Consider the following 57,671-nt stretch of genomic DNA (forward strand, 5'->3'; position numbering starts at 1 on the left):
TGACATTTCATATAGCAAGACATACTTTTGCTACTACTGTTACATTGTCTAATGGAGTACCGATTGAAAGCGTGAGCAAAATGCTGGGGCATAAAAATATTAAAACTACACAACAATATGCTAAGATTTTGGATGAAAAATTGAGTAAAGACATGTTAACTCTAAAAGGTAAACTTGGAGAACAAAAATAGACGTTATTTCTTGCTCAATTATCTTGGTAAAACAGTCATTAATTGAAAACGAAAGTCTAAAATAATTCCTGTCAAGGGACCAAGACAAGCGTATCTTCAAACACTTTGATAGACGATTTGGTTCGTTGAGCCAAATTAAAAAGGAACTGGTTAATCAAAGATTTATTTGTTATATTCTACAATTTAATTTTTAAATATTCAGAATAGTAAAAATTGAAATAATTTGATATTAGTTTACTTTTATTGTCTTTTCTTAAGATTGAATTAAAAAAATATAGAATGTTTAATTAATGTATTAAGTAAGTTTTATAAGAATTTACCTTGATAAGTTAAATAAAATAGTTAACAAATAATAATGTCCGAATTTTGGAGGCTTCAGCAAGATAAGAATTCAGATTTGGTTACATTAATGCAGAACAATTAAAAAGAAAATATTTCCCTTGAGCAATATGCTTTTCTGGCCAACTGCAGTTTATCAACGTTTAAAAGAAAATTGTGCAGACCTTCAAAACCAATCCCGGAAAATGGATTATGCAGCGCCGCCTGGAATAGTCTTACGAATTATTAAAAAACACAGAAAAGAACGTTACGGAAATAGCGTATGAAGTAGGTTTTGAAACTCCAGTTCATTTTATCCATCATTTAAACAGAAATATAGAAACACACCAAAACAGCTGCGGCAGCAACTTTAGCACAAAATCATTCTAAACTTTTCACCATAGTTTTTGAACTTTTTAAGAAATCAATTCATTCATAACAAACCGGACTTTGATGCGAACAGATTTTTTGGAATCGAAGATTAGGAGACAAGGTCTAATTTTTTGTTAGACAAATTGAAATTCACATCTCTTAATTTGAAGAAAATTTGATGAACTGCTAATTTCTACAAATATAGAATTATGTAATTTCACTATCAATGTGATTGAAATAGTAAGGAAATCATCGTAGTAATTTTCCTGTTACGAATATACTTTGTTAGAATGGTTTATTGAAAAAATAAATCTATAGTAATTGATAAACCTTCCGTAAGTTGTTGGATTCCAATCGAGGACGGTGATGCAACTATTAATATGGGTTATGATAAACTAAAACCCGTTCTAATTGATTATCAGATTGAAACTCATTTAGGAAGTGTCCCGGATACTACATTCGATAAGATATTAATATAGTTTTCACTCAGTGAGAGCGGTTCCTATTTAAATTATTATTTTGATAAAATTTCTTTCTCTATTTGTTTTAACTAATATTTGTAATTTTTAATGAAAAATTAACAGTAATTAAAAAAAAGATTAAAATTAAATCTGCTATCTTTGTATAAACTCATTTCTGAATAGGAGTTTTTAAATTTTCTTTAAATAATGGTATTCAGGTCGTCCGTATTCATATACATTCTTACACTTTTTACACTTGTTAATTCGAAATGGACCAAAATGTCTATTGCGAATATTTTGACGACTGAATATTCTGTTCAGAAAGGTTTTAATGCTTATTCGAAATCCTTTAAAAGCGTAAAAGCGCTTCCCATTTGCAGTAAGAATTTTTCTAAATTTTTAAGCTCCTTTGATACTGATGGGGATTGTGAAAGTTTCAAAAACCAACGTTTTGAAATCTGCGAGGTTTTTTACGGTATTTCTTCTAAGCCCATTTATTCTTTCTTTACATCCTATTTGCATTTACTGCAACTTTTCTGAAAATTACTAAATGTTATTGTTTAATCAGGTTTAGTAATAAAGAATTTTTCAATGAAAACAAAAAATCTAATATGGTGCAGTCTTGCATTGATATGCACTTGGTCGTGTAGTAAAAAACATCAGAATAAAAATAAAAGCAGTAAAGAAGTGCCTGTTTATGTCGTAAAGCAGAAAGATACTTTAGTAACGAATCAGTTTGTGACCGATATCCAGGCTAAAAGAAATGTTGAAATACGTTCACGACTGGGTGGTATCATTCAGAAGATCTATGTCAACGAAGGTCAGTTTGTAAAAAAGGGTCAGGCATTGTTTAAGATCAGTGATGCTGAGCTTCAGGTTGAATTGCTGAAGGCAACTGCAAGCCTAAAACAAACTCTGGCCGATGTTCGTATTGCGGAAGTAGAGCTGAAGCAGGTCCAGAGTTTGCACAACAAAAAATTTGTAGCCGATAATGAATTGGAGCTGGCCAAAGCTAAGCTATCATCTGCAAGGGCAAAGTATGCAATTGCCGATGCTGAAAGAAAAGCTGTGCTTCAAAAAATCAATTTTTCAACCATTAAAGCACCCTTCGACGGTGTTTTGGATATCATCCCGCATAAAGACGGAAGTCTCGTGACCAACGGAGCATTGCTCACCACCCTATCGCAGCTCGATGAAGTGTATGCTTATTTTTCGATTCCAGAAAATCAGTATTTTGAATTGTTGGCTCATGACAAATTGGGAAAACACCAGAAAATTGAATTGACATTGCCTAATGGTGCAGCTTATAAGTTTAGCGGTACTTTGAAGTCCGCTGAAAGTGAGATAGACAGGGCAACGGGTTCCATTCGCTATAAAGTTCTGTTTCCAAATCCTAATCATCTGATCAAACACGGGGCGTCCGGAAAACTTTCTATTTCGGAAGTTCAGAATAATGCCATGATGATCCCTCAGAAAGCAACATTTTCCATTCAGGATAAAACTTACATTTTTAAGGTGGATAAGAACAACAAAGTGAAGATGACCAACATCGAGGTCGGACCGGCTCTAAAAGATTCATACCTCGTGGAAAGTGGCCTCAAAAAAGGAGATTTGATTATTTACGAAGGCACACAATCGCTGAAAGACGGAGATCAGATCATAATTAAAAACAGACTTTAATTCTTAAATAATCAATAATGGTAGAAATGTTTATAAAGCGAAAGGTTCTTTCGTTAGTGATTTCCATTGTCTTTGTTTTGGTAGGAATTATGGCCTTAATGAAGATGCCGATCACCCAATTTCCAGATATCGTTCCGCCTTCGGTAACGGTGACGGCTAAGTATACCGGAGCAAATGCAGAAGTTTCTGCAGATGCAGTCGCACTGCCTTTGGAACGTGCCATCAATGGGGTTCCGGGAATGACCTATATGTCAACCGTGACTTCCAATGACGGTTTGACGTTGATCCAGGTGTTCTTCGAGGTCGGAACGGATCCTGATCTGGCGGCCGTCAATGTTCAGAACAGGGTTACTACAATCCTGGACGAATTACCCGAAGAAGTGATCAGGGCTGGAGTCACTACTGAAAAAGAGGTGAACAGTATGTTGATGTATCTTAACATCACCAGTACAGACCCCAGTCAGGATGAGCAGTTTATTTACAATTTTACAGACATCAATGTTCTCCAGGAACTGAAACGTCTGGATGGAGTAGGCCGTGCCGAAATTATGGGGCAGAAAGAATATTCGATGCGGGTCTGGCTTGACCCTCAGAAAATGGCAGCGTACAATATTTCGGCGGATGAAGTGGTGAATTCCCTTCAGAAGCAGAATATTTCCGCAGCTCCCGGAAAAGTTGGGGAATCATCCGGAAAAAAAGCTGGTCAGCTACAATATGTAGTAAAATATAAAGGTAAATTTTTTGAGCCTAAACAGTACGAAGAAATCCCGGTGAGGGCCGATGAAGAAGGAACGATTTTAAAGCTGAAAGATATTGCCAAAGTGGAATTTGGAGCAATGACTTATGGAATGGTTTCAAAGACCGACGGGAGGCCTTCAGCATCGATTATGTTAAAACAGAGACCTGGTTCAAATGCTTCTGAAGTCATCCAGAATGTAAAGGATAAAATGGCCGAACTGAAAGTCAATTCTTTTCCTCCGGGAATGGATTACAATATGGCGTATGATGTTTCGAGATTCCTCGACGCTTCTATCAGTGCGGTATTGTATACTTTATTGGAAGCCTTTATTCTGGTAGCTATTGTCGTATTTCTTTTCCTTCAGGATTGGCGTTCTACATTGATTCCTGTTTTGGCAGTTCCTGTGGCATTGGTAGGAACATTTGCATTTATGGATATGCTTGATTTCTCCGTCAATCTATTGACACTTTTTGCGTTGGTTTTAGCTATAGGTATTGTCGTTGATAATGCAATTGTCGTTGTTGAGGCAGTCCATGTTAAAATGGAAGAAGGTTTTCCGCCTTACCAGGCTACGGTTATTGCAACCAAAGAAATTGCAGGGGCGGTCGTGGCGATCACCTTGGTCATGTCGGCAGTGTTTGTTCCGGTGGCATTTCTGGATGGTCCGGTCGGCGTTTTCTATAGACAGTTCTCCTTAACGCTGGCGATAAGCATCGTGATCTCGGGGATCAATGCCTTGACACTGACTCCGGCTTTATGTGCTTTGATTTTAAAACCTCATAATCACGATAAAAAGAAAAGTTTTATTGATAAATTCTTCAATAAATTCAATATTTTACTGGAAAAAGTAACCAACGGATATGTGAACATCTTGTCAAAATTTGCTACAAGAACGATGGTCACTTTCGGACTCCTGTTCTTATTTGTTTTCCTGATCGGATTGACTTCTAAATTCCTGCCTTCAGGCTTTATCCCGATGGAAGACCAGGGAATGGCCTACGTGAGCGTTACAACTCCTCAAGGTGCGACTGTTGAACGAACGGAAAAAGTCCTGGATGAAATTACGGCGATTGCCAAAAAAATCGATGGGGTAGAAAACGTAACGACCTTAGCGGGATATAATGTAGTGACGGAAATAGCAGGCTCGTCATATGGTATGGCGATGATCAATCTCAGAGACTGGAAAGAAAGAAACAAGTCTGTTGAGGATTTTACTAAGGAACTTATTGAAAAAACAAAGGGAATCTCCGATGCAGAAATCGAAGTCTTTGCACCGCCTACCGTTCCGGGATTCGGTAATACGAGTGGTTTTGAACTTCGTCTGCTTGACAGAACAGGCGGAACCATTGAAAATATGGATAATATCACCAAAGATTTTGTCAAAAAACTGAATGAAGCACCCGAACTGAAAAACAGCTTCACAAGTTTTGATGCCACTTTCCCGCAGTACATGATCAATATCGATTATGACATGGCGGCAAAAAAAAGGAATCTCTGTGGATAATGCTATGTCCACTTTGCAGACGATGTTAGGCTCTTATTATGCCACCAATTTCATTAGATTCAGACAGATGTATAAAGTGATGGTCCAGGCAAGTCCTGAATACCGTGAAACTCCTGAAAGCATCCTGAATTTATACTTAAAAAATGACAAAGGCGAAATGGTTCCTTTTTCAACCTTCCTAACAATTGAAAGAGTTTATGGACCGGAAGTTTTAACACGATATAACATGTATATGTCCGCGATGATCAACGGTGAACCTTCCGAAGGATACAGTTCAGGAGATGCCATTGCAGCGGTTGAAAAAGTAGCTGAACAAAGCCTACCGAAAGGTTTTGAAATCGAGTGGTCGGGAATGACACGGGAAGAGATCTTATCGGGTAACCAGACCATTTATATCTTTATTGTCTGTCTGGTTTTTGTGTATCTTTTATTGGCTGCTCAATATGAAAGTTTCGTTTTACCAATGCCGGTTTTATTGAGTTTACCAACCGGAATTTTCGGTTCTTACATAGCGTTACTGGTCTGCGGATTGGATAACAATATTTACGCTCAGGTTGCCTTGGTCATGCTGATCGGGCTACTGGCTAAAAATGCCATACTGATTGTAGAATTTGCTGTCGCCAGTCATAAAGAAGGCAATGCTATTATCCCTGCAGCAATTGAGGGCGCAAAACAGCGTCTTCGTCCAATCCTGATGACATCCTTTGCATTTATTGCAGGTTTGATTCCGCTGTGTGTCGCTTCCGGAGCGGGGGCCATCGGAAACCGTTCGATCGGAACGGCGGCAGCCGGGGGAATGCTGATCGGAACCGTTTTCGGACTGGTAATCATTCCGGGATTATACATTTTTTTCGCAACCCTTGAAAACAGAAAGAAGAATGAAATCAAATAAATTAAAACTTGTAGTTTGGAGTGTAACAGCATTAGCGCTAAAATCTTGTGCAGTCCCAAAAGTAACCGCCATAAGAGAATTAAAAGAAACCCCGGAATTACAAAACTCGGAAACTATCGTGAACAGCGGAGATTTTACAGGAATTGATTTAAATACTTACTTCACAGACCGGAATCTTCTGAAACTTTTTGAACAGGTAAAACAGGCCAATCCGGATTTTAAAATTGCTCAGCAACGTGTGGAAATGGCGAACAGTTTTCTGAAACGTTCGAGGACAGACCTGCTTCCGTCTTTAGATGTCGGAGCGACTATATCTGGTGACCGTTATGGAAAATATACAATGGAAGGCGTGGGGAACTATGATACCAACCTTTCTTCAAACATCACCGAACAGCAGAAGATCAATACTGATTTTACACCGAATTACTGGATGGGCGCAAGAAGCAGCTGGGAAATCGATGCCTGGGGAAAGTTGAAAAACAAAAAGCTTTCTGCACAGAATAAATTTCTGGCTTCGGAAGAGGGTTTGAAACTGATCCAGATTGATCTGTTTACAGATATCGCCAATCTCTATTATGATCTGATCGCGCTGGACAAACGTTTGAAAATCTATCAGGACAATTATAATTTGCAGAAAAGGGCTTTTGAGATCATTAAGGCTCAGCGTGAAGTTGGGAAAGTCACCGAGCTTGCCGTTCAGCAGTTTAAGGCTCAGAACAACAACTGGCTGGCGGAAATCGAACACATAAAAGTCGAAATTGTAACGGTAAAACAAGCTATTGCAACTTTGACAGGTGTCTACGGCGGTGAAATTGAAAGAGGTTCGAAACTTCTGTCAACTAATTTTGAGATTTTGAATAAGAACATCAATGTGGATGCAATCATTCATTCGAGGCCGGATGTTGTTTCTAATTACTATACATTGCAGGCTTCACATGCTGATGCAAAAGCGGCAAGAGCCGCATTTTATCCCAGGATTGATCTGGGTGCGACCTTCGGATTAAATTCTTTTTCAGCGGAAACATTTTTTAAACCGGCTTCTTTGGCAGGCCAGCTTTTAGGTGGATTGATGGTTCCTGTTTTCAATAAAGGACAATTGAAATATGAATTCAATATTGCCAATAGTGAGCAGGAAATCGCTTTTTTAAATTATCAGAAAAGTGTAACCATGGCCTTTAACGAACTTCAGTCTATTTTGAAACAAACCAAAATATTTCATAGCGTTCTGGATTTAAAAGAAGAGGAAGTGCGATTTCTTGATAAAGGAATTGAAGTTTCCAATGATTTGTACATTACGGGCTACGCCAATTATTTTGAATTAATCAATGCTCAAAGAAGCAAGCTTCAGGCAGAACTGGATCTGCTTAGATTCCAGCATGAGAATACAAGGAATAATGTATTGCTGTTCAAAGCTTTAGGAGGAAGGCTGCAATAAGTTATATGATTTATCAAGAGAGGATCCGGTAGCAAAAACGTTAATGATAAGTAATCACTTTTTATCTGTTGACTTAAAGGTTTCAGATTAAGTGTGGACGAACCGATTAATTTTTTTTTTTGTACATTACCTATCATCTAAATGACTAACAGGGCATGGTTCGCTGTTTTGAAACAGATCATTGTCCATTTAAATTATATATGATTATGAAAATAGGTCTTATAGGTTTTGGAAAAGCCGGGAAAGCCGTAGCTAATGTAATTCTTAGCAGTAAGGATTTTTCATTAGAGTGGGTGTTAAAAAACAAAAGTGAACCAGGACTGTCAACAGCCAAAGAAGCTTTGAATATAGAAGTTGATGACGAAAGTATTATTTATTCGAGATCAGAGATGGAGATGGATCGATTTTTTGGGATGCATCCTGTTGATATCATTGTAGATTTTTCAGATGCTGAAAGTATTTTTCAGTACGGAAGCTCAGCCGCGCGTCACGGAGTCAAGATCATCTCTGCCATCTCGCATTATCACGACGATCAGATTACCTTTTTAAAACAACTTGCTAAAACTACAACGGTATTCTGGTCTCCCAATATCACTTTAGGTGTCAATTACCTTCTTTTCGCCGCCTCGCTGTTGAAAAATATTGCCCCGGGTGTCGATATCGAATTGATCGAAGAACACTTTAAGGCCAAATCCGGCGTATCAGGCACAGCTGTGAGAATTGCCGAAACATTAGACCTGGAGACCGAATCGATCAATTCGGTCCGTGCAGGAGGTATTGTTGGAAAACACGAGGTCATCTTCGGATTTCCTTACCAGACCGTGAGACTTGTTCACGAATCCATATCCCGTGAAGCATTTGGAAGCGGAGCATTGTTTGTAGCGGAGAATATAAAAGACAAAAAAGAAGGCTTTTACAATTTTGAAGATATACTTCGCCCTTATTTTTTCGGTCAGGCCAGCTCATTATCCTAATGATGCATCAGCGTAATCTCTCGATCATTCTGTTCATCTCATCAATTTCCCTTTGTTGCGATCGGATGATGCTGTCAGCTAATTTTCTGTCCTCAGGATCTTTGATGTCTACATTTCAATTTAATGTTCAACGGGCATGTCCCATTAATAAATGATATTGAACTTGATATAGAAGATATGATCTTACATAATCTAAATGGTGTAATTAATGCAAAAACACAGCAAAATATTGATAATGTATAAATTTCATTTTCAAAAATTAGATCACAAAAAAGAATACTTAACTATTTTATCAGCTAACAATTGGGATTTACTAAAATATAGGAATAATAGGACTTGTCATTAATTGGTTGTAAAGCTTCCAACTAAATAAGGCATTCATCGCTATAATCGTACTGTATAGCTAGGAAAGGGCTGAAGTTCATCTGTTTTTTATAATTCTGTAATCATTTGGATTAATATATATTCTTTTAAATTGTGAATTTGTAATACTTTAATTTCTGAAGGTTCTTCGCCTTTCATTTTTAATACTTCTATTACCTTGCAATGAATATAGGTAAAGGCTTATTCTTGCCATATTTTCAAATTGAGAGGAAGCAGATAACCAATATTTTTTATCAATTTCTTGAATAGCCGTTTCAAAATCATAATATCTAGGATTTACAAGGATGAAATTTAATTTGTAAAGTTGAAATTCTAAATAATCCTCATCATACTTGCTATATGACATGCTTCAAGCGCGCTTTTTACTCGAAGTTTCTCCATAATGTTCTGCCTGTGGCGATCAACTGTGTTCTTGCTGATAAAAAGTTTTTGAGAAATTTCTTTGCTGGCTCTGCCGACTGCTATTTCTTTTAAAATTTGTATCTCTCTTTTTGTAAGGATTTTTCTTGTATTGAAATTATGATCAGAAAGAATTTGACCGTTACTTAATTAATGATTACAGGCATAGAAGGATGATTTACACCACTGCTAAAACTGTACTGATATAAAATTAGTTGGATGCTGTCAGTAGAGGATGCGAAGAATATTTTCAGTTCAATAGGAATATATTTTTGGTCTTTATTTAAACTCTAATATCAATAATTTTATGGAAGTCCAGTCTCTCTTTTGAACTTTTATCATTTAGAAAATGGAATAATTTTAGCTCAAAGAGATGTCTTGTTCTATGGTCTTCAGGATGGATAAGCGGTAGAATACTGTCGGTTCCAACTGAACTTTGAATAGAACTTGATTTTTCTTTAGCAATACCAAAATATAAGGACAATCCTCCGTGATACACATATTTTTCTTTTGATTTTAAATTGGTAAGAACTGTCGTGGAGTTTTGCAGGACTGAAAATATAAATGCGACATGCCTATACTTTTCCAATGACATTTTAGGATCAAGTTCGCCTTTAAACGTCTGGTCAAAAAGGATATCTGAGACCTGATCATCAGTCGCTGAAAAAATGGTCATTTTTTACTATTTTTTAGGTTGTAAGCCCTGTTTGTCTTTGTCAAAATTACTAAATCTATGGTAATTTATCCCGTATCGTTAATAAATGTAATAAATAAAAATATGAAGCAAAAAATATAAACTTTTGTTTAACCAATAATTTCTGGATATTTTTAATTCCGTTATTGTCCATCTTCAGTGTCATGACTTTTTTTATCATTCCAAATCTGCAACAACAAATAGGCGGTAGAGAGTTTTTTGGATATGAGATTTAGCGGATACGGCTTAAATGATGTTAATAGTCTAATTGAACAGTTGGGTGAGTCAGGACGATCTATTTACCTTTATCTCGAGCTTTTCGGAGATTTGCCTTTTATCTTATTTTATGTCATCACATTTACAATTTTCATTGTTAGGCTGCTTGAAAAAAATAAGATTAAATCTCAGATTTTATTCTTAATGGCTTTTCTACCGCTCTTGACGGGAATTTTTGATTGTCTTGAAGATGTTGTGGTTATAAAGATGCTACTAACTTATCCTATCATCGGTTTAAAAACTATTATTTTTGTTCATCTATCACAACCCTAAAGGGTTACTTCCTTACTTTTACCATTTTTTCTCTATCGTTGAATCTTATTATTTTCCTACTCCGGAAAATAAAAAGGTAAGCTAACATCTTTTGCCTTAAGGAATATCATTTAACGTGGATTAAAGCAAAGTCTGCCCAAGATAAAATTAAAATTAGAAACCGTTAACATTAAGTGGGTATTCCTTCTTAGCTTCTACTGATCTTTTCAAATCTATTGAATATGTAACAAATTTTCTATCCGGTGCGGTATATTCTAAGACATTCCCTGTAACCGGCTCAATTATCCAACCGGTGCCACCCCATTCGAATTCATCATTTTTCCCTGATCTGTTTGAACTTAAACAATATGTTCCAGATATAATTGCGGATGCTTTTCCACAAGTTAGCCATTGTTCAACAGAGGATTTTCCTGTCGCCCTGGGGCATAATAATATATCTGCATTTTGTTTTCCATAGCGACGGGCGTATTCTGTGAACCAAAGCTCAGTACACATGAGCACGCCAATTTTCAATTCATCAAGCTGAACTGTCTCAAAGGAAATATTATCTTCTCTGTCGAACCAGCTTTCTTCCCAAAAATGATCTTCTTCAGGAAAAAGCGATTTGGTATGAATTCTTCGATGTCCTTTTCCTCTTTGAAATACAAATGCCGTATTATAAAATTTTGTATCAACAATTTCTGGGGCAGAATAAACAATATACTTTGCTTCAAGCTTTTCTACTTCTTTTATCCAAAGTTGATGTTGTTCTACACTTTTTTGCTGTATATCTTGTGAAACCTCCTTGTTAATTGCAAACCAGGAATAAAAAGGCATTTCAGGTAAGAGTAATAAATCTGTCTTATTATGAACAAGATGGTCTTGAAGTGTTCGCCAATCTTTTAAAAATTCTTTTCTATCATTACTGAGTTCACATACTGTAACTTTCATGATTACTTTTTTATTTATGTAAAATAGGTTATTTAAAGTAAGAGGACAAAGTTTACTTAAAATTCTTGTCCTCTTACAGTGCAGTGTCATTAATTATGCTGAAATTCCACCATCGATTTTAAAGCTGCTGCCTGTAATATATCCTGCTTCATCACCAGCCAGGAAATTAACTAGAGACGCTACTTCCTCTGGAAGTGCAAAACGCTTTAACGGAATAGAATCCATGAGATACTGACGTATATTTTCATCGGCATTAATCAGCATATCTGTTTCAGTAGCTCCCGGCTCTACACTGTTCACTGTAATTTTTCTGGGAGCAAGATCCCAAGCTAAACCTCTGGTATAGGCAGAAACAGCGGCTTTTGTGGCGATGTAATCCGACATACCAGGACTACCGATCCTGATTCCACCAACGGAAGCAATGTTGATAATTCTCCCTCCGTCAGGCATATATTTCTGTGCTGTTCTAACGGCTTCAGCAACTGAACGAATATTTACATCGATCTGCTTATTATATGCTTCTGCTCTTTCGTTTGCTGTTTCAATGGGGCCATTTACAGCTACTGCAGCATTATTTACTAAAATATTGATCTCACCAAATACTTCAGCAGCAGCATCGATTGCATTTTCTACCGCACCTTGAATTGCTCCATTAGCTTTTATGGCTAATGCTTTTCCTCCGGCCTCAACAATATCATATACGATTTGCTGGGCGCTGCTTTCTGAGTTTAAATAAGTGAAGGCAACCATTGCGCCTTCTTTTGCAAGGCGTTCTACAATTGCTTTTCCCATTCCGCGAGTTCCTCCAGTAACGAAGGCTGCTTTTCCTTTTAATTTTGACATTTTATTTAAATTTTATTTTAAGTTCGTTAATATCAGTTTATAGATAATCTAATGCTTGTAACATTGAACCTGTAGAATTTCTAAGACTTTCATTAAAGCTTTATTGTTACGGATAGACGATAATTTTACCTGCAGTGTGATTTTTTTCAAGTTCTGTATGAGCCTGTGCTATTTCTTCAAGTTTAAACTTCTTGGAAACATGTGATTTTACTAAACCTTCTTTCATTAATCCTGCAATGGCGGTCATATCTTTCCCGTTTGAAACAACAGCATTATAGTACGCATGCACATCTAATTCTTTAGCACGCTTTTCCCATTTGCTTCCCTCAATGTGAGACCATAGGCTTAATAATGTACCTCCCTTTTTCACTATACTAAGGGTTTTTTGGATATGCTCATCCCGCAACCCTTCAATAACATAGTCTACTGGTTCGGTTACCTCTAGGAAGTCAGTCTTTTGATAATCGATAAATTCATCTGCTCCGAGATTCATCACCAAATCCTTTTTTGATCCGGAAGCTACAGCAATAACATAAGCACCAAAATATTTGGCAAACTGCACTGCAAAATGTCCCACACCTCCACCTGCTGCGGTTATAAGTACACGATCGCCTATTTTTATAGGATTTTTAATGAGCGGTTGCCAGGTAGTTAATGCTGCCATACCTGCAGCAGCAGCTTCATCATGGGAGATATTATCAGGTTTTATTGTAATATCAGCTATATTAGCAGCTACATATTCTGCATAAGCTTTAGCGTGTCCGGCTGTTGTAAAAGTTGGAAAATTGAGTAGACCAAACACCTCATCACCAACAGTAAATGTATTGACATTGTTTCCTACAGTTTCAATGACACCCGAAATATCCCAACCCAATATTTTGGGGGTTTCATTGTTAAATATGTAGTCTAATGCAGGGTTTTGCCGTGCATAGATATCTGTGGGATTAATGCTTATTGCATGTACTTTAATGAGCACCTCATCTTCATTGGGTGTCGGAATAGGAAGCTCTACCATAGTTAATTGGTCAATATCTCCCTGATTTTTTAGTATGACTGCTTTCATTTGAATAATTATATAATGTTGTTGAGGCTGTGAATAAATTGATAAAATTTTGATCTTTATCTCAATTTCTTATGCAAAGTTATAAGCAATTAGGTATAACTTTGTAACCAGTATCATGGCTGATACTCGGGACTAAAAAATAAAAGCCTCTTGAATGACGGCAAATTTGTAATGATAACCGAATATAAAGGATAAGGATATGAAACAATGTGCAAAAACTACAATCGATGCTCAGGATATTAAAGCATTGCAGGATACAATTTATGTGGTCGGAGGTAAGTGGAAACTGCCTATAATTTACTCAATATGTAATGGTAATAAGCGTTTCAGTGATATCGAAAATAGTATTCCCACAATTACCAAACGAATGTTATCACTAAATTTAAAGGAGCTGGAAGCCAATAAACTGATCACGCGTAAAGTTGACATAGATTTCCCATCAATTATAGAATATGAGTTTACAGAGTATGCAAAGGAATATGGAGCTTTAATTACCGATATGATCGAGTGGGGAAAGAAGCATAAAAGACTGATAACCGATAAAAGTTAGATTCAAATAATAATTTTTAAAGTGTAAATATGAAAGAAGTAGCCTTTCAGATTACTTCTTTCATATTTACAGTCGGTTGATCATTCTAATCAACCCCGTACAGTATTCAACAGATCGTGCGGATACCCCAAACTAATAGAGCTTAAGGCATCTAAATGTGCTAATTCTTCAGCTGTCAAATTGATTTCAGCAGCTCTAATGCTTTGCTCAAACTGATTGATATTTCGTGCTCCAAGCAAGGGAAATGCATTATTGGATAAAGTCCATGCAAACGCAATCTGGCCAGGCGTAGCTTCATATTTTTCTGCAATTGCTACCAGTCCATCAATGATCAGTTTGGTTTTTTCGTCTTCCGAATATTCAGCATCAGTAGAATGACTGATGCGCCCTGCTTCTCCCTTTCTGTATTTTGCGGTAAGCAGTCCGCCCGCCAAAGGCGAGTACATCATCACACCAAGACCAAATTCTTTTGCCATCGGGATCAGTTCACGGTCTGCTGTACGCTGCAATAAATTATACTCAACTTGCAATGCAGAAAGTTTTATTGATGATGCAATGGATGATGCCTTCCATGCTGGAAAATTCGTAAGTCCAGCATACAGTATTTTTCCATCGCGAATCAGATCCTGTAGCCCAATGGCTATTTCTTCAAAGGGAGTTACCGCGTCATCATAATGAGGCATATAAATATCAATATAATCTGTCTTCAGCCTTTTCAGACTCTGTTCTACAGCCTGCCGCATAGACTTGCGGTTATTGCCAAAATTACTGATGGCCGGGCTGGGGTCACTGCTTCTGGTGTATTTTGAGCAGATAATAAAATTGCTCCGCTGACCTTGCGTAAAATTACCCACGATTTCTTCCGCCTCTCCAAATTGGTAAACATCCGAAATATCGATAAAATTACCACCGGCCTCTGTGTAAGCTTTTAGAATCTTTTCTGATTCCTGCTGGTCTGCACCATAGCCTTTTCTTGTTCCAAAGTTGGCAGCTCCCAGTATTATTTCACTGGCATAAAGCCCAGTTTTTGATCCAAATAACTTGTATTTCATATTTTTACATTTACTTTGCAGCAAAGTTAGTTGTAGAAAGCAGCTATGTCAATTACGGATAAATTTATCTATACCAATTTTTAGCTACAAAATAAATAAGCGATGTACGAAAAAAAGCTTCCGGTCAATTTGGATTGCGGTTTACATCTGTTCTTGCAGGTGGTTCAGGGAAAATGGAAAATAAATTTACTATGGGCGATACATTCAGGAATTAAACGTCCTGGTAAACTCCAGCGGAAAATACCTAATGCCTCCCGGCGTGTACTTGACGCGCAGTTGAACCAATTGATGGAACATGGCTTAATCAAGAAAGTCGTTTACGATGAGCTTCCCCTGAAAGTAGAGTATGAACTTACCGAGTTGGGCGAAAGCCTGATACCTGTTATCAGGTTAACTGCACAATGGGGTGAGGATCACAGAAATGAATTACAACACCTTTTAAAACTCTGATCATTATCTATTTAATGCGATACTTGCTAATGTTGTAAATTACTATATACATGCGTGCAATATATTATTTGTAGCGTAGATTGCAGTATAATCCTTTTTCATTCTGAAAAAATTCTAAAGAAAATTCTGTCTAAAGAAGAAGCTTGCATTGACGAATTGTTTTCCATTCTTCTTAGCATGCCTAAAATTATTTTTAATAAAATTTATCATCAGTTCTCAAAATTACTTTTATAATTAATTATTACTGACTAAACAATCATATTTCATTGTAAATTACTCTACAGATGTTACAGACCATCAATACCATTATTAAATGACAATAGTAAAAAGTGATCTGAAAACTATATACATCAAATTCGTCCGTTAAAAAATGAAGTTCATCAGAAAATTAAATTATTTATAATCGATTTCACATGAAAATTTTATTTTTGAGAAATGATTCAGTTTCGAAAAATAAATTTAAGAAATTTGCTCATTTTTTTTCTTTTCCACATTGATTTATGCTTTGTGTCAAATGCTTTTTAGCATTATTCTAATGAAGGAAGATCTATGGAATAATTTTCATATTCAACTTTCCGCCCATTACATTGTAATTTTTACAATGTGCTTAGTTGACTACGGATTTTTACTATTTTTAAATAAATACTTACCCTATTCAAAAAACATATTGAGTCGCATTTTGGCAGAGTTGACAGGATTAACTTTAATATGCTTTGTGCTATTAGCAGTATTTAATTACCTTATTTACGATGTATTTTTAATTCCCAGGGAAGGTTTACCATCTTTTTCTGTAAAATTCGCATTTGCAATGGCAGCAAATGTACCCATTTTATTAGTTTTTGAACTTATTTATTACTTCCAGTCCGAGCAAAGGGCAATAGCTGATTCTGAAACAGCCAAACGTAAGGCACTTTTATTTCAGCATGAAACATTACGAGCTCAGATAAATCCACATTTCTTATTTAACTCATTGAATGTATTGTCTTCTTTAATATACATAAATCCTGATAATGCCAATAAGTTTACAAAAGCGCTGTCCAAGACCTATAGATATGTACTTTCTTTAAATAACCATCCATTAATCTCTATTGAAGAAGAACTCAATGCTCTTGATTCATATATTTTTTTGATGAAAATGAGATTTGAAAACGCTTTTACTTTTACTGTACACAAAAATCCCAAATACGAAAAGAGCAGGATTATTCCGCTTACACTACAGTTACTGATAGAAAATGTATTTAAGCATAATATTGCAACAGAAACAATGCTGCTACATATAAATATCACAATAAACAGAAAATGTATTATCGTAGCAAACAATATTCAGCCTGCGAATGATATAGAAAAAGGAGGAATCGGACTGAAATACCTTACAGAACAATACAAGCTGTACAGTAAAGAGGTTGTTGTTGAGCAAACAAAGCAAATATTTATTGTGAAAATTCCATATGTAAAATGAAATATCTGATTGTAGAAGATGAACGTTTCGCATACGAGGAACTAAAACGTATGATGACGAAATTACGGCCCGGTTATGTTTTTGACAAGCATACCAAAACAGTGCTTGATACAATTGAGTTTTTAAAAAACTATAAAGTAGGTCTGATTCTTATGGATATCCGTCTTGCTGATGGTAACTGCTTTGAAATATTTAATCATGTAGAAGTTTCAACTCCTGTAATATTTACGACCGCTTATGATGAACATGCTATCAAAGCATTTAAACTCAACAGCATTGATTATCTTTTAAAGCCTTTTGATGAGAAAGAATTAGATGCGGCACTCAGCAAATTTGAAAATATTTTTCATAATCTTTCTTATAAAACTGATTCTAAAAATTTTGAACAATTGTTTTCTCTCAAAACCAAAAATAGATTTCTGATATCAAAAGGAGAAAATTATCATTACATAGAGACTGTTGATATCGCACATTTTTATAGTGAGGGAGGAGTTGTTTTTTTACATACTTTTCAAAATAAGCGTTATATTATTAATTATACCTTAGACCAATTAGAGCAACAGTTGGATAACCGCCTATTTTTTCGAGTATCCCGTAACTGTATTGGTAATGTAAAAGCCATAGAAGATGTTACCCGATATTTCAACAGCCGACTGAAACTTTTCTTTTTACCTGAATGCCCACACGACGTTCTGGTCAGTCGTGTACGAGTTCCTGATTTTCTAAAATGGATGGACGGTATTATTGACTAATGAGATAACATTCTGTCTTTCAAAATTAATTTGATTCTTTACATTCTAAATTTCGCAGTTCATATTCTGAACCTTGTCATTTGCTGCTTTCTGTTCCAAATCATTGATTGTTATTTTGTACAAAATACTATCAATAAAATAGACAATCACATGAAATCAATTTCGTTATTTTTAGCAGTATCAACTATATTACTAAGTCCGGAAATAAAGGCTCAGGAAGTGTCGCTTAAAGCAGAATATATAGGGAATTCAGGCTACTATTATCTTCCACCAGGTGAAAAACCGAAAGAAAAAATTGGAGACGGAAAAGGATCTGCAATGATTTACCAAGCATCTTTAGCCCTTCCGTTATCGGTCAAACTGAATGAAAACAATTGACCGACCGCATGGGGCGTCGGCTTTTACGGGTCTTACGTTTCATTGAATAACAAAGATTTTAAAGAAAACATGCTGTCTGAAATCATGAACTTGCAGGTAGGTATTTATCATTTGCGTCCCTTAAATGATAAATGGTCCATGAGAGCAAGTATAGGAATGGGTGTATTTACGCCATCTGCGGATTTCTCCAAAATCAGCTTTAAAAATGTACTTGCAAGCGGGGGAATAATTTTTATCCGACATATAAATTCTAAACTTGATATTGGTGGAGGTGTAGCCTTAAACAGTTCATTAGGGTATCCGATGGTATTTCCCGCTGTGTATGCGAAATGGAAACTCGACGGAAAATTTGATGTTAACGTTGAACTTGTTGAAGGTCTGGAAATATCAGCAGGATATAATTTTAATGATAGGTTAAAGCTTTCGTATGCATTTGAAATGAATGGACAGGTAGCATTACTTGAAATGGATGGAAAAAATATGATATTCTCTCATCAATACATTGTTACAGGATTCCGTCCCGAAGTAAAATTAGGACAAAGCGGATTAACTATAACAGGAATGGCAGGACTAAATCTTTATCGCCCTGCTTCTTACAGCGACAGAACGTTGAAAGGAGTATTTGCATCTGACAATGATTATTATTTTAATGTTTCACCATACGCATCAGTCGGATTAAAGATCAAATTTTAATCAATGAAAATAAAACAGGTATTCCATGTTTTTTTATTCAGGAGCATTTATGCCTTTACTTATGCTATAAGCCTTCTGCCCATTAAACTGTTATATGCGATGAGTTCTTTCACTTTTATCATCGTTTATTATGTTGCGGGATATAGAAAAGAAGTTGTAATTCAGAATATTGCACGTTCCTTTCCAGATAAGCGGTATGGCGAAATTCAGGCAATTTCAAAGAAGTTTTATTCTTGTTTTACAGCATATTTTGCCGAAATTATAAAAGCTGTTTCTGCTCCCGCAGAAATAATTGATCAGAAAATTGCATTTGAAAATTTAGGACTGATAGACCAATACATAAACTCCGGAAAGAATGTGATTGCCTGTATGGGACATTGTGCAAATTGGGAGATGTTAAATTTTATGGCTTATAAAACGCAACATGAAATATATGCAGTATATAAACCGCTCAGATCAGAAACGATTGATAGATTAATGATTCGAATACGTTCCCGCTTTGGTATGAAACTAATAAAGGACAAATCGGTTGTACGTCATATTATATCAATGAAAAAATCTCCATCTGTTTATCTATTTCTAACAGATCAATGTCCTAGAATAAATGAAGAAAAATACAAATTCACGTTATTGAATCAGGAAACCTATATTTTTTCAGGTATGGAAAAACTGGCTCGAATAAGTAAGTCAGCTGTAATCTATCTTCATATTAGACAAAAGTCGAAAGGCTATTATCAAATAATTTGTATGCCTGTATGCCCACATGCTGAATCAGTAAATGAAGGTGAAATAACAAAAAAGTATATTAATTTACTTGCCGAAAATATCAAAGAGGAACCTTACGGTTGGTTATGGACGCATAAGCGATGGAAAAGATAAATGATGGAATATTTATTATTAATCATAGCAATAATATTAATTGTCTTTTTAATTACCTGTATAATCTTCGTATATAGCTTCCTCAAGTCAACTCATCAGGAAGATTAGAACAACTATCCATTAAGGAATTCATTTAAAATAAAATTAAAAAGAAGTATAAATCATGAAATATTTAGTAGTTAAAAGAACAAACAGAAGTAGGACTTCGTTATGATATAGCAGATTTCTTATGGAACATTGGAAATGAAGTATTTGTAAAAGGTCATTGTAATTTTTGATTTCAAAGATATTATGAAAGATTATGATTGTATAGTTCTCTTGGTGTACAATCTTTATTCATCAGATCTTTTTCTGATAAAATTCAGAAAAGATTCATAAAAGATTTTGAATTAGAAGGTTTTCAAAACACCAAACAAAATTTTTCAGTTTAAACAACTAGATAAACAGGAATTAATACGCTTTTTTAATTGGTCTAAAGTTCATCATTTATTTGAAAGATAGATATAGGGACTTTATATTTTAAGATACTGCTTCAACTCAAAAATGTATAGAAACAATAATTAAGCTGGCATTTGATCAGCTTCTGTCAGAGTTTGCTGTTAATGGAATTGATAATAAGCTTGTTGCTAAAATAATATTATTATACAACGATTCAGATGATTTTGTATTGTAAATTTTAGTTATTATGATCATAAATATAATAAATTGTTAGAAAGTTCAAGCAATTAAGAAAGAGATAACAATGCAGGAATTAATAACTTTTTACTGCAAAAGATACAGCTGAATGAGCGAGCAATTTAGGGATTTACTAGTTTTTATTCCAAAGAAATCAACTTCTTATACAACCTTTATTATATCTAAGTCTAGAAATAGATCTTATCAATATCCACAAACTAATTCCTGGTAATAATATTTAAATGTTTTGTAAGCTCCAAAATGAAAACTATCATTATAGTGAGGGTTTCAGACTTAGACATTTTCTAAGTCCTGTATCTGCTTTTCTTGCAATCCGTAATGTTTCGAGCTTTAGTTTTTATTAGCACGGCAAACTCTTCAAAAAAAATCAGGTTGTAATGGATGTCAAAGACTTTTCGTCATTTATCTACAATGTTTTGTCATTTATATTTCATAGGTTTTTCAGCTTATCATTGCTTTGTTCTCATAAATCATATGATATGAAGAACCTGGTAAGAGGCGAAAGGTAATATATTCTTTTTTGGGGTATATGAGCAGAAGCAAAATGCTGTATGATGGTCTTAATGAGTATAAGCGATTTTAAAGCAATTAATTTTTAGCTAGCAATACTTTCATATCAGTGGCTCTTAATAAACGATGAGTCAGAAAAAACTAATGAAATAATGAATGAAACCGCAATCTGGAACTTAAAAAAAAGTCAAATGCACTTATCTTTTATTACCTATGGTACTGCTCGGCTTTATTGTTATCTACTTATATGCCTATGATGCCTGGTCGGCCGATAACTATGTGAGAATACAAAAAGAAACTTTTCTTTATTTTAATTTGCAGTTATCAAAATTTCCTCTACTGATGTATAATCTCACTCAGCTTGGAGACGCGTTGATTATCCTGTCTTTATGTACCGCTCTGATCGTTTATGCCCCAAAAATCTGGGAATCTTTAATTTTTGCATCACTGGTATCAGCCCTTTTATGCTGCCCTTTCAAATGGCTTTTCAAAATACCGCGACCGGCCGCAATTTTGGAAAAAGACAGTTTTATTATCATAGGTAAAACTTATGTTGGAAATAACAGTCTACCTTCCGGTCATGCTATTACGGTTTTTACCGTGCTGACGGTATTGTTGTGGGCATTGTTACCCAAAAATACGACTAGGAGAATAATTTGGATTACGCTGATGGTCGGGATAGGTACTTTATTGTCACTATCAAGAGTTGGTGTCGGTGCCCATCACTTGCTCGATGTGATGATAGGAAGCATTATAGGATACCTTTCAGGAATTTCAGGTATCCTGATTAGTCGAAATCTGAAAATAGGGATTTGGATTGACAATAAGAAATTTTATTCTTTATTGATAATTTTATTCATAGTTTGGAGCATTGTTGTGATAATGAAGATACAACATGATAATTTGCTTGTTTTTTACTTTTCATTGTTAAGTTTACTAACAACTATTTATATCATCACTAGAAATTATGTTAAAAAATAAACTTGAGTTTTCGGTCTATATTTTAGGCATCAGTATATTGAATCTGTTGCTTTTTCATCTTCCGTTTTTCAGATTTGTTTTCAATAATATTGACTGTAGAACATTCAGTGGAAGCTTTATGGTATTCAGTCTTTTGTTGATGACAGTAGTTGCTAATTTTTTCGCTTTTTATATGTTGCTGTTCCGCTTGGGAATTTTCGGCAGAATAATGATGTGCATTCTTTTTTCGTTTAATGCAACGGCACTTTATTTTATCAATACATATGGCGTCATCATTGATGAAAGTATGATCGGCAATGTTTTAAATACAAACTATGCTGAATCGAGCAGTTTTTTTTTCCTTCAAATTATTGGCATATCTTATTTTTTTAGCATTTATTCCCAGTTATTTTATCCTTACCGCAAAGGTGATTAAAGAATCCGTAAAGAAGCTTCTAACAGTTGTATTAGGCAGCCTGCTGTGTATTATTGTATTTGTATTTGCCAACAGCAGCAACTGGCTTTGGATCGATAAAAATTCCAAGACACTGGGCGGGTTGGTAATGCCTTGGTCATACACTGTAAATACAGCACTTTTTTATATCCACAAGAATCAAACGAATATAAAAGAAATTCCGTTACCGAAAGCAACAATGGGTAACAATGATAAAGCAGTGGTTATATTGGTGATTGGCGAATCGGCACGACAGGAAAATTTTTCTCTTTATGGATACGGAAAAAATACCAATCCGCTATTATCCAAAATTGATAACGTTCACACTTTCCGGGCAAATTCCTGTGCTACCTATACTACAGCAGGTGTAAAGTGTATACTCCAACATCAGGATACCAACGACTTCTACGAAATACTTCCCAACTATCTGTACAGGAATAATGTAGATGTAGTATGGAGGACTACCAACTGGGGAGAGCCGCCGGTGCATATCAGGGATTATCAGACGCGGGACAAGTTAATGCGGGAATGTAACGGCGAAGATTGCGATTATGATGAAATACTGGTTTCCAGACTCAAAGAAAGAATATTAGCGAGCCGTAAAAATAAAGTACTGATTGTCCTGCATACCAGTACCAGCCATGGGCCTACCTACAATAAAAAATACCCGAAAAAGTTTGAAGTTTTCAGTCCAGTCTGCAACAGTGTGGAATTGAGTAAGTGTTCCCACGAGGAACTGATCAATGCTTATGACAATACGATTGTATATACAGATTATATACTATCGCAGGTAATCGCTGAACTGAAAGAACTTAAGGGATACCGCAGTTCTATGATCTATGTCTCTGACCATGGGGAGTCTTTAGGAGAGAAAAACTTATATATGCATGGTCTGCCGGTTAGCCTTGCACCTGTACAGCAATACGAGATTCCGTTTATTGTATGGTCTTCGGGAGGACCGATCATAAAAAACGAAGAGTTGGTGTCTCAGAATTATGTTTTTCATAGTGTCTTAAGGTTTTTGGGCGTAAAAAGCCCGGTATATAATGAGAAAATGAGTATTTTTAAGTAGATAACACGGAACTAAACAATGAAGGGTGAATATGGTCGGATCAATCATACCTATCCTGCAATATTCAGTACAAATTCATTTTAAATAAAAAGTATCATGGAATTTTTTAGCACAGATAGACTTATTATCCGCAGTTTCAGGGAAAGCGATGCCGCAGATTTATTTGCATACTTTTCGATGCCCAGAGTAAATTGTTTTGTCGATGAACAGCTGGCCACGCTTGAAGATGCCGTTAAGGAGGTGCGGAAAAAAAGCAAAGATCATTCACAGTTTGCCGTTTGCCTTAAAGATGAAGATGTACTCATAGGGAATCTCTTTGCCATGCAAGAAGAAGATACTTTTAATGTCGGCTGGAATTTCAATGGCAGTTATGAAGGTAAAGGCTATGCCCGGGAAGCAGCTGCCGGATTGTTTGATTATTTGTTTGTGAAGAAAGAAGGAAGGAGAATATACTGTTATGTTGAAGATTATAACATCCGCTCACAAAAGTTGTGCGAGAGTTTAGGCATGCGCGGAGAGGGTCTTTTTCTGGAATTCATCTCTTTCGTGAAAAAGAATGACGGAACACCTAGGTACGAAAATACACTGCAGTTTGCCATCCTGAAATGGGAATGGGAAAAACTTAATGGCGGACGATAAAGCGGTTTAACTGTAGTACCGCTACTATTCCAGCCGGTCGATCACATTCTTTTTATAAAAATTTCCGATAGGTAAAACCGTTCCGTCTTTAAGGAACAGCTGCCCGCCGGAAATCTTTGAGATTTCACGTAACGCCACAAGATGGGATTTGTGGATGCGTACAAAAAGCTGATCATTCAGTTTATTTTCCACTTCCTGCGTTGTGATCTGGCTGACAAGCATCTTTTCCTTAGTGAAAAACTTCACATAGTTGCCGTAGCTTTGCGTATATCGTATTTCATCAAATGGGACCTTTAGAATATCTCCATCAACCTTCAGTATAATATGATCGCGTTTTTCAGTAGCGGTTTCTAACGTTTTTTTTTGAAGCGCCTTTGCGATTGATCACTTTATCAATGGCGGAGAGGAACCGCTTAAAATCAAAGGGTTTTACAAGGTAATCTACTACGTCATATTTGTAGCCTTCCAACGCAAATTCTTTATATGCTGTCGTAAGAATCACAAATGGTCTTATAGACATCGTTTCAAGCAACTCCATCCCGCTGAGACCTGGCATATTAATATCAAGGAACATGATGTCAACATCATTTTTATACAAATAATCTATTGCATCCATCGCTGTATAAAAGGATCCTCTTAAATGGATGTAATTAGATTGTCCTATAAAATGTTCCAGGACACGGTGTGCCCCTTCTTCGTCATCTACAATAATACAATTTAATTTAGTCATATGATATTTTTTTCAAGTGGAATGTCCAGAATGGCTGTATAGCTGAAGTCCGAACGGTTTTCATGAAGACTGAAACGATCTCCGTAGAGATAAGATAATCTTTGTTTTAGATTATTTAGTCCAACCCTGGTTGAAGGTTTTTGCAGGTTTTTGTCAGCCAGAGAATTTACAGTTTGCAGTTGCAGCAGGTTGTCTGTAATGGTAATGTCAATACAGACAAACCAATTGGAGTTGTTTTGACTATGCTTAAAACTGTTTTCAACCAGTGTAATGAGCAGCAGAGGGGAAATGCAATACAGGCTAATGTCTTCAATGGAAGCAGAGAGGTTAAATTGTATATCAGATCTTTTACCGATCCTTTCCCGTTCCATATCCGTATAATTCCGTATAAACTCAATCTCATCCATAAGCGAGACTTTGGCTACATTTCCGTTTTCTATCTGATAGCGCATCATTTCTGACAATTTCACAATGAGACCTGGTGTACGCTCCGGTTCGGTAAGGCTTACTCCGTACAGGTTATTGAGCATATTGAAAAAGAAATGCGGGTTCAGCTGAGTGTGCAAAAATTTAAGATTCATTTCATTGAGCAGAAGTTGATCACGGTTTCTGCGCTGCAGTTCAACAGCGTAGCTTTGCATTAGTGAAAGGGCCATAATCGTAACGGTGCTGATGATGCAGATGACAAAGTGATACAGAAAGCTTAAAAGCAGTTCGTCAGCATCAAAAAACTCAGGTCGGATCCAGAAAAGATTTGCTATAAAGAGCAAAGCAGCGCCTGTGAAGATGACCAAAAAAGAAGAAAAAAAGTATGTTATAAATTTTTTCTGTAGATAGAAATTAAATATAAAAAAACGGTGTATTTGTGCCTGAATATAAAGGATCAGGAAAAAAACGAAGCCTTTAAGAAAGTTTTCCAACGAATTGATAAAGATCCATTCGTGAAGCATAGTCAATACAAACATTGCCCAGAAAATGATAATCTCTTGGTACCACATTTTACCAGTGATCCCGGTTTTCGTTTTTATATCTGAATTATAAATCATTACTGAAAAGTTTTATGTAACGGTACACCAGATCATTTTGATATCATGGTTGGTGTTTCCGGATACTACAAAAGTCTATAATCAAAAGTAGAGCAGAAAATATAAATGACCAACAGTTTTTGACATTTATTTATGCAGGTTCATCACTAATATTTTAAGTCGCAATCTTTTTGTTATTGCTTTGTTTCTAGAAAAGAAATGGACATCATGAAGAATTTGAAGAAATTTTGGAAGAACAGCGTGCTTTTTCTGGTTCTCTTCCTTTCAGGAAATGCAGAAGCGCAAGTTCTCACACAGAAAGAATCAACCGTAAATATAAAAGGAACGGTTGTGGGAAATACAGAAAATACATCATTGCCAGGAAGTACGGTGACAGTAAAAGGCATTGAAGGTAACATTATCGGTAAAGTTATCACCGCAAATGACGGATCTTTTTCGGTACAGGTAAAACCTTTTTCGACCATCAATATCAGCATCGTTTATCTGGGGTTCAAAGATTACCATGCTTACAAGCTTAAGATTGAGAATAGGGATCTGGATCTGGGCAGGATTTCGATTGAGGAAAAAAGTACATCGATTGAGGGGGTGACTATTACCGCCAGCAGAAAGAAACCTCTTATTGAAAATGGCAAAGACCGGATCATTTATAATGCCTCTTCTGATATCAGTAATAAATCGGGAAATGCAGCAGACGTACTACGAAAAGCGCCCATGCTTACTGTTGGAGCTGGAGGAGATCTCAAGCTTCGGGGTAATTCCAATATCAAGGTGCTGATCAACGGTGTTCCCTCTAGGATTATGGCTAAAAACCTGAAAGAAGCCCTGAAGATGATTCCGGCAAGTTCCATTGTATCGGTAGAGGTGATGACGAATCCTTCCGCAAAATATGAGGCTGAAGGTGCAGCCGGTGTGGTGAACATTATCACCCGTAAGAAACTCAAAGGGACTAGTGGGGTGCTTGACCTTACCGGAGGAAATCTGGAACATACAGGTAATATCGCCCTGAATGCCAGTTCGGGAAAGTTTGACTTTACCACCATGGGAAATTACAGCGAAGAACGCGAAAAAACGGCTTCCTTGCTGGAAAGGATCAATCTGCAAAACGGTAAGCAGACTGGAAACCTTTGGCAGCAATCCGACCTGTTGCAAACCAGCAAGGGTGGATCTGCCAATCTTTCGGCAAGGTATAAAATTGATTCATTGCAAACCCTTGAGGCCAGTTTTTCCTATTGGAAAGGATCATGGCCCCAAAGTGGGAGACTGCTGAACCGGTATAACGGTAACGGCGGGGCTCAGGAATACCGGCAGAATATTTTACAGACCGGAAAATTCAATTACACGGAATGGATGCTGAACTATCAGAAAAAATTCAAACGTGAAGGACAAGAATTACAGATTATCGGCCAGGCCTCGACTTCATCCGACCTTTCAGATTATACCACGGAGCAGTATAAGACCGACGGTACTTTCGTCTTCCGTGAGCAGGGTCCTAACAGGGGTAAGGAAAAGGAATGGAGTTTTCAGGCAGACTATACCCATCCGCTAAGTGAATCCGGCAAAACGTTGTTGGAAACAGGTGTAAAATATCTGCAGAATCATTCCAGAAGTGCCTATGAGGTGATCAACAACTATCAGCCGGTCGATCCTTCACGCTCCGGAAATATGGCTTACCGCCAAAGTATTTTTTCAGCTTATGCCACGCTGAATTTTGATCTCGGAGACGACTGGACGCTCCGCCCGGGGATTCGCTTTGAAGGAACGGATATTAATGCGACATTTCAGAATGCTGCTCCTCTGTCAAGGAAATTTTCCAACTGGGTTCCCAATGTGTTGCTCAGCAAAAAAATGGGCGAGCGGAATGAATTTAAACTGGATTATAATGAAAGAATCCGTAGACCATGGATTATGGATATGAACCCGTACTCTAACGCGGTAGATCCGCTGAATGTTACCCAGGGAAATCCATACCTGAAACCTGAATTGACCAGAAAGCTTGAATTATCGCATACCTATACAGCGTCTAAAGGATCACTGTTGACCAGCAGTATATATTACAGCAGCAATAAAAATGCGGTAGAGCAGATTACAAAGGTTAATGATAAAGGCATCGCATTTACAACACCGGACAACATCGGTGAAAGTACACGTGTGGGTCTTAATGTGAATACGGTTTTTAATCCTTTCAAAAAATGGACTGTTAATGCAGGGGCTGAAGTATTCCATCTTAAATTTCGCAGCACATCGTTAGGTATTAGTAATAATGGAACTTTTTTCAGTACCAGTGTCAGCAATACCGTAAGCTTACCGAACAAGTTCAGTTTCAGTGCTTCGGCGGATTATGGAAACGGGTTTATTACCTTACAGGGAAAAAACTCGGCCAATTATTCTTACCGTTTTGCAGTAAAGAAGGAGTTTCTGGACAACAAAGCCAGCCTTACTCTTACTGTGGTTAACCCATTCCAGAATAATTTCCGGGAAAACGTATATGCTTATGCGCCGACTTTCCAAAGTACGCAGATTAACCGCTATTTAAACAGGGCTGCCACCCTTACGTTCAGCTGGCAGTTCGGAGGGTTGAAGGCTGCACGGGAAAGCAGTTTCTCGGATAATGGAGAAGATAAGCACTTTAGAAAAAAGAAAAGGTGAGTCTTCTCATTGTTAAGAAATAATTAATATCAAAAGATATGAAAACCTATTTTATTTCAGCACTGCTATTGATCATGCTTTGTTCAGGCATGGTTTCCGGACAAAACAATGTTCAGTATTATGACGTTATCCATCGTGATCAGCTGGTAGGCAGTACCGTGGTTAAAAAGGTAGGCAATGATCAGAACTTTACTATCACGCTCAGCTTTTCGGCAGATATTGATTTTCTGATCAAAAGAGTGGTTATTACCGGGAGAGAATATGCACGCTTCGAGAACCGTGTTTTAAAATCAGGATCCGTTTACCGGAAGGTCAATGATAAAGTAAAAACCGATAATACTATAAAACACCTAGGAAGTTATTACAAAGTGCAAGACGGTGAAAAGTCTCATACTTTGGCAATAGAAGAAATACGCGATAATATGTTGAGCCTGTTTTTTAGCGAACCTGATAGAATAAATACAGTATATGCCGATAACCAGCAGAAGCTGGTGAGTATAGCAGAAGCTGCTCCGAAAAAATATGTGGTTCCTGGAAAGAACGACAGCAGCAGCACCTACATCTTCCAAAACGGGCAATGCAGCAGTGTTATTTTAAAAAGCAAGCTGGTGACTTTAATCTTAAAAAGGAGATAAACATTGGAATTAATAATCCTCTAATAACAAAATGATCTTACCAGATATGAATCCATTATTAACTGAAGAAACCAATCAGAAAAATCAGGTGGTAAGCACAGGGATTTCTGTAAAACGTATTCTGCAATTTTTTAAACCTTATCGCTGGCAGCTTTTGAGTTCCATCGTTCTGATTTTTGTCGGGGCCGGGGCCGGTATGGCTATGCCTTTTCTGTTGCGTGCCGTAATCGACGATGCGTTGCCTCATGCACAAACTAATCTGCTTATTCTTCTGGTGGTGGCTATGGTCGGAATTGCTCTTGTATCCGCAATCATCAATATGTTTCAGACCATTCTTTCGGCCAGGATAGGACAGTATGTGTTACATGATTTCCGCGTTAAGTTATACGGCCATCTCCAGATGCTCTCTTTAGGCTTTTTTACGGATACAAGGGGCGGCGAAATTCAATCCCGCATTACTCAGGATATCGGGTCATTACAGGAACTGGTCTCCAACTCCGCGCATGAGCTGGCAAAGAACTTCAGTGTAGTGATGATGACCGTTTCTGCAATGTTTTTTATGGACTGGAAGCTTGCTTTATTTTCTTTAACGGTTGTTCCGATTGCCTTATTGATCAGTGATTTTGTGGGACGTTTAAGGGAGCGGGTTGCAGAAAAACAGCGTCAGCGCCTGGCTGATATGTCATCAGAAATCAGTGAAACCTTATCGGTACCTGGGATGATGCTTTCCCGCACGATGGGGAAGATGCCTTATCTGTTTCATCGGTTTTCAAAAACCTCAAAGGACGTGGCAGATCTTGAGATCCGGTCGCTCACCAGAAGCGAATGGCAATGGCAGGTCATCTATCTGCTGTTAATGGTCCTGCCTGCATTGACGCTGCTGATCGGAGGGCTTCGCATGCATTGGCATGAGCCTAACCGGGTATCAATTGGTACGCTTGTTGCCTTCATCGCATTACAAGAACAACTGACTTGGCCTTTGCAAGAGCTATTGCGGACAGGTATTGAAATACGGAAAACACGTATTTTATTTGTCCGTATTTTCGAGTACCTCGATAAACCGGCTGGAGTAAAGGAAAAAGCTGACGCCGTTATTCTTGATAAAGGAAAGGTCAATGGAGCGTTGAAGATCGAAAATGTAAGCTTCTCCTATGAAGACGGGCAGGAGGCAGTGTCTCATTTCTCTTTAGATATTCCGGCGGGAAGCCGGGTGGCCATTGTTGGTGCTACAGGTTCGGGAAAAACCACCATCGGTTATCTCCTGGCTAGGCTTTATGATGCCGACAAAGGGGCCATCTACATCGATGAGACGGACATACGTGATCTGAGTTTTCAATCACTCACTGATGTGGTGGGCGTTGTATCTCAGGATCCTTATTTGCTGAATGGAACAATCAGGGAAAATTTACTTTTTGCACGGCCGGATGCTACGGAAGAGGAAATGATCAGGGTTTCTAGAATGGCAAAGCTGCATGATTTTATCGCCATGCTGCCTTCAGGATACGAAACATCCATTGGAGAAAATGGCTACCGTTTTTCGGGCGGCGAGAAACAAAGACTTTCGCTAGCAAGGACACTATTAAGGATGCCTGCTATTATCATTATGGATGAGGCTACAAGTGCATTGGATACCATTACTGAACGTAATCTGTCAGGAGGTTTAAATGCGTCTTTGCGTAATGTTACTACCATAACCATTGCTCATCGACTATCCACTGTACGTCATGCAGACCAAATCGTAGTAATGAATCGTGGCAGGATTGTAGAGAGAGGGACCCATCAGGAGCTGCTTAAAAAAAAATAATTACTATGCACAGCTACTGGAATCAGATAGGACGTGAATACAATAATTGATATAAAAAACTATAAAAAATACAAAAATAGCATACATGTTTAAATAAGTGGTGTGGTTTTTTTGGTTGCAGTCCTGATATAGAAATATCAGGACTTATTTTTTAGACCAACGACTATATAAAAAAAATTGAATTGACAGCAGTCTAAAATTGACAGTGAACCAAAGAAATAAGGAGGACATTCAGCTAATTTTGGGTATTGATATACGAATGAATTTTATGAATTGAGTAAGGTCAGATAACTTAGCTATTTCATAATGTTTCCTTGTATTTTTGTATTAATATAGAAGTAGGGAAGTTATTTCTGTTAATTATATTTTGTAGAACCATTACATTCAAGTATATAAACACCTTACAGAAGATCAGAAATGTAAAAGTTCAGGGATGATAGTTGTCTTAATTATACCTTTAATTATAAACTAATATGAAGAGTTTTAGCTAGTATCTTAACCATTAGATACAAATGTTTACAGAAAGCTATTAATTTTTAAAAATAACCTCATGAAAGTATGTACATTTATTCTGATTCTACTGAATTTTCTGCCGATGCCAACAGTGCGAGCTCAACAAACATTGTGGGGTAGCCAGCAGGAAAAGGGAAGTATATACAGCATTCAGGATAGTGTGATGATCCGCACAAGTGATGGCGGGGAGATTTCAGCAATGGTCGTTCTGAAAAAAAATGTTAATATTCCTCGACCTGTTGTATTACAATTTACAATCTATGTTCGGGACCAGGGTCGGGATATGCAGTCGCTTAAGGAAGCAGCGGATAGAGGATATGTAGGAGTTATGGCTTATACAAGAGGAAAGCGTTTCAGTAAATCTGAGATTTATCCTTATGAAACCGACGGAAAAGATGCTTATGATGTTATTGACTGGGTCAGCAGACAGCCCTGGTGTAATGGTAAAATAGGAATGTATGGAGGGAGCTACAATGGCTTCACACAATGGGCGGCTGCCAAAAATCTTCATCCAGCACTGAAAACAATTGTCCCCTATGTTGCCAATCGTCCCGGAATGGGGCTTCCCATGGAAAATAATATTTTTATCAATTCCAATTACGAATGGTCTTTTTATGTAGGCAACAATAAATATCTGGATAATAAAACAGGGGATGATAGAAAGAGATTCAGAAATATGATGTTCAAATGGTGGGAAACCGGAGCAGCCTATCATAGAATGGATAGTATTGATGGTACACCGAATCGCCTTTTTCAGCGTTGGATTAGCCATCCCGCATTCGACAAGTATTGGCAGAATATGGCTCCATATAAGGAAGATTTTGCCAGGATTCATATTCCTGTGCTTGCATTTGATGGATATTATAATGATTCCCAAAATTCAGGAATTTATTACCTGCGCGAGCTCAATAAATACAGTCCTCAGACGCCAGCTTATCTGGTGATCGGTCCTTATAGTCATTTTGGAACACAAATGGGGGGGACAAGAGGTCATCAACGGATATACAATTAGTAAAAATGCTTTATTTCCAATTAAGGAATACACTTATCAATGGCTGGATTATATTCTGAAAGGTGCAGAAAAACCTGCTTTTCTGAAAGATAAAATTAATTATCAGATTATAGGAACAGATGAATGGCGAAGTGCTGCTTCACTGGAGGCTATGCATAACAGTTATTTGAAATTTTATCTAAGTTCTTCTAAAGTTAGTGATAAGGAATATTTGCTAACCCAAAACAAACCGGAGTATAATAAATATTTGGTTCAGAAAGTAGATTTTGCAGACCGTACAACTAGCAATAATGACTATTATCCGGATCCTATTATTCGGGATAGTGTAGCTGGTAACGGTTATGTTTTTATAAGTGAACCTCTGGATGCTATGCTTGTGAATGGATCATTTCTTGGAAATATAAAACTGAGCATTAACAAAAAAGACATTGATCTGGGTGTAACCCTTTACGAACTCACACCTGATGGTAAATATTTTCATCTTTCCTACTACATAGGCCGTGCAAGCTATGCTAAAGACAATACTAAAAGACAATTGTTAACCCCGGGTAAAAAAGAAACCATCACGTTTGAAAATACACATCTGATCAGCAAGCAACTGCGGAAAGCAAGCCGATTGGTTGTTGTGCTGAATGTTAATAAAAATCCTTTCTCCGAACTGAATTACGGAAGCGAAAAAGCTGTAGCCACTGAAACCATTGCTGATGCAAAAGAACCGTTGATTATAAATTGGTTTAGTGATAGCTTTGTTGAGGTCCCTGTTTTAAAATAATGAATATTTTTAATCCTATAGCACTAATGTCAATTAAATTCTATTGGCAATTAGATTTTGAAAAATACCCTGATTATATGGAAAAAGGCAATTAAACTATATATCTATGCTAAAATTTATTTTTATATTTTTTTTTAACGAATTGGTTTGCTGCGCAACAGCCATCTAAAGAAGATTCTCTAATCGGCTCTTTAACACCTGAGAAAAGCTGGTGGGACTTAATGTCCTATGATATTACTATTAAACCCGATTATAAAAGAAAAACTATTACAGGAAATAATAAAATAAGTTATAAAGTAATTTCTGAAAAGCCTGCTGAATTCATGCAGATTGACCTTGTAAAACCATTAGTAATTGACAGTGTTATTCAAAACGGCACAAAGCTCAGTTTGCAAAATAAAGGTAATATCTGGTATGTGACAGGAGTTAGGAAACGTAAAAATAAGAAATATACAATTAGTGTTTATTATTCAGGTACACCGACAGAGTCTGTTTCCCCGCCATGGGACGGTGGATTTGTATGGGGTAAAGATTCTTTAAATCGTCCTTGGATTTCAGTAGCCTGTCAGTATAAAGGAGCCAGTTTGTGGTATCCATGTAAAAATATGCTGTATGATGAACCGGATAACGGTGCTTCTATTTCTGTAATTACGTGTCCATCTTTAAATGCTATAAGTAATGGACGTTTGACAAAACAACAACGGATATCGAGCGGAGCCATGCAATATACCTGGAAAGTCGTTAATCCTATCAACCATTATGGTATTTCTTTCTATATAGGGAACTATACCAATATCAAAAAGTATTATATAGGAAAGAATGGAAAGCTAAGCATGGATTATTGGGTTCTCGATTATAATAAGAAAAAGGCTGAAAATCATTTAATTCCTGAATCTTTTCAGGCAATGAAGTCACTGGAACACTGGTTTGGTCCCTATCCGTTCTATCAAGATGGATTCAAAATTGTAGAAGCGCCCTATATAGGAATGGAACATCAGAGTGCAATTGCATATGGTAATAACTATACAAAAGGAACATACAAAGGAAATGATGTTTCAAAAACGGGATGGGGTAAAAAAACTGACAGAATCGTTATCCATGAGATGTCACATGAATGGTTCGGAAATAGTATTACAGCCGGTGATATTGCGGATCGATGGATTCAGGAAGGATTCGCAGGCCTGGCTGAAGAACTTGTACTTTCGGATCTGTTTGGAAAAAAAGCCGGGGAAGAGTTTCTTTCTGGCAGATACAGAACCATTGAAAATGATAAACCCGTTATTGGAAGATATGGCATCAATGAAGACGGAAGTTCAGACGGATATGTAAAGGGTTGGTCTCTTATCCACATGATTAAGGTTATAATAGATGATGACGAGAAATTTTTGAAAATACTGCGTGGGCTTAACGAGCAATTTTATCATAAGGTCGTCACAACAAAAGAAATTGAGAATTATATCAATGTTCAGTCAGGAATAAATTTTAATGCTATATTCGACCAGTATCTGAGAGTCTCTCAAATTCCAGTAGTTGAATATTTTATAACAAACCATAAACTGCACTATCGATTTACGAATTGTATCAATAATTTTACAATGCCGATTAAGATTATTGGTGTCGAAGGCTGGGTTACACCAAGCACCTCTTGGCAATCATATAATCTGAAAAATACTTTTATTAATCAAGTTAATATTGATCCTAACTTCTATATAAAAACGTTAAGAACAAAAGAATAATTTTATTGGGGTCGTTTTTTCAAAGGAAAATTTCCCACAATACCACTGTTAGAATTTAGTTCAAGTATTAAGTAACTTTTTTCAGGTGTGATATGAGGAATATTTGTTTAACTTCTTGTAATTCGATTTTCATATCAACAATACAATAATAAAACGCCTTTATCCAACTGGATAAAGCGTTTTATTATTAATATGGTTAATTATCTTCCATACTGAATAAAAATGAATTGCGATGTCTTGATTTTTACATCCGAGTTCAAAGTGATGACTGGTGAATTCGGGTCCATTATTTACCTGTAGATAGAGAACTACAATCCATCTCAAAGGATTAGCTCCGTAATCTTTTCATTTTTTACTCCTTTAGTTATTGCAAAAAGGCAATAATCTAAATGGCTGGTTTTTACTAACAGTTTTAAGCTATAGCTTTATTTAATTATTCATAACCTTTTTTTTATTATTTTTGAATGTTATAATACTCTTTTATAAACGATAGCGATACAAGTGTAAAATCCTAGGGTATTGATTTGCTTTTGATAAATTTATGAGGTTTGATAGAGCTGATCTGATATTTTAATAAAATTTATTGAATAAATATGAGACTTTTTCTAGCATCTCTTTTCGCATTACTCTTTCAGCAACTATCAGCACAGCATTTATCAGATACAAAGCAAATATTTCAAAAAATAGATTCACAAATGATATCTGATCCTGTTAAAGCCAGAGAGCTAATCTGTTTTTTAAAAAAAAAATAATCAAAGTAAAGAGGTATTAAATCAATGTAATAGACTTCTAGTACAGGCGTATTATTATGAGAACAATTATACTGATGCACTTCAGGAAATAATTCAAACTAATGATCAACAAAATGCAGAAGGAATTATTATGTATAAGAATGTGCTCTATTCAGCTGGTATCAAACAAGTTAATTTCAATACTGACAATAATCAGAATCTTTTATGTAAGATTAATGAGGAAATTTTAAGTGCTAACGAATTAATCTTACACGGATCAAAAGAGAAAGTATTAAAAAAAAATTTTAGCCATTACCTCTAAACTTACGAATGAGAATACACATAATTTCAGAGACAGTTTTAGGTTTATCTTAATTAATCTAAGTGAAAATGATTGGATAAATAAAGTTCCTGAATTTCGTATTCCGATTTTAAAAATATTTTCTTACTATCCGTCTGATGTGGAATTTGAAATATTAAAAAAGAAATTATTTCTCACAAATGTTTCTGATAATTGGTTAGCAATAAAAAAAATAGAGATAGATAATTCAACTAATTTTCAATTACGGACTACCTATTATAGTTTTTTACAGGATTACTATTTCAAGAAAAAAAAATGTTTCTAATTATATTTTAAACTCAGATCAACTAAATGAACAGATCCAGAAAAAGGTTAAAGGAATAATAAAGGCAAGATCACAATGGATCCATCTGACTGAAGCCACCGAAAATGATGAGTATATTTCTGCAAAGAAAGAAGGAATAATTATAGTAGTTGGGGTAATTCTTTTATCGTGCATTGTATTTATTTTATTTGTTCTCCAAATACGGCATGAAAAACTAAATGGGAAAAGCTATCAGTTAATTGCAAATAAGTTAAAAACAAATTCGCTGAAGAAAAAAAAAGCCTCAAGTCATTTCAGAAAACGTAAAACTTGCTCTTTTAGAGAGGCTGGAAAAATTGGAATCGACGAATTTCTTTTTGGATTCAAATATTTCTATCCAGGCATTGGCTAAAAAACTGGACTCCAATTCAAAATATATTTCAGATGTCATTAATACCTATAAAAATAAAAATTTCACAGCCTATATTAACGAGATGAGAATCAACTATATCAAGGAAAAGCTTAATGAAGAAAAGGTTTATAGAAGCTATAAGATTAAATATCTGGCAGAGGAGAGTGGATTTTCATCTCACAGTGTTTTTTCTTCTGTATTCAAAAGTATCGAAGGCGTTTCTCCAGCGCAGTATATCCAACTTCTAAAATAATTGTGCCATTGAACTTTAGATCTGTATATATTCTTATTTTATTTGTATGTTTTGGTAATTTTAATTGTCAGAAACACGATTCTCTAAATGTAAAAGAGATGGAGAAATATCTAATTTCAAATCCTGAAAAAGCCTATAGGTTAAGCGTTGAAATATATGAAGACAACGATTTAGAAGATAACTTCAAAGTTCGGCTACTTTTTTCTTTGCTCAATGTCAGTAATCAGACACAACGGTTTAGTGAAGCAATACGTTACGGAACTGAAGGACTGGATTTGGCTGAACAATCAAATAATAAAGTATTACAAATAAAGTTTTTGGGAATTTTAGGAAATATTTATCAGTCCCTACAAGTGAATGATAAAGCCAAATTTTATCTTGATAAAGCAGAGGATATTCTTAAAAAAAAATAAACTGCCAAATTCTGAATCAAGTATCAAAGGTAATATCCTTTATTTGAAGGGGATGAACTATGCTTACACGTTGGATTGTGATATGGCATTGGTATACTTTAATCAGGCAATCTCTGCTTATCGATTAGGAAAAGATCCTCTTTCTCAAATGAATATTAAGTTAGCATATCTTAATAAAGCATATTGTCTAATAGAGATGAATAATCTGAAAGACGCAGAACGCTTTCTCATTCTTTCGCAAGTAAAGCGATCGGACATTTATGCATCAGCAAGTGCTCCTCAAATATATTCTGATATATTGAATCAATTTGTTGTTTTGGGTTTTGCGAAAATTTTGGCTCTTAGAAACAATTTTAATCGTTCCAATGAAGTATTGCTTTCTATTTTAAAGCTCCAGGATAAATCAAACATTTCTGACACAGATACTGACATTTGTTTACTGCTATCTCATAATTTTCTGAAAATGAAAGATATTGAAAAGAGTAGATATTTTGATGACCTCTATCAACGGAAGATGGCAGAAAAAAATAAAATTCAGATTGAGATCCTGAATAATTTATTATTACAAAATAAGAAAAATGCTGATCAAAAAATACAACAGCAGAACAACGAAATAGTGAAATTGACCATTATCTTAATCTTGTTTTCTACAGCTTTATCACTAGTTCTTGCCCATAAAGTAAGGAAAATTAGGAAAGCCAATGAATTTATACGAAACGGCTTGTATAGATCTTGTAATTAGATGTTTATATGTTTTTTTTATTGTAGAATTCACGGAATATTCTTTAAATGTACTAGTGTTTTTTAATGTTTATGATGTTTTCATTCTTTATCATTGCATCATGGTTTTTTTATTTTATTGAATATGAAAAGTGAAGATTCAAACTTTTCTTTTACCGATTAAATTCTAAAATCGATGGATTAATAAAGAAGGCTTTTATCGTTAAAGCAAAAAACTACTTGAAGATTTTTAATTAAAATATGAAAACATTCTATTCTTTAGTAACTAGTCTGGTAGCTTATATTGGCACTTGGGCAAAGATTGTTTTTTACACAAGGTTTTGTAATATTTCCTCATCAAAATTGGTACTTAGGATAATCGTTTGATACCAATTTAGGAAATCATCCCGAGTTTAAGACCAGTACATGGTTTACTGCGGACAGAAATCACTTTTTTAGCAATTAAGCAAACAATAATCCTTCAATGTCCCTACAAATTTACACCGGAGGACTTTCTGCTTGGGCAAATTTATTTACCAGAATTTTAAGAAAATATAATGAAAGATATCTTTAAACTCGATAATAGGAGATATGTAAAGCTATTTATGTTTATTATTTTATGTTTGATATTTCTTGATATCTCATTGATCATAAGCTGTGCAATCATGCATTTTGAGTATAACGCGATTCCGATAATTGCTGGAGTCTTTTTTTTGCTGATATTTTCGCTAGCACTTTCCGCTATACGTGAGGTTGAATTTGAAAGCTCATACACACAGATAAAGATCAGGTATTGCCATCCTTTTAAAAGATATCATCACGGAATATTAAAGGAATTTCCATCAGTAATGATACAAAGCTGCGTAATTGAAAATTCCAATCTCACCATGGTTATAAAAAAAAAGTGATGGTAATACAGAAGCGATCTCTTTTCACCTGCACGGGTTGAGTACCGATAATCTAAGAGCGATGGAGAAGGCTTTACGAGAAATAATTAGAAATGCATAAAGCGATGGACGTTGATTTTAAAGAAATTCATATTGGTTCCCTTATAAAGACCCGTGTAAAGGAAATGGACATGGACATGAATAGAATATGTAGTAATCTGAAGCTTCAGGAAAAGGAAATTAATAATATGTATGAGCAGGACACATTAGAAACAAAGGTACTGTTGAAGTGGTGTAAGCTTTTAGAATACGACTTTTTCCGTTTTTTTTCACAACACCTCATACTATTTACTTCTCCTGTCGGAGTGAATTATAACAAACCAATTGAATCTGTATTACCACAGTTCAGGAAGAACCTTTATACGAAGGAAGTGATATTTTACATACTTGAAATAATTGAAAATAATGAAAAAACGCAACGTGAAGTAGTTAATGATTACAAAATCCCCAAATCAACACTACGCAGATGGATGATAAAATACAAAGTAAAATAGAAATAAAATAAATAGATGTACTAGATAAAATGCCAGATTACAAAAAAATTTATACTGATATTCTGAACACAAGGTTTCCACATAAAAAGAAAGAATGCAAAAGCTTATTAAATAAAGAAGTATTATCACATCTGGATGTAATAGATCTTAACACGATCATATTTGGAGCAGTCACTGCAGAAAGTTGGAAGTTTAGCAAAAGGCACCGTTCTTATAATCAAGATACCATTATTGAAATACTTCAATACCAGAAAAACAACAAATTAAGTAACTCCCAATTAGCCAGCCATTATAGGTTAAGTAGAAATACTGTAGCCCGCTGGAAAAAGCTATTTGTCATATAAATTCAATTAAAATAGTATAGTAAAATTATTCATAAATTTATGATGATATCAAATAAAGATAGGATAATATCAAAGATGAGGATTTTGCAATTCCTTCTAGCAATGAATTGCTGTTTGGCATTAGCTGGATCTGTCTTAAAATCTTTCATACCGCTGGAATTAAGATGGACACTGGTAGGAGTTTTTTTTGTGGTAAGTTTAATAATCCTTAAAAAAATAACGAATCTTAAAGTATTTCAGTTTGAAAATAGTGGTTTCATATTTTCAATCAAATACTATCATCCATCAAAAAAAGGGATCGTATTTCCTTTGGTTGAGTATCCTGTGAATAAATTAAGGTCGCTTAAAATGGAAAGATCAATGTTTGCTGATATAATTGTAATCGAAGTTGATTTGAAGGAAAAAGAAATGCCGTTTAAAATTAAGATCAAGGTATCTGATATAAGTGACAGTGATTACCGAAAGATGGTCAATTCCTTCTCACAGAAGTAAAGATTCTCTATCTATTATTTTTGTCATTTGTATTTAGAAACAGATAAAAGATGCTCAATATTTATTTTATTTGGCTCATATTAAATCAAGTAATGCTTAAAAGTATAAGTATGACTAAAAATTGATTGACGCAATTATACCCAGATTGCTAGTAAGGTTTCCGATCTGCTTACCGCTTTCAAGATTGATACTGTTTAGCAGTGAAGTCGTTTTTTTCCGTTCTTCACTGTAATTTACATGCCGGAAAATATAAGTAGTAGATAGTATTATAAAACTATTTTAACTTATAATTTAAATACACCAAAAACTAAAGTATTGATAGTTGTTATAAACAACGAAGGCAAAATATTTATTTAACAATGATTGCTCAGAGCCCTGTATAATCAATCATTTTGAAAATTTATAGCTCTGAAAGATATTGCTTCCACATCTGATGGGAGTTTTTGGCTAATATTTCCTTTAAAGAGACCAAATTAAAACAAAAAATAAATCAGCCCTACGGCTGCAGTTGTCATAATTATAAATGTTAACACTCCTAAAATATTTGATAACCTTGTATTGGTATGTTTACCCATAATCTTTTCATTATTTGCAATGTGCATAATGACAGCAATCATTATGGGCGCTGTCAATCCGTAAACAATTGCTGTGTATAAAAGTGCTTTAATAGGGCTTACACCAAAAAAATCGAGTGATAGACCAATAAGTAACGATATAATTATAGATCCATAGAAAGGTTTGGCCTGTGAAAACTTCTTATCAAGGCCTGCTTTCCATCCCAATGTCTCTGCAAGCATATAAGATTGCGAGCCTGCGAGCACCGGAATAGCCAGCATTCCTGTACCCAAAACTCCAGATGCGAAAATAAAATAGGTAAGTTTTCCTGCCAACGGTTCAAGAGCCTTAGCTGCTTGGTCCACGGTATCAATCTTGTGAATTCCGCCATTGAACAGCACAGTACCTGTTGTAAGAATCATAAAAAACATCACCATGTTGGAAAATAACATTCCTAAGTTTACATCAGTTTTCATTTCACTCAATATACTTTTATCTACGAAAACGACACCTTTATGCTTTTGATCTTCTGCTTCCATAGTGGTTTGCCAGAAAAAAAGATACGGTGAGATTGTTGTTCCAAGAATGGCTACTATAATGGAGAGGAATTCTTTATCAAATTTAATAGTTGGTATGAAAGTTTTTTTTGCAACCATAGCCCAATCCTGACCAACTAGAAAGGGAACAATAATGTAAAGGAGTAAGCTAAGACATAACCATTTTAATATCATTGCTATCTTCTGGTACGGATATCTGATGATTATAAAAAGAAGAAGAGCTGTTAGAACCACACAAAAAACCGAAACAGGAATTGCTGGACAGATCATATGGGCGACAGCTCCCATTCCCTGTATATCTGCACCAATATTCAAGGTTATTGCAGGAAAGCTAAATATGAGCATTCCATATAGTATTGGTTTAGAATAGTTTTTTTTTCAGTGTAACTGTGAGACCTTCTGCCGTAACAAGACCAATCCTTGCACACATACCTTGTATAGCTGCCATGAGAGGGAAAGTTAGTAAAGCAGTCCACAAAGTTGAAAGACCAAATTGTGCACCTGCTTGGGAATATGTTGCAATACCTGAAGGATCATCATCGCTGGCACCAGTTATTAGACCTGGCCCTAGTTTTTTGAAAAAAGCAAGAACCTTTGAATCATTTTTATTATTTGACATAGGAGTATTTTTTAATTTGATCCATAACTAGCCCTCTCACGAAATAACAAAATCCAAGCCAATACATCTTGGCAAAAAGAAGCTTATGAACATGTATAACTCTATTATTAAAATTTATCGTTCCGTACAACGTACTCACTTAAAATCATAAGTCTTCGATTTCAAACTTTCTTTTTTAATTATTGTATAAAATAAATAATACGTAACGGCGTAATATTTGTATTTTTTTAATCACCAAATGTAAATCACTTAAAATATTAAACCATGACAGACGATAAATCCAAAAAAGGGAAAAAAAGACCGCAAACAGGTAAGTGGTTCAGAAAATTATGAAATCCAGTATTTCAAGGAAAAAATGAGAGTAACCTCACAAGCCGTTGTTGGTGCTATAAAAGCAACCGGTTCTAATGACCGAAAAACATTAGAAGATTACTTAAGGAAGCGTCACCAAAAATAGCAATATTTGCATCATTAGAGTGTCAGCTGTGCATTTGTTAAGTGCGGCCAAATTTTTAGATTCTAAAATCCATTAACTTAAAAAACAATTGGTATGGCTTTAGAAAAATATCGTGAAAAGCGGTCAGAAGAAAAGACTCCCGAACCCTTTGGGGGTAAGCCATCTGGCAAAGAATTGAGGTTTGTTGTTCAGAAACATGATGCTTCCCATCTTCATTACGATTTTCGTCTTGAAATGGACGGAGTGTTAAAAAGTTGGGCGGTTCCTAAAGGACCCTCCCTGGATCCGAATATTAAAAGACTTGCTATGATGGTTGAAGACCATCCATATGATTACCGGGATTTTGAAGGTATTATCCCAAAGGGACAGTATGGTGGGGGTACGGTGATTGTTTGGGACGAAGGTACTTATGAACCTTCGGAGCCAGTGGAAGGAGATTTGAAAAAGCAGGAGGAAAATCTATTGCACCAACTTCATGCCGGTAAGTTGAAAATAAAGCTAAATGGTAAAAAACTAAAAGGAGAATTCGCCTTGGTAAAAGCTTATGGTAGGGGCGAGAATAGCTGGCTTCTGATGAAGCTTGAAGATAAATACGCAACGACCAGGGATATTACATTAAAAGATAAATCCGTGATTTCCAAAAAGACAATAGTCCAGATGGAAAAATCTCCAGATAAAGTTTATGGAAAACCGAATGTAAAAAAGGAGAGTAGGCTCAAAGATAAAACTACTGAAAAAAAAAACGACTCCAGAACTCATTGAGGAACAATTAAGCTCAAACAGATCAGAGAAGGAGGATATTGATGTGGATAAGATTTTAAAAGGCGCGCCAAAAAAGGCTTTTTACAATCATGTAGAACCAATGCTTGCTACACTTGTGGATAAGCCCTTTGAAGATAAAAATTGGCTCTATGAAGTGAAATGGGATGGGTACAGGGCAGTGTCCTTTTTAAAAGGGGGCAAGGTTGAGATCAAATCTCGTAATGACAAAAGCTTTAACGAGAAATTTTATCCGGTATATGATTCGCTCAAGGCGCTTAATCTTAATGTTATCTTGGATGGAGAAATAGTCGTTGTAGGGGAGGATGGCAAGGCTGACTTCGGATCATTACAAAACTGGCGCAGTGAGGCAGACGGAACTTTACTGTACTATGTCTTTGACATTATATGGCATGATGGAAAGGACCTTACAGACCTTACCTTATGTCAGCGGAAGGACATTCTAAAAGAAATAGTAGAGGAGAATGATATTATAAAAATCAGTACACCATTTTATACTTCCGGGATAGAATTTTTGGAAGCTGCAAAGAATATGGGACTTGAAGGCATAATGGCCAAAAAGAAGGATAGTTTGTACCATGTGCATGTAAGGACAAAGGACTGGCTTAAGATCAAGGCCAATAAAAGACAGGAATTGGTTATTGGAGGTTTTACGTTGAATGATGACTCCAGAAAATCTTTTAGCAGCATCCTTGTAGGAGTTTATGAAGGTAAAGATCTTGTGTATAAAGGAAAAGTGGGCACAGGATTTAATGACAAGTTGCAGAAGGAGATGATGGAACAATTTAAGCCACTGTTCACTAATAAGCCTCCTTTTTCTGAGGAGCCCGATGTCAACAAACCTTCCCGATTTCGGCCTAATCCCCCTCATGCTTCCGTTACATGGCTAAAGCCTAAACTTATCTGTGAAGTAAGTTTTACAGAAATGACCAGTGATGGAGTAATGCGTCACCCTTCCTTTGAGGGGATGCGGGAAGATAAAGACCCAATGGAAATTATTCTTGAAAAAGAAATTGATACAGCTCAGATTACTGATGAACATCATGAAAAAATAATAAAACCTGCTGGCAAAATGAAAAGGAAAACCTTATTGAATCCTACTGAAAAGACACAGGTGAAAAGCGTCAATAAGCACGAACTTAAATTTACAAACCTGGATAAAGTTTTTTGGCCAAAAGCAAAAATTACTAAACGCGATTTGATCAATTACTATTACCTGGTAGCACCATTTATTCTTCCTTATTTAAAGGACCGCCCTCAGAGTATGAACCGATTTCCCAATGGTATTGAAGGTAAAAGCTTTTATTTTAAAAATGTGACCGATACAGCACCGGACTGGGCTGATACTTTTTTGTATAGGAGTGAAACAGATAATGAGGACAAGCACTACCTTGTTGGGAAAGATGAAGCAACATTGTTATATATGGCAAATCTTGGCTGTATAGAGATGAATCCCTGGAATAGTACAATAAAAAAGCCTGAACATCCGACATACTGTATCATAGACCTCGATCCTGATAAAAACTCTTTTGATCAGGTAATCGAAACCGCACAGGTTACAAAACAGATTTTAGATGATATGGGTATAGATTCTTACTGCAAAACAAGTGGATCGACCGGTCTTCATATCTATATTCCGTTGGGAAATAAATATACATATGAACAGTCCAAAGAATTTGCTCGCGTAATAGTCACCTTGGTACATCAAGAACTTCCTGATTATACAAGTTTGGAACGAGTCATTAAAGACCGTAAGGGAAAAATGTATCTTGATTTTTTACAAAACAGGCCTCATGCAACTATTGCATCGGTGTATTCTGTGCGACCAAAACCTGGGGCGACTGTTTCTATGCCTCTGCATTGGGATGAAGTTAAAAAGGGACTTAAAATGAGTGATTTTCATATTTTCAATACGTTGGAGCGATTGCAAAGTGAAGGCGATATATTTAAGCCAGTGCTAGGAAAGGGAATTGACCTTAAAAAGATAATTGATAAATATGCTGGAAAATGAAAAATTTGAGCAAGTCAGAAATAGTGGATACTAACCTAATAAAAAATAATATCATGAACGTCAAAAGAATTTTTGGGACAATATTAACCCTACTTGGGATAGGTGGCCTTATTTATGTAGGAAATGGCTTAATCACCAAAGGTGTAGCCAATATGCCGATTATCGTGGTGGGAATTATCGGTTTACTTTTCTTTTTTGCTGGAATCAGCTTAGTCAAGAATACAAAGGATGAGAGCTAAGCCAGGAAATAGTAATGAAGAAATTACATAGTTCAGATTCTCCGGACTATTACATCAGTAAAAGATTTAATATTCTGTGGTGTCCAGAGATGGACACTGCAGAATATAAGTTTCTTTGCAATTAATGACCGACAATAAAGTTGCCATATATTTTTTGTTTTCAACACTAATTTTCTTCTTCATAGTAAACATCTTGCCTGTCTTTTGATAGCAGTAGATGATATCGAAATCATCTGGCAATTCCAAGTTATAATTGGATTTTTTTGACGGATACCAGATCAAATAATCACAGCTGTTAAATTTATTGTTTCATAATTTTTTGCTGCTAGAGTGGAAAATTGGTGAATAAAAATCGGGTTTTATTTACTTTTTCATAATAAAAAGTGTCTTTTTTACATTTTTTTTTTCAGCTAAAATGAAAAAAAAAATGATTCTTCTTATCATAATATTTATTTAAAAAAAAATAATCATCTTTTTGCGGTCACGGTATTGCAATTAATTGTGAATTCATGTCTTATGAAATAAGTAAGTGTATTTTTAATGATAACCTTATCATAATTTTTATACAATTCATATCATAAAAATTCGATATGTAATGTGTTGATAAGCAGTAGATAATGATGGATTTATTTTTTTTATTCAGATGAATTTTTATATTTGTAATGTTACCAAAATGTTAACAAACTAATGAATCAGAATTTTATTCATACCTACGTCTCTGTAGATTGCGTTGTGTTTGGATTTGACCATGAAAACCGGTTGAATATATTATTAGTACAACGTCATGTAGATGATGTACCATTGGAAAAACAAATCAAGCTTCCCGGAAGTTTGATTTTCAGCGACGAAGATGTGGATGATGCTGCACAAAGAGTACTGCACGAACTTACAGGGATTAAAAAAAATGGTCCTCAAACAGTTCAAATGCTTTGCAGATCCCATGAGAGCAAGCAATGCACATGATATCAAATGGATGGATCAGGAATACAAACATCATATAGACAGGATCATTACAGTGGCTTATCTTTCTCTTTGTAAAATAGACCACAAGATCAACAGTACAAAATATGATACCGTAGACTGGTATCCTATTGATGAAGTTCCGGGACTGCCTTTTGATCACAACAAAATTATCAGTGAATCTCTAATGGAGATCAGAAAATGGATTGAATCTGATTTCTCTATCATTTTTGAACTGCTGCCGAAAAGATTCACCATCAGACAGCTCTATCAGCTCTATAGTGCATTAAGTGAAAAAAATATTGACATCAAGAATTTTCATAAAAAAATTTCTTCGTTCCCCTATATTGTTCCCTTGGATGAAATTCAAAAAGATGTGTCACACCGTGCAGCAAGGTACTACAGATTTGACGCTAAAATTTACAAGAAAAACAATACAAAACTTATAAAATAACCTTTTTAAAAAATTATGTACTTACTAGGCTATGACATTGGCAGTTCTTCTGTGAAAGTTTGTCTCATCGAGGCATCCAGTGGAAAAGTGATTGCTTCTGAATTTTCTCCCAAAAAAGAAATGAAAATCACTGCTATAAATCCGGGATGGGCAGAGCAAAATCCAGTCGACTGGTGGACCAATCTGAGGTTGGCACATGAAGCTGTGATGCATGAATCCGGTGTACATGCTGAAGATATCAAAGGAATTGGAATTACCTGGCAGATGCATGGTCTAATTCTGGTAGATAAAGATCAGAATGTCTTAAGGCCATCCATTATCTGGTGTGACAGCCGTGCTGTGCCCTATGGCGAAAAAGCTTTTAAAACAATAGGAGAGGAAAAATGCCTGTCTCATTTGTTGAATTCACCCGGAAACTTTACAGCATCAAAGCTGGCCTGGGTAAAAGAAAATGAGCCTGAAATTTTTGAAAAGATAGATAAAATCATGCTCCCGGGAGACTACATTGCTATGAGACTTTCAGGGGAGATCGGAATAACCATTGAGGGATTATCAGAAGGGATCTTCTGGGATTTTAAAAACAACTGCATTTCGGAAGATATCATAAACTACTATGGTATTCCTAAAAGCTTTTTCCCTGAAATCGTACCTACATTTGGTATCCAGGCAACGGTTTCCAAAGCAGCAGCTGAGGAATTAGGCCTAAAAGAAGGGACACCTATATCTTACAGGGCAGGTGATCAACCGAATAATGCGCTTTCCCTGAATGTTTTTAATCCCGGAGAAATTGCCTCCACAGCAGGAACCTCAGGAGTTGTCTATGGCGTTCTGGATCAGCTGGAATATGATAAGTTATCAAGGGTAAATACATTTGCCCATGTCAATTATACACCTGAACAGATCAGGCTGGGAGTTTTACTATGTATCAACGGAACCGGTATTTTAAATTCCTGGCTGAAGCATAATTTCGCAACCTCACTTTCTTCTTATGGGGATATGAATGATATGGCTTCGCTTTCACCTATTGGCTCAAAAGGGTTAAGTATCATTCCTTTTGGAAACGGTGCTGAAAGGGTACTGGAAAATAAAGATACCAGCTGTTCTATTCACGGAATCAATTTCAATATACACACTAAGGGAGATATACTGCGTGCGGCGCAGGAAGGTATTGTATTCTCTTACGAATACGGAATGGATATCATGAGAAATATCGGAATGGATATACAGGTCATCCGTGCAGGAAATGCCAACATGTTTTTAAGTTCAATTTTTCGCCAGTCTCTGGCCAGCGTGAGCAATGCGGTTATTGAACTTTATGATACCGATGGAGCAGTGGGAGCTGCAAGAGCTGCTGGAATGGGAATTGGATTTTATTCAGATTCCAGGGAAGCATTTTCTTCACTTGAAAAGATAGCGGTGATAGAGCCGGAACATGAAAAACAAGAACAATATACAGAAGCCTATGCGCGATGGAAACATCATCTTAATGAAATAATCTAAAGCAATTACAACCGTATTTTTCATCCTCTTACTGACTTTTAAGAACCAGTGAGAAGGGAATTCCTACGCAAAAATTAAAAAAAACAAATTAAAAATAATCAAATAAATATGAACACTTTAACAGGTACAAAAGAGTTTTTTACGGGTATTGAAAAAATTAAGTTTGAAGGAAAAGAAAGCAAGAACCCGTTGGCATTCCGATATTATGATGCTGAAAAGATTGTGATGGGAAAACCTATGAAAGATTGGACCAGATTTGCAATGGCTTGGTGGCATACCTTATGTGCAAACGGAAGTGATCCGTTCGGAGGTCCTACGATCCACCATCCATGGGACATCGGAAATGATGCAGTGACCAGAGCCATGCATAAAATGGACGCTGGTTTTGAATTCATGTCCAAAATGGGCTTCAATTATTACTGTTTCCACGATATCGACCTGGTAGATCCTGCTAATAACTGGAAGGATTATGAGAAAAACCTTCAGACTATTGTAGAATATGCAAAACAAAAGCAGCAGGAAACAGGAATTAAGCTTCTATGGGGAACAGCCAATGTTTTCACTCATGAAAGATACATGAACGGTGCCTCTACCAATCCGAATTTTGACGTCGTGGCCTGCGCAGGAACTCAGGTGAAAAACTCAATAGATGCAACGATAGCATTGGGAGGAGAAAATTATGTTTTCTGGGGTGGAAGAGAAGGATATATGAGTCTTTTAAACACGGATATGAAGCGTGAAAAAGATCACCTGGCCCGTTTTCTTTCCATGTCAAGAGATTATGCGCGTCAGCAAGGATTTAAAGGAACATTCCTGATCGAGCCAAAACCAATGGAACCTACCAAGCATCAGTATGATTATGATTCCGAAACAGTGATCGGATTCCTGAGACATTACGGATTGGATAAAGATTTCAAACTGAATATCGAAGTGAATCACGCTACGTTGGCGGGGCACACATTCGAGCATGAGCTTCAGGTAGCTGTAGATGCCAGACTTTTAGGAAGCATTGATGCCAATAGAGGAGATTATCAGAACGGATGGGATACCGACCAATTCCCGATCGATTATTACGACATGGTTCAGGCGTGGCTTGTACTGCTTCCGGCGGGAGGCCTGGGAGCCGGTGGAGTAAACTTTGATGCGAAAATCAGAAGAAATTCTATAGATGCTGAAGATTTATTCATTTCCCATATTTCAGGAATGGATGTATTCGCAAAAGGTCTTCTTGCAGCAGCTGATATCCTGAAAAATTCTGATTACAAAAAACTGAGAACAGATCGTTATGCTTCTTTTGATAACGGGAATGGAAAATCTTTCGAGGAAGGTAAACTTACCCTGGAAGATCTTCAGAGAATAGCTCACGAAATCGGCGAACCACAGCCAAAAAGCGGAAAGCAGGAATTGTTTGAAGCCATCGTGAATATGCATATATAATAAAAAATAAAAGGCTTGTAAACACTAAGGACTTTACAAACTATAATTATTAATCAGCCTTTTATTCAATAACTAATACTAAAAATAATAATTATGAACCGATTTTATTTCAATAAAAGCAATAAAGCAGCATTATTTTTTGCAATGACTTTATTGCCTTCCGGCATAGCATATTCACAGGTTAAAAAGGATACGATAGTTAAAGAAAAGAAAATAGATGAAGTTGTTGTAATAGGGTATGGAACACAAAGAAAAGAGGCGGTTACAGGTTCTGTGGCCACGGTAAAAGGAGATGCATTGCGTGAAGTACCTTCTGCTAACATAACTCAGGCATTACAGGGAAGAACGGCAGGGGTAGATATCTCACAAACCTCTACAAAACCGGGTGCTGCCATGCAGATCCGTATCAGGGGAACAAGATCTCTGACAGGAGATAATAATCCGTTGATTGTATTGGATGGAATTCCTTTCGTAGGATCACTGGGAGATATAAGCTCAAGTGATATCAAAAGTATTGACATCCTTAAAGATGCTTCTGCTACGGCGATTTACGGATCCAGAGGAGCAAACGGAGTTATCCTCGTTACAACCAACAGAGGAGCAAAAGGGCAGAAACCCAGATTCACTTACAATACCTTTACGGGAGTTCAGACCTTGTTTTCAAAATATCCTATGATGGATGGTCCTAAGTTTGCACAGTTGCGTGCTTATGCGATTCCGGCAGGAAATACAACACCTTTATATTCAAATGGTGCTGATGAAAGCAACAGTGTTAATACGGACTGGCAAAGCCTGTACTACAAACCGGCGATGATGACCAGTCATGATATCGGGGTTTCAGGAGGAACAGACGGAGGAAATTATAATGTAGGGTTATCTTACTTCAAGCAAGATGCATTGATCCCTATTCAAAGTTATGAAAGATTTGCCCTGCGAATGGCTATTGACCAGCAGGTAGGCTCTGTTTTTAAATTTGGTTTTACATCCAATACCAATTATTCAATCTCTGAAGGAAATGGGGTAAATCCGGGAGCAGTGCTGGGATTTTCTCCAATTGCCAATCCTTACAATGCGGACGGAAGCCCAAAGAGGGTAATGAGCACGGCAGGAGGTATTGATCAGACATGGATTTATACCAGAGGGAGCCTGGAAAGTCTTGGAGATAAATATATTGACGAAACCAAATCTTTTGCATCCTACAACAACCTTTACGGGGAAGCCAATCTTCCGATCAAAGGACTGAAATACCGATTGAATGTAGGTTTGGATTTCCGTACTTCAAATAGTGGAAATTATGCTGGGGTAGGAGTATTTAATACGAATCCTCTTGGGCCTTCAGCTGCAGGAAGAGGGAATAACCAAACCTATCACTGGGTCCTGGAAAACCTTTTAACCTACGACCGTACATTTGGAAAGCATAAAATTAATGCCGTAGGATTATATTCCGCAGAAGGGAATAAGTATACAAGCTCATACATGAGCGCAAAGAATGTCCCTGCAGATTTTTTTCAGTATTATAATCTGGGACAATCGCCTCAGGCAGATATTACCGTACGACCGGAAGACCAGATCTACTGGAAAACGGGTCTTCTTTCTGCAATGGGAAGGGTAATGTATACCTATGATAACAAGTATATGCTGACAGCAACACTTCGTGCAGACGGATCTTCCAGACTGGCTCCCGGCAACAAATGGCATACATATCCCGCATTATCATTAGGATGGAATGTTACCAATGAATCCTTTATGCAGAATATCAAAGCCATTAATCTTCTTAAATTCAGGGTTGGATGGGGACAGACCTCCAATCAGGCAGTAGATCCATATTCTACTATGGGAAGATTTAGTGTTGCTCCTTATAATTTTGGAAGTGCAGGAAGTACAGGGATCTATGGAAGTCAGCCACCAAATCCGAACCTGGGCTGGGAATATTCAAAAACGCAAAACTACGGTCTGGATTTCGGTTTATTGAACAACCGCCTTACGGGGAGTGTGGAGTATTACAAAACCCATACATATGACCTGTTGACACAGAAGAGTCTTCCGGCAACAAGCGGATGGTCATCCATTGTTTCCAATGTAGCGGAAACAGAAAATAAAGGTTTTGAAGTTTCCTTAAACGGTGTCATTTTCGATAATCCGGATGGGTTTACATGGGAAGCCGGAGTTAATTTTTATACCAACCGAAACAAAATTTTATCTCTTGCATCCGGAACAACACGCGATGTGAATAATCTTTGGTTTGTAGGTCATAATATCAATTCGTTATATGATTATCAGTATGTAGGCCTTTGGCAGGCAGGAGATCCCTATCAGAGCATTCTGGAACCGGGAACTGCTGCAGATGTAGTAGGATCTATCAAAGTTCTTTACACCGGAGGTTATAATCCTGACGGAACACCGGTAAGGGCAATAGGACCTGATGACAGGCAGATTTTTGATACTGCTCCTAAATTTCAGGGAGGATTTAATATGCGTTTTGCCTACAAGAACTTTGAACTAAGCACGGTAGGTGCTTTCCAAAACGGAGGAATCCTGGTAAGTACCATTTACGGATCTGCAAGTTATCTTAACAGATTAACAGGTAGAGGGAACAACGTGGATGTAGATTACTGGACAGAAGATAATACAGGAGCTTATTTTCCTCGTCCGGGACGCCATTTGAGCGGTGATAACCCGAAGTATTCTTCTACTTTAGCGATGTTTGATGCTTCTTACCTTAAGCTCCGTACGATTACATTAGGCTATAATTTCAACAAAGATTTTTTAAAGGATTTGAAGATCACCGGCTTAAGAATTTACTTTACCGTAACAAATCCTGTTGTATTATTCTCTCCTTATCATAAGTTCTCAGGAATGGATCCGGAACCGAACTCTTTCGGAAATGAAAACCAGGCCGTAAGCGGATATCAAAGCCGTCAGCTTGTTATAGGAACCAATAACCCTTCCACAAGAAATTACTTAATGGGACTTAACTTAACCTTTTAAAACTGTATTGTCATGATAAATTTTAACAAAAAACTGGTATTGGGAACAATCTTTTTATCCCTAACATTTACAGGATGTAATGAAATTCTGGATGAGCAGCCAAGATCAATATATACAGCGGATTACTTTAGTACACCGGATGGAATTAATCAGGGATTTACCTCTCTGTACAGACAGATGAGATTATTGTATGGTAATGGATATTTCATGAGCAATTGCCAGAATGGAACTGACGAATCAACATGGGCCCAAAGTGCGGATGGTAACTTTAAAGAACTTGATATGTCCGGAAACGGTATTATCAATTCCAATACTTTTCCTACTAGTATGGTTTGGAATTCAGTGTTTCCGTATATCAATACAGCCAATGGAATCATTGAAAAGGGACCGGGATTCGGAATCGCAGAATCCATGATTTCCGAGGCCCGTTTCTTCCGCGGATTTTACTATTTCATGCTGGTGCAGACCTATGGAGGAGTTCCTTTGGATTTAGGGGCAGGAGAATTGAAATATAATACGCTTCCGTCCACGAATTCTGCAAGGAATACTGTGCCGGAAGTCTATACAAAAACGGTTTTTGCTGATCTTAAAAAGTCAATAGAAAACTTACCATCATCACCGAGAGTAACAGGTGGTGTAACCAAAAATGCAGCAAGATTAATGCTTGCTAAAGCTTACCTTACTTATGGATGGTGGCTGCAGAATCCTAACAATATTCCGACTTACCCTGAAGCAACAAGAACTGACCCTGACGGACATAATGCTCAATGGTATTTTCAGCAGGCTTATGATGTCGCAATGGAAGGAATCAACAACCCGGGACCTTATGCGCTTCAGCCTACTTTTTATGATGTCAATGTAGGTTCAAACGACAGAAACACGGAATCGATGCTCTATGCAGACCATATACAATCAAGTACTTACTATAATGAAAGTGATCCTGTAGGATTTGGATCAGGCTGGGCTCCGGACAATTTTGCAGCATGGATGCAGACCTGGAACTATACGGCTATCAAAAGCAGTAAAACCACAGCTTGGGTTGGCGCAGACGTTGTAAGTTCAGTACAGAGAGAGGCGGCGCAATCACTGGGACGTCCTTGGGTTCGTATGTGTCCTACTTTGGGAGTCATTAAAAATACTTTTGCAGATAAAACCAATGATTCCCGTTATGATGGAACTTTTGTAACCACGTACAGAGGAAACTGGAACAAGAATGGAACGGGTCTTACAACGGTTCCTGTACTTTATAACGCCAATAATTTACCGGTACAACCGGGTGGGGCTATCCTGAGCTTTCTTAACGATGACAGCCAACTGCCGGCTTATCCTACAGGAGCGGGGCAAAGTGGTGTAGGAGCAGGAACACTCGCTGGAAGAGCCGATTGGGTAATTGCACCGAATGGAATCAGCAGGATTGTATACCCTGGCTTATGGAAAATTGGAACTTATCGTACCGATGATCCGAATGGCTTAGGATATCCGAATGCGGGATTAACCCGTCCTTTCAGTGTTGCCAAATTTTCAGAATTCTATTTTATTGCAGCAGAAGCAGCAGTAAAAGGAGCTTCAGGTGCTATGACAGCCAGAAGTTTAATTAATGTCATCCGTGCCCGTGCCGGAAAATGGAAGTTCAATAATGCCCAGAATACTGCTTATGTAGCAGATAACAGTGCTGCTATGATTGCGGCTACACCAGCGGTAATTACCATTGATTATATCCTTGCAGAAAGGTCCCGCGAATATTACGGGGAATTCTACAGATGGTATGACTTGGTACGTACACAGAAGTGGGGAGATTATGCGGCTACCTATCAGATCGGGGGAGCTTCTTATGGAGATCATGATCCGCAAACGGTGACAAGAACGATACAGCCTTTTCATTATCTGAGACCTATTCCACAGAATCAGATTGATGCGATGGAAGTATCTGCAGATATCAAGGCAAAATATCAGAACCCCGGATACAATTAATTTTATTCTACATTCATATCAGCAACAGAGTAGGTGTGAAAGCACCTGCTTTGTTTATCTGAATTAAAATTTAAAAATTATGGAAAAAACCTGGCGTTGGTTTGGAAAAAAAGACAAAATAGAACTGAGTACGCTTCGTCAAATAGGAGTAGAAGGAATTGTTTCTGCACTGCATGATATCCCAAACGGAGAAATCTGGAATCTGGAGGCCATCAATGATTATAAAAACTATATAGAAAGCCACGGACTTCGCTGGTCTGTTGTTGAAAGTCTTCCCGTAAGCGAAGCGATCAAATACGGAGGTGAAGACCGTGACTCTTTAATAGAAAACTATATCACAAGCCTTGAAAATCTGGGTAAAGCAGGCATTACAACAGTTTGCTACAATTTTATGCCTGTTCTCGACTGGGCACGCACCGATCTCTTTCACGAGTGGGAAGACGGTTCGTCCTCACTTTATTTTGACAAAGCCAAGTTTGCGTATTTTGAAATTCATATTCTTCAAAGAGAGGGGGCCGAAAGCGATTATAATGCAGAAATCCTTCAGAAGGTAGAAGAATTAAAAAATACATTAACGGAAAAAGATAACAATGACCTGATAGATTCAGTCATTGTAAAAACACAGGGATTCGTGAACGGAAATATCAAAGAAGGTGAATTGAATCCTGTAGAAAAATTCAAGAGTTTATTGGCGTTATATGATGGAATCGATAAAGACAGACTTCGCCAGAACATGCAATATTTCCTTGAAAAAATAATGCCCGTCTGTGAAAAATGGAATATCCAGATGTGCGTACATCCAGATGATCCTCCATTTTCACTATTGGGCTTACCAAGAATAGTGACCAATGAAGAAGATATAGACTGGCTTCTGAAAGCTGTTGATAACCCACACAACGGTTTAACGTTCTGTGCCGGATCTCTAAGTGCTAATCTTCAGAATGACGTTCCTAAGCTTGCAAAGAAGTTTGCCCACCGTACCAAATTCGTTCACCTGAGAAGTACAAATGTTTTTGAAAACGGTGACTTCATCGAGGCTCATCACCTGGGAGGAAGAGGAAAGCTTATTGAAGTGATCCGTGTATTCGAAAAAGAAAACCCTGATCTTCCTATGAGAATTGATCATGGAAGGCTTTTAACCGAAGATATTGACAAAGGTTATAATCCCGGCTATTCATTTTTAGGAAGAATGCTGGCATTGGGTCAGATAGAAGGAGTAATGGCCACAGTACAATCGGAATTACAGAAAAATTAAACTGCGTTTGTAATAAATAATAAAAAGTAAAATGAAAGACCTGTTTAGTATTAAAAACAAAGTAGCAGTCATCACAGGGGCTTCAGGCGTTTTGGGAGGAAGTCTTGCCAAAAGTTTTATAGAGGCCGGAGCCAAAGTTGTTGCACTAGGGAGAAACCAGGAAACACTGGATGCCCGGGTAAAAGAACTTAAGGATTTAGGAGGAGAGGCACTCGCTGTAGAATCCAATGTGATGGATATTGAAAGCCTTGAAGCCGCTTCAGTGAAAATAAAGGAAAAGTATGGCCGTATTGATATTCTGCTCAATATAGCGGGTGGAAATATTCCGGCAGCAACCTTATCTCCCGAACAGTCATTTTTTGATATGGATATGAAAGGATGGGCAGAGGTTACCGATCTTAATATCAACGGAACCGTTTACCCGAGTTATGTTTTCGGAAAAGCAATGGCTGAACAGGGGAGCGGAAACATTATCAATATTTCTTCCATGGCTGCTTATTCAGCGATTACAAGAGTAGCCGGATATTCTGCAGCCAAATCAGCAATCACCAATTTTACCCAATGGCTGGCCTCTGATCTTGCATTAAAATTCGGAGATAAGATACGTGTGAATGCCGTGGCACCAGGATTTTTCATTGGAGATCAGAACCGTGCAATTCTTCTGAATCCGGATGGAAGCTTAACGGAGAGAAGTAAAAAAGTAATGGCCAAAACACCGATGCAGAGATTTGGAGAAGTAGAAGAGCTGAACGGGGTTGTACAGTTTCTATGTTCAGATGCCGCAAGTTTTATCACGGGAGCATTGATTCCTGTTGACGGAGGCTTCAGCGCATTCAGTGGAGTATAAAAAAAAACTAATTTTTTCATATACAGTAAACAGGACCTTAATGGTTTCATTCAAGGTCCTGTTTTTAAAAAGTAGACACCTAAGTGTTGTGAAAATCTTTGATTTTCATCTTATGTGAACTTTTCTGCAGAATTATTTTAAACTTTCTTAAGTGAGCTAAAGTGTTTTAAAATAAGGCTTTTGTGACTTTTGTGGTTTTGCAGAGTTTAAACAAGTTAATTAAAATTCAGGGTTGTAAAAATAAATCATGAGTAATTCCATTAAAAATAAAGACGTTTTCGGAGAATTGTTTTTGCTTGAATCGGCAAAGGCAGAAAATCTGTATTTCGGATATGCCAAAGATATGCCGGTGATCGATTATCACAATCATCTTGAACCGGATGTGATTTCTACCAATCAGAATTTCCGTTCTTCAACCGCTATATGGCTGGATGGTGACCATTACAAATGGAGAGCCATGAGAAACTTTGGTACTGATGAACAGTTTATTTCCGGAAATGCTTCAGATCAGGAAAAATTCAGGAAATGGGCAGAGGTAGTACCTTATACCCTTCGTAATCCGTTATTTCACTGGACCCATCTGGAACTCAAAAATCCTTTTGGAATCAGCGAATATTTATCATCCAATAATGCAGATGCAGTGTATCATCACATGAATGAAAGTTTGCAGACACCTGGTTTTTTGCCACAATCCATTATTGAAAATTTTAAAGTAGAAGCCTTATGTACTACAGATGATCCTGCTGATGATCTGGTTCATCATA

General features: G+C 36.6%; 48 protein-coding genes and 3 pseudogenes (1 of these 51 running past the window's edge). 39 read left to right on the forward strand and 12 right to left on the reverse strand.

Features of this window, described 5'->3' with window-relative positions:
• From ACJ5H0_RS00005 to ACJ5H0_RS00025, 5 genes and pseudogenes are all read left to right on the forward strand, one after another.
• Positions 1–191: tyrosine-type recombinase/integrase (locus tag ACJ5H0_RS00005; protein ID WP_411246624.1), on the forward strand; the 191-nt coding region annotated here is incomplete at its 5' end.
• A 1,742-nt stretch (positions 192–1,933) separates the two neighbouring features.
• Positions 1,934–3,022, forward strand: coding sequence for an efflux RND transporter periplasmic adaptor subunit (locus ACJ5H0_RS00010; RefSeq protein WP_411246625.1), 1,089 nt, complete (start codon positions 1,934–1,936; stop codon positions 3,020–3,022).
• Between the two features lie 17 nt (positions 3,023–3,039).
• Positions 3,040–6,157: pseudogene (locus ACJ5H0_RS00015) on the forward strand (efflux RND transporter permease subunit).
• Positions 6,144–7,592 (forward strand): TolC family protein, encoded by a 1,449-nt coding sequence (locus tag ACJ5H0_RS00020; protein WP_411246626.1) that lies wholly within the window; start codon positions 6,144–6,146, stop codon positions 7,590–7,592. The pseudogene ACJ5H0_RS00015 and the gene ACJ5H0_RS00020 overlap by 14 nt, the downstream one beginning before the upstream one ends.
• Positions 7,593–7,798: 206 nt before the next feature.
• Positions 7,799–8,566: a 4-hydroxy-tetrahydrodipicolinate reductase gene (locus tag ACJ5H0_RS00025; protein ID WP_411246627.1), complete on the forward strand. Its 768-nt coding sequence runs from the start codon at positions 7,799–7,801 to the stop codon at positions 8,564–8,566.
• 493 nt (positions 8,567–9,059) lie between these two features.
• Here the strand turns inward: ACJ5H0_RS00025 and ACJ5H0_RS00030 are convergent, their stop codons facing one another.
• The 6 genes from ACJ5H0_RS00030 to ACJ5H0_RS00055 form a co-directional block, all read right to left on the reverse strand.
• Complete coding sequence (locus ACJ5H0_RS00030; RefSeq protein ID WP_411246628.1) at positions 9,060–9,296, reverse strand: hypothetical protein; 237 nt, start codon at positions 9,294–9,296, stop codon at positions 9,060–9,062.
• The gene (locus ACJ5H0_RS00035; RefSeq protein ID WP_411248025.1) at positions 9,263–9,484 is read right to left on the reverse strand and encodes a response regulator transcription factor; all 222 of its coding nucleotides are present in this window, start codon (positions 9,482–9,484) and stop codon (positions 9,263–9,265) included. The genes ACJ5H0_RS00030 and ACJ5H0_RS00035 overlap by 34 nt, the downstream gene beginning before the upstream one ends.
• A 148-nt stretch (positions 9,485–9,632) precedes the next feature.
• The gene (locus ACJ5H0_RS00040) at positions 9,633–10,025 is read right to left on the reverse strand and encodes a hypothetical protein (RefSeq protein ID WP_411246629.1); all 393 of its coding nucleotides are present in this window, start codon (positions 10,023–10,025) and stop codon (positions 9,633–9,635) included.
• A 720-nt stretch (positions 10,026–10,745) separates the two neighbouring features.
• Complete coding sequence (locus ACJ5H0_RS00045) at positions 10,746–11,522, reverse strand: carbon-nitrogen hydrolase family protein (RefSeq protein WP_411246630.1); 777 nt, start codon at positions 11,520–11,522, stop codon at positions 10,746–10,748.
• Positions 11,523–11,615: 93 nt separating this feature from the next.
• Entirely contained in the window at positions 11,616–12,365 is a 750-nt protein-coding gene (locus tag ACJ5H0_RS00050) for an SDR family NAD(P)-dependent oxidoreductase (RefSeq protein ID WP_411246631.1), read from the reverse strand.
• A gap of 106 nt (positions 12,366–12,471) precedes the next feature.
• Complete coding sequence (locus ACJ5H0_RS00055; RefSeq protein WP_411246632.1) at positions 12,472–13,428, reverse strand: NADP-dependent oxidoreductase; 957 nt, start codon at positions 13,426–13,428, stop codon at positions 12,472–12,474.
• Positions 13,429–13,627: 199 nt separating this feature from the next.
• Between ACJ5H0_RS00055 and ACJ5H0_RS00060 the strand changes: the two genes are divergently transcribed.
• Complete coding sequence (locus ACJ5H0_RS00060; protein WP_411246633.1) at positions 13,628–13,978, forward strand: winged helix-turn-helix transcriptional regulator; 351 nt, start codon at positions 13,628–13,630, stop codon at positions 13,976–13,978.
• Between the two features lie 89 nt (positions 13,979–14,067).
• Here the strand turns inward: ACJ5H0_RS00060 and ACJ5H0_RS00065 are convergent, their stop codons facing one another.
• Positions 14,068–15,030 carry an aldo/keto reductase gene (locus ACJ5H0_RS00065; RefSeq protein ID WP_411246634.1) on the reverse strand — a complete coding sequence of 321 codons (963 nt, stop codon included), beginning with the start codon at positions 15,028–15,030 and terminating at the stop codon, positions 14,068–14,070.
• Between the two features lie 129 nt (positions 15,031–15,159).
• Between ACJ5H0_RS00065 and ACJ5H0_RS00070 the strand changes: the two genes are divergently transcribed.
• The 8 genes and pseudogenes from ACJ5H0_RS00070 (at position 15,160) to ACJ5H0_RS00105 (ending at position 23,972) form a co-directional block, all read left to right on the forward strand.
• A complete protein-coding gene (locus ACJ5H0_RS00070) occupies positions 15,160–15,480 on the forward strand; it encodes a winged helix-turn-helix transcriptional regulator (protein ID WP_411246635.1) in 321 nt (106 codons plus the stop codon).
• A gap of 808 nt (positions 15,481–16,288) precedes the next feature.
• Positions 16,289–16,939, forward strand: a complete 651-nt coding sequence (locus ACJ5H0_RS00075) for a sensor histidine kinase (protein WP_411246636.1) — start codon at positions 16,289–16,291, stop codon at positions 16,937–16,939.
• Positions 16,936–17,691, forward strand: a complete 756-nt coding sequence (locus ACJ5H0_RS00080) for a LytR/AlgR family response regulator transcription factor (protein WP_411246637.1) — start codon at positions 16,936–16,938, stop codon at positions 17,689–17,691. The genes ACJ5H0_RS00075 and ACJ5H0_RS00080 overlap by 4 nt, the downstream gene beginning before the upstream one ends.
• Before the next feature lie 150 nt (positions 17,692–17,841).
• Positions 17,842–18,762: pseudogene (locus tag ACJ5H0_RS00085) on the forward strand (DUF6268 family outer membrane beta-barrel protein).
• Between the two features lie 3 nt (positions 18,763–18,765).
• A complete protein-coding gene (locus tag ACJ5H0_RS00090; protein WP_411246638.1) occupies positions 18,766–19,641 on the forward strand; it encodes a lysophospholipid acyltransferase family protein in 876 nt (291 codons plus the stop codon).
• Positions 19,642–21,060: 1,419 nt separating this feature from the next.
• A complete protein-coding gene (locus tag ACJ5H0_RS00095; protein ID WP_411246639.1) occupies positions 21,061–21,828 on the forward strand; it encodes a phosphatase PAP2 family protein in 768 nt (255 codons plus the stop codon).
• Positions 21,815–23,333 (forward strand): annotated as a pseudogene (gene eptA / locus ACJ5H0_RS00100) (phosphoethanolamine--lipid A transferase EptA). Before ACJ5H0_RS00095 ends, eptA begins: the two are co-directional and overlap by 14 nt.
• Positions 23,334–23,429: 96 nt before the next feature.
• Positions 23,430–23,972: a GNAT family N-acetyltransferase gene (locus ACJ5H0_RS00105; protein WP_411246640.1), complete on the forward strand. Its 543-nt coding sequence runs from the start codon at positions 23,430–23,432 to the stop codon at positions 23,970–23,972.
• Between the two features lie 24 nt (positions 23,973–23,996).
• Here ACJ5H0_RS00105 and ACJ5H0_RS00110 read toward each other — a convergent pair whose 3' ends face one another.
• From ACJ5H0_RS00110 to ACJ5H0_RS00120, 3 genes are all read right to left on the reverse strand, one after another.
• On the reverse strand, positions 23,997–24,218 hold the full coding sequence (locus ACJ5H0_RS00110) for a LytTR family transcriptional regulator DNA-binding domain-containing protein (RefSeq protein WP_411246641.1): 222 nt from the start codon (positions 24,216–24,218) through the stop codon (positions 23,997–23,999).
• Between the two features lie 91 nt (positions 24,219–24,309).
• Positions 24,310–24,702, reverse strand: coding sequence for a LytR/AlgR family response regulator transcription factor (locus ACJ5H0_RS00115; RefSeq protein WP_411246642.1), 393 nt, complete (start codon positions 24,700–24,702; stop codon positions 24,310–24,312).
• On the reverse strand, positions 24,699–25,748 hold the full coding sequence (locus ACJ5H0_RS00120) for a sensor histidine kinase (protein WP_411246643.1): 1,050 nt from the start codon (positions 25,746–25,748) through the stop codon (positions 24,699–24,701). Before ACJ5H0_RS00120 ends, ACJ5H0_RS00115 begins: the two co-directional genes overlap by 4 nt.
• Before the next feature lie 207 nt (positions 25,749–25,955).
• Between ACJ5H0_RS00120 and ACJ5H0_RS00125 the strand changes: the two genes are divergently transcribed.
• The 12 genes from ACJ5H0_RS00125 to ACJ5H0_RS00180 all read left to right on the forward strand — a co-directional run bounded on the left by ACJ5H0_RS00125 (position 25,956) and on the right by ACJ5H0_RS00180 (position 40,277).
• Positions 25,956–28,394, forward strand: a complete 2,439-nt coding sequence (locus ACJ5H0_RS00125) for a TonB-dependent receptor domain-containing protein (protein WP_411246644.1) — start codon at positions 25,956–25,958, stop codon at positions 28,392–28,394.
• A gap of 38 nt (positions 28,395–28,432) precedes the next feature.
• Positions 28,433–29,029 carry a DUF6134 family protein gene (locus ACJ5H0_RS00130; RefSeq protein ID WP_411246645.1) on the forward strand — a complete coding sequence of 199 codons (597 nt, stop codon included), beginning with the start codon at positions 28,433–28,435 and terminating at the stop codon, positions 29,027–29,029.
• A gap of 46 nt (positions 29,030–29,075) precedes the next feature.
• Positions 29,076–30,833 (forward strand): ABC transporter ATP-binding protein, encoded by a 1,758-nt coding sequence (locus ACJ5H0_RS00135; RefSeq protein WP_411246646.1) that lies wholly within the window; start codon positions 29,076–29,078, stop codon positions 30,831–30,833.
• Positions 30,834–31,428: 595 nt separating this feature from the next.
• On the forward strand, positions 31,429–32,358 hold the full coding sequence (locus ACJ5H0_RS00140) for a CocE/NonD family hydrolase (RefSeq protein ID WP_411246647.1): 930 nt from the start codon (positions 31,429–31,431) through the stop codon (positions 32,356–32,358).
• The gene (locus ACJ5H0_RS00145; protein ID WP_411246648.1) at positions 32,309–33,130 is read left to right on the forward strand and encodes a CocE/NonD family hydrolase C-terminal non-catalytic domain-containing protein; all 822 of its coding nucleotides are present in this window, start codon (positions 32,309–32,311) and stop codon (positions 33,128–33,130) included. Before ACJ5H0_RS00140 ends, ACJ5H0_RS00145 begins: the two co-directional genes overlap by 50 nt.
• A gap of 221 nt (positions 33,131–33,351) precedes the next feature.
• Positions 33,352–34,866: a M1 family metallopeptidase gene (locus tag ACJ5H0_RS00150; RefSeq protein WP_411246649.1), complete on the forward strand. Its 1,515-nt coding sequence runs from the start codon at positions 33,352–33,354 to the stop codon at positions 34,864–34,866.
• Positions 34,867–36,579: 1,713 nt separating this feature from the next.
• Positions 36,580–36,867 (forward strand): helix-turn-helix domain-containing protein, encoded by a 288-nt coding sequence (locus ACJ5H0_RS00155; protein ID WP_411246650.1) that lies wholly within the window; start codon positions 36,580–36,582, stop codon positions 36,865–36,867.
• Positions 36,868–36,965: 98 nt separating this feature from the next.
• A complete protein-coding gene (locus tag ACJ5H0_RS00160; RefSeq protein WP_411246651.1) occupies positions 36,966–37,280 on the forward strand; it encodes a hypothetical protein in 315 nt (104 codons plus the stop codon).
• A complete protein-coding gene (locus ACJ5H0_RS00165; RefSeq protein ID WP_411246652.1) occupies positions 37,225–38,022 on the forward strand; it encodes a hypothetical protein in 798 nt (265 codons plus the stop codon). The genes ACJ5H0_RS00160 and ACJ5H0_RS00165 overlap by 56 nt, the downstream gene beginning before the upstream one ends.
• A gap of 978 nt (positions 38,023–39,000) precedes the next feature.
• Positions 39,001–39,441: a transposase gene (locus tag ACJ5H0_RS00170; RefSeq protein ID WP_411246653.1), complete on the forward strand. Its 441-nt coding sequence runs from the start codon at positions 39,001–39,003 to the stop codon at positions 39,439–39,441.
• 29 nt (positions 39,442–39,470) lie between these two features.
• Positions 39,471–39,785, forward strand: coding sequence for a helix-turn-helix domain-containing protein (locus ACJ5H0_RS00175; protein ID WP_411246655.1), 315 nt, complete (start codon positions 39,471–39,473; stop codon positions 39,783–39,785).
• Positions 39,786–39,824: 39 nt separating this feature from the next.
• Positions 39,825–40,277, forward strand: a complete 453-nt coding sequence (locus tag ACJ5H0_RS00180) for a hypothetical protein (protein WP_411246656.1) — start codon at positions 39,825–39,827, stop codon at positions 40,275–40,277.
• Positions 40,278–40,750: 473 nt separating this feature from the next.
• Here the strand turns inward: ACJ5H0_RS00180 and ACJ5H0_RS00185 are convergent, their stop codons facing one another.
• Both ACJ5H0_RS00185 and ACJ5H0_RS00190 read right to left on the reverse strand, forming a co-directional pair.
• Positions 40,751–41,704, reverse strand: coding sequence for an NRAMP family divalent metal transporter (locus ACJ5H0_RS00185; RefSeq protein ID WP_411246657.1), 954 nt, complete (start codon positions 41,702–41,704; stop codon positions 40,751–40,753).
• A 46-nt stretch (positions 41,705–41,750) separates the two neighbouring features.
• Positions 41,751–42,008 (reverse strand): divalent metal cation transporter, encoded by a 258-nt coding sequence (locus tag ACJ5H0_RS00190; protein WP_411246658.1) that lies wholly within the window; start codon positions 42,006–42,008, stop codon positions 41,751–41,753.
• A gap of 274 nt (positions 42,009–42,282) precedes the next feature.
• Here ACJ5H0_RS00190 and ACJ5H0_RS00195 point away from each other — a divergent pair, with 274 nt between their 5' ends.
• The 13 genes from ACJ5H0_RS00195 to uxaC all read left to right on the forward strand — a co-directional run.
• Positions 42,283–42,465, forward strand: coding sequence for a DUF3606 domain-containing protein (locus ACJ5H0_RS00195; protein WP_411248027.1), 183 nt, complete (start codon positions 42,283–42,285; stop codon positions 42,463–42,465).
• A 93-nt stretch (positions 42,466–42,558) separates the two neighbouring features.
• Positions 42,559–43,227, forward strand: a complete 669-nt coding sequence (locus ACJ5H0_RS00200) for a DNA polymerase ligase N-terminal domain-containing protein (RefSeq protein ID WP_411246659.1) — start codon at positions 42,559–42,561, stop codon at positions 43,225–43,227.
• 100 nt (positions 43,228–43,327) lie between these two features.
• Positions 43,328–45,256 carry a DNA ligase D gene (gene ligD / locus ACJ5H0_RS00205; RefSeq protein ID WP_411246660.1) on the forward strand — a complete coding sequence of 643 codons (1,929 nt, stop codon included), beginning with the start codon at positions 43,328–43,330 and terminating at the stop codon, positions 45,254–45,256.
• A complete protein-coding gene (locus ACJ5H0_RS00210) occupies positions 45,253–45,495 on the forward strand; it encodes a hypothetical protein (protein ID WP_411246661.1) in 243 nt (80 codons plus the stop codon). The genes ligD and ACJ5H0_RS00210 overlap by 4 nt, the downstream gene beginning before the upstream one ends.
• A 687-nt stretch (positions 45,496–46,182) precedes the next feature.
• Positions 46,183–46,458: an NUDIX domain-containing protein gene (locus tag ACJ5H0_RS00215; protein WP_411246662.1), complete on the forward strand. Its 276-nt coding sequence runs from the start codon at positions 46,183–46,185 to the stop codon at positions 46,456–46,458.
• Complete coding sequence (locus ACJ5H0_RS00220; protein ID WP_411246663.1) at positions 46,400–46,909, forward strand: NUDIX hydrolase; 510 nt, start codon at positions 46,400–46,402, stop codon at positions 46,907–46,909. The genes ACJ5H0_RS00215 and ACJ5H0_RS00220 overlap by 59 nt, the downstream gene beginning before the upstream one ends.
• 15 nt (positions 46,910–46,924) lie before the next feature.
• Positions 46,925–48,409, forward strand: coding sequence for a xylulokinase (locus ACJ5H0_RS00225; RefSeq protein ID WP_273647683.1), 1,485 nt, complete (start codon positions 46,925–46,927; stop codon positions 48,407–48,409).
• 108 nt (positions 48,410–48,517) lie between these two features.
• Positions 48,518–49,846 (forward strand): xylose isomerase, encoded by a 1,329-nt coding sequence (xylA, locus tag ACJ5H0_RS00230; RefSeq protein ID WP_411246665.1) that lies wholly within the window; start codon positions 48,518–48,520, stop codon positions 49,844–49,846.
• Between the two features lie 93 nt (positions 49,847–49,939).
• Positions 49,940–52,834 (forward strand): SusC/RagA family TonB-linked outer membrane protein, encoded by a 2,895-nt coding sequence (locus ACJ5H0_RS00235; RefSeq protein ID WP_306611807.1) that lies wholly within the window; start codon positions 49,940–49,942, stop codon positions 52,832–52,834.
• 12 nt (positions 52,835–52,846) lie between these two features.
• Entirely contained in the window at positions 52,847–54,805 is a 1,959-nt protein-coding gene (locus ACJ5H0_RS00240; RefSeq protein ID WP_411246667.1) for a RagB/SusD family nutrient uptake outer membrane protein, read from the forward strand.
• A 79-nt stretch (positions 54,806–54,884) separates the two neighbouring features.
• A complete protein-coding gene (gene uxuA / locus ACJ5H0_RS00245; RefSeq protein WP_411246668.1) occupies positions 54,885–56,060 on the forward strand; it encodes a mannonate dehydratase in 1,176 nt (391 codons plus the stop codon).
• Positions 56,061–56,091: 31 nt separating this feature from the next.
• Positions 56,092–56,907, forward strand: coding sequence for an SDR family oxidoreductase (locus ACJ5H0_RS00250; RefSeq protein WP_345989166.1), 816 nt, complete (start codon positions 56,092–56,094; stop codon positions 56,905–56,907).
• A 247-nt stretch (positions 56,908–57,154) separates the two neighbouring features.
• Positions 57,155–57,671, forward strand: partial view of a glucuronate isomerase gene (uxaC, locus tag ACJ5H0_RS00255; protein ID WP_411246671.1) — the start only. Its footprint extends 902 nt past the window's final position; 517 of the gene's 1,419 nt are visible here — the first part of the coding sequence; it begins with the start codon at positions 57,155–57,157; its stop codon lies off the right edge, out of view.

It is taken from the genome of Chryseobacterium proteolyticum (genome assembly GCF_046591535.1).
Classification (GTDB): Bacteria; Bacteroidota; Bacteroidia; order Flavobacteriales; family Weeksellaceae; genus Chryseobacterium; species Chryseobacterium proteolyticum.

What these genes read in the sequence shown, in the direction of transcription:
- ACJ5H0_RS00215 (WP_411246662.1), top strand. Translation starts at nt 46,183, where the DNA reads ATGAATCAGAATTTTATTCATACCTACGTCTCTGTAGATTGCGTTGTG.
- xylA (WP_411246665.1), top strand. Translation starts at nt 48,518, where the DNA reads ATGAACACTTTAACAGGTACAAAAGAGTTTTTTACGGGTATTGAAAAA.
- ACJ5H0_RS00130 (WP_411246645.1), top strand. Translation starts at nt 28,433, where the DNA reads ATGAAAACCTATTTTATTTCAGCACTGCTATTGATCATGCTTTGTTCA.
- uxuA (WP_411246668.1), top strand. Translation starts at nt 54,885, where the DNA reads ATGGAAAAAACCTGGCGTTGGTTTGGAAAAAAAGACAAAATAGAACTG.
- ACJ5H0_RS00025 (WP_411246627.1), top strand. Translation starts at nt 7,799, where the DNA reads ATGAAAATAGGTCTTATAGGTTTTGGAAAAGCCGGGAAAGCCGTAGCT.
- ACJ5H0_RS00190 (WP_411246658.1), bottom strand. Translation starts at nt 42,008, where the DNA reads ATGTCAAATAATAAAAATGATTCAAAGGTTCTTGCTTTTTTCAAAAAA.
- ligD (WP_411246660.1), top strand. Translation starts at nt 43,328, where the DNA reads ATGCTTGCTACACTTGTGGATAAGCCCTTTGAAGATAAAAATTGGCTC.
- ACJ5H0_RS00095 (WP_411246639.1), top strand. Translation starts at nt 21,061, where the DNA reads ATGGTACTGCTCGGCTTTATTGTTATCTACTTATATGCCTATGATGCC.
- ACJ5H0_RS00030 (WP_411246628.1), bottom strand. Translation starts at nt 9,296, where the DNA reads ATGTCATATAGCAAGTATGATGAGGATTATTTAGAATTTCAACTTTAC.
- ACJ5H0_RS00020 (WP_411246626.1), top strand. Translation starts at nt 6,144, where the DNA reads ATGAAATCAAATAAATTAAAACTTGTAGTTTGGAGTGTAACAGCATTA.
- ACJ5H0_RS00220 (WP_411246663.1), top strand. Translation starts at nt 46,400, where the DNA reads ATGGTCCTCAAACAGTTCAAATGCTTTGCAGATCCCATGAGAGCAAGC.
- ACJ5H0_RS00200 (WP_411246659.1), top strand. Translation starts at nt 42,559, where the DNA reads ATGGCTTTAGAAAAATATCGTGAAAAGCGGTCAGAAGAAAAGACTCCC.
- ACJ5H0_RS00105 (WP_411246640.1), top strand. Translation starts at nt 23,430, where the DNA reads ATGGAATTTTTTAGCACAGATAGACTTATTATCCGCAGTTTCAGGGAA.
- ACJ5H0_RS00075 (WP_411246636.1), top strand. Translation starts at nt 16,289, where the DNA reads ATGGCAGCAAATGTACCCATTTTATTAGTTTTTGAACTTATTTATTAC.
- ACJ5H0_RS00210 (WP_411246661.1), top strand. Translation starts at nt 45,253, where the DNA reads ATGAAAAATTTGAGCAAGTCAGAAATAGTGGATACTAACCTAATAAAA.
- ACJ5H0_RS00165 (WP_411246652.1), top strand. Translation starts at nt 37,225, where the DNA reads ATGATAAAGCCAAATTTTATCTTGATAAAGCAGAGGATATTCTTAAAA.
- ACJ5H0_RS00090 (WP_411246638.1), top strand. Translation starts at nt 18,766, where the DNA reads ATGAAAATAAAACAGGTATTCCATGTTTTTTTATTCAGGAGCATTTAT.
- ACJ5H0_RS00225 (WP_273647683.1), top strand. Translation starts at nt 46,925, where the DNA reads ATGTACTTACTAGGCTATGACATTGGCAGTTCTTCTGTGAAAGTTTGT.
- ACJ5H0_RS00045 (WP_411246630.1), bottom strand. Translation starts at nt 11,522, where the DNA reads ATGAAAGTTACAGTATGTGAACTCAGTAATGATAGAAAAGAATTTTTA.
- ACJ5H0_RS00050 (WP_411246631.1), bottom strand. Translation starts at nt 12,365, where the DNA reads ATGTCAAAATTAAAAGGAAAAGCAGCCTTCGTTACTGGAGGAACTCGC.
- ACJ5H0_RS00170 (WP_411246653.1), top strand. Translation starts at nt 39,001, where the DNA reads ATGCATAAAGCGATGGACGTTGATTTTAAAGAAATTCATATTGGTTCC.
- ACJ5H0_RS00250 (WP_345989166.1), top strand. Translation starts at nt 56,092, where the DNA reads ATGAAAGACCTGTTTAGTATTAAAAACAAAGTAGCAGTCATCACAGGG.
- ACJ5H0_RS00135 (WP_411246646.1), top strand. Translation starts at nt 29,076, where the DNA reads ATGAATCCATTATTAACTGAAGAAACCAATCAGAAAAATCAGGTGGTA.
- ACJ5H0_RS00150 (WP_411246649.1), top strand. Translation starts at nt 33,352, where the DNA reads ATGTCCTATGATATTACTATTAAACCCGATTATAAAAGAAAAACTATT.
- ACJ5H0_RS00060 (WP_411246633.1), top strand. Translation starts at nt 13,628, where the DNA reads ATGAAACAATGTGCAAAAACTACAATCGATGCTCAGGATATTAAAGCA.
- ACJ5H0_RS00055 (WP_411246632.1), bottom strand. Translation starts at nt 13,428, where the DNA reads ATGAAAGCAGTCATACTAAAAAATCAGGGAGATATTGACCAATTAACT.
- ACJ5H0_RS00115 (WP_411246642.1), bottom strand. Translation starts at nt 24,702, where the DNA reads ATGACTAAATTAAATTGTATTATTGTAGATGACGAAGAAGGGGCACAC.
- ACJ5H0_RS00235 (WP_306611807.1), top strand. Translation starts at nt 49,940, where the DNA reads ATGAACCGATTTTATTTCAATAAAAGCAATAAAGCAGCATTATTTTTT.
- ACJ5H0_RS00010 (WP_411246625.1), top strand. Translation starts at nt 1,934, where the DNA reads ATGAAAACAAAAAATCTAATATGGTGCAGTCTTGCATTGATATGCACT.
- ACJ5H0_RS00080 (WP_411246637.1), top strand. Translation starts at nt 16,936, where the DNA reads ATGAAATATCTGATTGTAGAAGATGAACGTTTCGCATACGAGGAACTA.
- ACJ5H0_RS00180 (WP_411246656.1), top strand. Translation starts at nt 39,825, where the DNA reads ATGATGATATCAAATAAAGATAGGATAATATCAAAGATGAGGATTTTG.
- ACJ5H0_RS00140 (WP_411246647.1), top strand. Translation starts at nt 31,429, where the DNA reads ATGCCAACAGTGCGAGCTCAACAAACATTGTGGGGTAGCCAGCAGGAA.
- ACJ5H0_RS00240 (WP_411246667.1), top strand. Translation starts at nt 52,847, where the DNA reads ATGATAAATTTTAACAAAAAACTGGTATTGGGAACAATCTTTTTATCC.
- ACJ5H0_RS00120 (WP_411246643.1), bottom strand. Translation starts at nt 25,748, where the DNA reads ATGATTTATAATTCAGATATAAAAACGAAAACCGGGATCACTGGTAAA.
- ACJ5H0_RS00160 (WP_411246651.1), top strand. Translation starts at nt 36,966, where the DNA reads ATGGAGAAATATCTAATTTCAAATCCTGAAAAAGCCTATAGGTTAAGC.
- ACJ5H0_RS00040 (WP_411246629.1), bottom strand. Translation starts at nt 10,025, where the DNA reads ATGACCATTTTTTCAGCGACTGATGATCAGGTCTCAGATATCCTTTTT.
- ACJ5H0_RS00065 (WP_411246634.1), bottom strand. Translation starts at nt 15,030, where the DNA reads ATGAAATACAAGTTATTTGGATCAAAAACTGGGCTTTATGCCAGTGAA.
- ACJ5H0_RS00175 (WP_411246655.1), top strand. Translation starts at nt 39,471, where the DNA reads ATGCCAGATTACAAAAAAATTTATACTGATATTCTGAACACAAGGTTT.
- ACJ5H0_RS00125 (WP_411246644.1), top strand. Translation starts at nt 25,956, where the DNA reads ATGAAGAATTTGAAGAAATTTTGGAAGAACAGCGTGCTTTTTCTGGTT.